Source organism: Ignatzschineria sp. PL_is040 (assembly GCF_055813795.1).
In genome coordinates, this window is sequence record NZ_JBVPGU010000009.1 from 1 (window position 1) to 57671 (window position 57671).

Annotated in this window: 49 protein-coding genes; 25 read left to right on the top strand and 24 right to left on the bottom strand. The window is 41.9% G+C overall.

Annotated elements, in window-relative coordinates; genetic code table 11:
- Positions 1 to 155: 155 nt before the first annotated feature.
- Positions 156 to 389: a hypothetical protein gene (locus AC0SAP_RS08980; protein ID WP_473383924.1), complete on the top strand. Its 234-nt coding sequence runs from the start codon at positions 156 to 158 to the stop codon at positions 387 to 389.
- Here AC0SAP_RS08980 and AC0SAP_RS08985 read toward each other — a convergent pair whose 3' ends face one another.
- Positions 390 to 692 carry an FtsB family cell division protein gene (locus AC0SAP_RS08985; RefSeq protein ID WP_473383925.1) on the bottom strand — a complete coding sequence of 101 codons (303 nt, stop codon included), beginning with the start codon at positions 690 to 692 and terminating at the stop codon, positions 390 to 392.
- Between the two features lie 92 nt (positions 693 to 784).
- On the opposite strand from AC0SAP_RS08985, the gene prfA reads away from it, so the two are divergent.
- Both prfA and AC0SAP_RS08995 read left to right on the top strand, forming a co-directional pair.
- Positions 785 to 1873, top strand: a complete 1089-nt coding sequence (prfA, locus tag AC0SAP_RS08990; protein ID WP_109236139.1) for a peptide chain release factor 1 — start codon at positions 785 to 787, stop codon at positions 1871 to 1873.
- 6 nt (positions 1874 to 1879) lie between these two features.
- Complete coding sequence (locus AC0SAP_RS08995) at positions 1880 to 3775, top strand: bifunctional 2',3'-cyclic-nucleotide 2'-phosphodiesterase/3'-nucleotidase (RefSeq protein ID WP_473383926.1); 1896 nt, start codon at positions 1880 to 1882, stop codon at positions 3773 to 3775.
- A gap of 85 nt (positions 3776 to 3860) precedes the next feature.
- Here AC0SAP_RS08995 and AC0SAP_RS09000 read toward each other — a convergent pair whose 3' ends face one another.
- The 6 genes from AC0SAP_RS09000 to AC0SAP_RS09025 all read right to left on the bottom strand — a co-directional run bounded on the left by AC0SAP_RS09000 (position 3861) and on the right by AC0SAP_RS09025 (position 9814).
- A complete protein-coding gene (locus AC0SAP_RS09000; protein ID WP_473383927.1) occupies positions 3861 to 5273 on the bottom strand; it encodes a GTPase/DUF3482 domain-containing protein in 1413 nt (470 codons plus the stop codon).
- A 122-nt stretch (positions 5274 to 5395) separates the two neighbouring features.
- On the bottom strand, positions 5396 to 6583 hold the full coding sequence (locus AC0SAP_RS09005; protein ID WP_473383928.1) for a DUF2868 domain-containing protein: 1188 nt from the start codon (positions 6581 to 6583) through the stop codon (positions 5396 to 5398).
- Positions 6584 to 6595: 12 nt separating this feature from the next.
- The gene (locus AC0SAP_RS09010; protein WP_094566577.1) at positions 6596 to 7048 is read right to left on the bottom strand and encodes an NfeD family protein; all 453 of its coding nucleotides are present in this window, start codon (positions 7046 to 7048) and stop codon (positions 6596 to 6598) included.
- On the bottom strand, positions 7045 to 7965 hold the full coding sequence (locus tag AC0SAP_RS09015; RefSeq protein ID WP_094566578.1) for an SPFH domain-containing protein: 921 nt from the start codon (positions 7963 to 7965) through the stop codon (positions 7045 to 7047). The genes AC0SAP_RS09010 and AC0SAP_RS09015 overlap by 4 nt, the downstream gene beginning before the upstream one ends.
- 353 nt (positions 7966 to 8318) lie before the next feature.
- Positions 8319 to 8699 (bottom strand): iron-sulfur cluster insertion protein ErpA, encoded by a 381-nt coding sequence (gene erpA / locus AC0SAP_RS09020; RefSeq protein WP_369828025.1) that lies wholly within the window; start codon positions 8697 to 8699, stop codon positions 8319 to 8321.
- A gap of 218 nt (positions 8700 to 8917) precedes the next feature.
- Positions 8918 to 9814 carry a LysR family transcriptional regulator gene (locus tag AC0SAP_RS09025; RefSeq protein ID WP_473383929.1) on the bottom strand — a complete coding sequence of 299 codons (897 nt, stop codon included), beginning with the start codon at positions 9812 to 9814 and terminating at the stop codon, positions 8918 to 8920.
- Between the two features lie 504 nt (positions 9815 to 10318).
- Here AC0SAP_RS09025 and AC0SAP_RS09030 point away from each other — a divergent pair.
- The 3 genes from AC0SAP_RS09030 to AC0SAP_RS09040 are packed head-to-tail and all read left to right on the top strand — an operon-like array spanning position 10319 to position 12993.
- Positions 10319 to 11677 (top strand): cytochrome ubiquinol oxidase subunit I, encoded by a 1359-nt coding sequence (locus AC0SAP_RS09030; protein WP_473383930.1) that lies wholly within the window; start codon positions 10319 to 10321, stop codon positions 11675 to 11677.
- 10 nt (positions 11678 to 11687) lie between these two features.
- Positions 11688 to 12749: a cytochrome d ubiquinol oxidase subunit II gene (cydB, locus tag AC0SAP_RS09035; RefSeq protein ID WP_473383931.1), complete on the top strand. Its 1062-nt coding sequence runs from the start codon at positions 11688 to 11690 to the stop codon at positions 12747 to 12749.
- A 1-nt stretch (position 12750) separates the two neighbouring features.
- The gene (locus AC0SAP_RS09040; RefSeq protein ID WP_094566583.1) at positions 12751 to 12993 is read left to right on the top strand and encodes a hypothetical protein; all 243 of its coding nucleotides are present in this window, start codon (positions 12751 to 12753) and stop codon (positions 12991 to 12993) included.
- A 330-nt stretch (positions 12994 to 13323) separates the two neighbouring features.
- Here AC0SAP_RS09040 and aspS read toward each other — a convergent pair whose 3' ends face one another.
- Entirely contained in the window at positions 13324 to 15108 is a 1785-nt protein-coding gene (gene aspS, locus AC0SAP_RS09045; protein WP_473383932.1) for an aspartate--tRNA ligase, read from the bottom strand.
- Between the two features lie 1214 nt (positions 15109 to 16322).
- Between aspS and AC0SAP_RS09050 the strand changes: the two genes are divergently transcribed.
- Positions 16323 to 17132, top strand: a complete 810-nt coding sequence (locus tag AC0SAP_RS09050) for a sulfite exporter TauE/SafE family protein (RefSeq protein WP_286481996.1) — start codon at positions 16323 to 16325, stop codon at positions 17130 to 17132.
- Between the two features lie 302 nt (positions 17133 to 17434).
- Positions 17435 to 20191 (top strand): DNA polymerase I, encoded by a 2757-nt coding sequence (gene polA / locus AC0SAP_RS09055; RefSeq protein ID WP_473383933.1) that lies wholly within the window; start codon positions 17435 to 17437, stop codon positions 20189 to 20191.
- 168 nt (positions 20192 to 20359) lie between these two features.
- Here the strand turns inward: polA and AC0SAP_RS09060 are convergent, their stop codons facing one another.
- The 4 genes from AC0SAP_RS09060 to AC0SAP_RS09075 form a co-directional block, all read right to left on the bottom strand.
- Positions 20360 to 21241 carry an acetamidase/formamidase family protein gene (locus tag AC0SAP_RS09060; protein ID WP_473383934.1) on the bottom strand — a complete coding sequence of 294 codons (882 nt, stop codon included), beginning with the start codon at positions 21239 to 21241 and terminating at the stop codon, positions 20360 to 20362.
- A gap of 486 nt (positions 21242 to 21727) precedes the next feature.
- The gene (locus tag AC0SAP_RS09065) at positions 21728 to 23125 is read right to left on the bottom strand and encodes an NAD(P)(+) transhydrogenase (Re/Si-specific) subunit beta (protein WP_473383935.1); all 1398 of its coding nucleotides are present in this window, start codon (positions 23123 to 23125) and stop codon (positions 21728 to 21730) included.
- Between the two features lie 3 nt (positions 23126 to 23128).
- Positions 23129 to 23422, bottom strand: coding sequence for an NAD(P) transhydrogenase subunit alpha part 2 (locus AC0SAP_RS09070; protein ID WP_094566589.1), 294 nt, complete (start codon positions 23420 to 23422; stop codon positions 23129 to 23131).
- Positions 23423 to 23440: 18 nt separating this feature from the next.
- Positions 23441 to 24562, bottom strand: coding sequence for an NAD(P) transhydrogenase subunit alpha (locus AC0SAP_RS09075; protein WP_473383936.1), 1122 nt, complete (start codon positions 24560 to 24562; stop codon positions 23441 to 23443).
- 350 nt (positions 24563 to 24912) lie between these two features.
- On the opposite strand from AC0SAP_RS09075, the gene ccmC reads away from it, so the two are divergent.
- The 9 genes from ccmC (at position 24913) to ccmB (ending at position 32178) form a co-directional block, all read left to right on the top strand.
- Complete coding sequence (gene ccmC / locus AC0SAP_RS09080; protein WP_233146745.1) at positions 24913 to 25689, top strand: heme ABC transporter permease CcmC; 777 nt, start codon at positions 24913 to 24915, stop codon at positions 25687 to 25689.
- A gap of 96 nt (positions 25690 to 25785) precedes the next feature.
- On the top strand, positions 25786 to 25944 hold the full coding sequence (gene ccmD / locus AC0SAP_RS09085) for a heme exporter protein CcmD (RefSeq protein WP_094566591.1): 159 nt from the start codon (positions 25786 to 25788) through the stop codon (positions 25942 to 25944).
- The gene (gene ccmE, locus AC0SAP_RS09090; protein WP_229821602.1) at positions 25944 to 26435 is read left to right on the top strand and encodes a cytochrome c maturation protein CcmE; all 492 of its coding nucleotides are present in this window, start codon (positions 25944 to 25946) and stop codon (positions 26433 to 26435) included. Before ccmD ends, ccmE begins: the two co-directional genes overlap by 1 nt.
- Before the next feature lie 110 nt (positions 26436 to 26545).
- Positions 26546 to 28516, top strand: coding sequence for a heme lyase CcmF/NrfE family subunit (locus AC0SAP_RS09095; protein WP_473383937.1), 1971 nt, complete (start codon positions 26546 to 26548; stop codon positions 28514 to 28516).
- Positions 28517 to 28525: 9 nt separating this feature from the next.
- The gene (locus AC0SAP_RS09100; RefSeq protein WP_473383938.1) at positions 28526 to 29095 is read left to right on the top strand and encodes a DsbE family thiol:disulfide interchange protein; all 570 of its coding nucleotides are present in this window, start codon (positions 28526 to 28528) and stop codon (positions 29093 to 29095) included.
- The gene (locus AC0SAP_RS09105) at positions 29095 to 29571 is read left to right on the top strand and encodes a cytochrome c-type biogenesis protein (protein ID WP_094566595.1); all 477 of its coding nucleotides are present in this window, start codon (positions 29095 to 29097) and stop codon (positions 29569 to 29571) included. Before AC0SAP_RS09100 ends, AC0SAP_RS09105 begins: the two co-directional genes overlap by 1 nt.
- Before the next feature lies 1 nt (position 29572).
- Positions 29573 to 30868 carry a c-type cytochrome biogenesis protein CcmI gene (ccmI, locus tag AC0SAP_RS09110; protein WP_473383939.1) on the top strand — a complete coding sequence of 432 codons (1296 nt, stop codon included), beginning with the start codon at positions 29573 to 29575 and terminating at the stop codon, positions 30866 to 30868.
- Between the two features lie 4 nt (positions 30869 to 30872).
- Positions 30873 to 31514, top strand: coding sequence for a cytochrome c biogenesis heme-transporting ATPase CcmA (ccmA, locus tag AC0SAP_RS09115; protein WP_473383940.1), 642 nt, complete (start codon positions 30873 to 30875; stop codon positions 31512 to 31514).
- A complete protein-coding gene (gene ccmB / locus AC0SAP_RS09120) occupies positions 31507 to 32178 on the top strand; it encodes a heme exporter protein CcmB (protein WP_473383941.1) in 672 nt (223 codons plus the stop codon). Before ccmA ends, ccmB begins: the two co-directional genes overlap by 8 nt.
- Before the next feature lie 36 nt (positions 32179 to 32214).
- Here the strand turns inward: ccmB and AC0SAP_RS09125 are convergent, their stop codons facing one another.
- Positions 32215 to 33102, bottom strand: coding sequence for a LysR family transcriptional regulator (locus AC0SAP_RS09125; RefSeq protein ID WP_286482019.1), 888 nt, complete (start codon positions 33100 to 33102; stop codon positions 32215 to 32217).
- A 399-nt stretch (positions 33103 to 33501) separates the two neighbouring features.
- On the opposite strand from AC0SAP_RS09125, the gene AC0SAP_RS09130 reads away from it, so the two are divergent.
- From AC0SAP_RS09130 to AC0SAP_RS09150, 5 genes are all read left to right on the top strand, one after another.
- Positions 33502 to 34485 carry a DUF1852 domain-containing protein gene (locus AC0SAP_RS09130; RefSeq protein WP_473383942.1) on the top strand — a complete coding sequence of 328 codons (984 nt, stop codon included), beginning with the start codon at positions 33502 to 33504 and terminating at the stop codon, positions 34483 to 34485.
- A gap of 180 nt (positions 34486 to 34665) precedes the next feature.
- Positions 34666 to 35691, top strand: a complete 1026-nt coding sequence (locus AC0SAP_RS09135; RefSeq protein WP_473383943.1) for a methionine synthase — start codon at positions 34666 to 34668, stop codon at positions 35689 to 35691.
- A 311-nt stretch (positions 35692 to 36002) separates the two neighbouring features.
- A complete protein-coding gene (locus AC0SAP_RS09140) occupies positions 36003 to 36491 on the top strand; it encodes a MarR family winged helix-turn-helix transcriptional regulator (RefSeq protein ID WP_473383944.1) in 489 nt (162 codons plus the stop codon).
- Between the two features lie 95 nt (positions 36492 to 36586).
- On the top strand, positions 36587 to 37792 hold the full coding sequence (locus AC0SAP_RS09145; RefSeq protein WP_473383945.1) for an efflux RND transporter periplasmic adaptor subunit: 1206 nt from the start codon (positions 36587 to 36589) through the stop codon (positions 37790 to 37792).
- A gap of 63 nt (positions 37793 to 37855) precedes the next feature.
- The gene (locus AC0SAP_RS09150) at positions 37856 to 41074 is read left to right on the top strand and encodes an efflux RND transporter permease subunit (RefSeq protein WP_473383946.1); all 3219 of its coding nucleotides are present in this window, start codon (positions 37856 to 37858) and stop codon (positions 41072 to 41074) included.
- A gap of 233 nt (positions 41075 to 41307) precedes the next feature.
- Here the strand turns inward: AC0SAP_RS09150 and AC0SAP_RS09155 are convergent, their stop codons facing one another.
- The 3 genes from AC0SAP_RS09155 to ygfZ form a co-directional block, all read right to left on the bottom strand.
- The gene (locus AC0SAP_RS09155) at positions 41308 to 41697 is read right to left on the bottom strand and encodes a RidA family protein (RefSeq protein ID WP_286482026.1); all 390 of its coding nucleotides are present in this window, start codon (positions 41695 to 41697) and stop codon (positions 41308 to 41310) included.
- A 242-nt stretch (positions 41698 to 41939) separates the two neighbouring features.
- Entirely contained in the window at positions 41940 to 42971 is a 1032-nt protein-coding gene (locus AC0SAP_RS09160; protein WP_473383947.1) for a 6-phosphofructokinase, read from the bottom strand.
- Positions 42972 to 43038: 67 nt separating this feature from the next.
- Complete coding sequence (gene ygfZ, locus AC0SAP_RS09165; protein ID WP_286482030.1) at positions 43039 to 43737, bottom strand: CAF17-like 4Fe-4S cluster assembly/insertion protein YgfZ; 699 nt, start codon at positions 43735 to 43737, stop codon at positions 43039 to 43041.
- Positions 43738 to 44104: 367 nt separating this feature from the next.
- On the opposite strand from ygfZ, the gene AC0SAP_RS09170 reads away from it, so the two are divergent.
- The 3 genes from AC0SAP_RS09170 to AC0SAP_RS09180 all read left to right on the top strand — a co-directional run bounded on the left by AC0SAP_RS09170 (position 44105) and on the right by AC0SAP_RS09180 (position 47386).
- A complete protein-coding gene (locus AC0SAP_RS09170) occupies positions 44105 to 44767 on the top strand; it encodes a glutathione S-transferase family protein (RefSeq protein WP_473383948.1) in 663 nt (220 codons plus the stop codon).
- A gap of 405 nt (positions 44768 to 45172) precedes the next feature.
- Positions 45173 to 46252, top strand: a complete 1080-nt coding sequence (gene alr / locus AC0SAP_RS09175) for an alanine racemase (protein ID WP_473383949.1) — start codon at positions 45173 to 45175, stop codon at positions 46250 to 46252.
- A 303-nt stretch (positions 46253 to 46555) separates the two neighbouring features.
- Entirely contained in the window at positions 46556 to 47386 is an 831-nt protein-coding gene (locus AC0SAP_RS09180) for an outer membrane protein (RefSeq protein ID WP_473383950.1), read from the top strand.
- 155 nt (positions 47387 to 47541) lie between these two features.
- Here the strand turns inward: AC0SAP_RS09180 and AC0SAP_RS09185 are convergent, their stop codons facing one another.
- From AC0SAP_RS09185 to AC0SAP_RS09220, 8 genes are all read right to left on the bottom strand, one after another.
- The gene (locus AC0SAP_RS09185; RefSeq protein WP_473383951.1) at positions 47542 to 48468 is read right to left on the bottom strand and encodes a dipeptidase; all 927 of its coding nucleotides are present in this window, start codon (positions 48466 to 48468) and stop codon (positions 47542 to 47544) included.
- 117 nt (positions 48469 to 48585) lie between these two features.
- Positions 48586 to 49338 (bottom strand): SDR family NAD(P)-dependent oxidoreductase, encoded by a 753-nt coding sequence (locus tag AC0SAP_RS09190; RefSeq protein WP_286482035.1) that lies wholly within the window; start codon positions 49336 to 49338, stop codon positions 48586 to 48588.
- A 377-nt stretch (positions 49339 to 49715) separates the two neighbouring features.
- Complete coding sequence (gene cyoE, locus AC0SAP_RS09195; protein ID WP_473383952.1) at positions 49716 to 50696, bottom strand: heme o synthase; 981 nt, start codon at positions 50694 to 50696, stop codon at positions 49716 to 49718.
- 69 nt (positions 50697 to 50765) lie between these two features.
- Positions 50766 to 51143, bottom strand: coding sequence for a cytochrome o ubiquinol oxidase subunit IV (gene cyoD, locus AC0SAP_RS09200; protein ID WP_286482038.1), 378 nt, complete (start codon positions 51141 to 51143; stop codon positions 50766 to 50768).
- Positions 51140 to 51751: a cytochrome o ubiquinol oxidase subunit III gene (gene cyoC / locus AC0SAP_RS09205; RefSeq protein ID WP_286482039.1), complete on the bottom strand. Its 612-nt coding sequence runs from the start codon at positions 51749 to 51751 to the stop codon at positions 51140 to 51142. Before cyoC ends, cyoD begins: the two co-directional genes overlap by 4 nt.
- Complete coding sequence (locus AC0SAP_RS09210; protein WP_473383953.1) at positions 51751 to 53754, bottom strand: cbb3-type cytochrome c oxidase subunit I; 2004 nt, start codon at positions 53752 to 53754, stop codon at positions 51751 to 51753. Before AC0SAP_RS09210 ends, cyoC begins: the two co-directional genes overlap by 1 nt.
- Before the next feature lie 11 nt (positions 53755 to 53765).
- Positions 53766 to 54740, bottom strand: coding sequence for a ubiquinol oxidase subunit II (gene cyoA, locus AC0SAP_RS09215; RefSeq protein ID WP_473383954.1), 975 nt, complete (start codon positions 54738 to 54740; stop codon positions 53766 to 53768).
- An 872-nt stretch (positions 54741 to 55612) separates the two neighbouring features.
- Complete coding sequence (locus AC0SAP_RS09220; protein WP_473383955.1) at positions 55613 to 57523, bottom strand: ABC-F family ATP-binding cassette domain-containing protein; 1911 nt, start codon at positions 57521 to 57523, stop codon at positions 55613 to 55615.
- Positions 57524 to 57671 lie beyond the last annotated feature (148 nt).

Consider the following 57671-nt stretch of genomic DNA (forward strand, 5'->3'; position numbering starts at 1 on the left):
GTGTGGGAGATCCCATGTGAGAGTAGGTCAACCCCAGGGCTTCATTAAGAGCTCCTAGCTAATTAGCTAGGAGCTTTTTCTTTGTCTGGATTTTTTATTCTTAAGAAAGTTTGTGGAGCTGCGGGAACCCACTACTTCATTCTTATTACTAGTGCATGCCCGCAGTTTGGGCATTTTCAATGCCTTTTGCCGGCACACAATTTCTGGAAGAACGCGATAGTAAGTTCCGGCAACTCATCAGCCTCTGTTGTTTCAACTATTTCATTCTTTTAACCAGGGCATGCCTGTTGGTCGGCATCTTCGATGCCAGGGAGTTACTTGTTACGATTGATTTCTGTATTCCACAGACGAGTATTGGTGATATCGATAAAATGATAGGGAAGCGTTGATTATTTATTTGTTGAATCTTCAGAAGGTATAACATGAAAAAATGTTTCATCTTCTTTAATAAGACCTAAGTGCTTTCTGGCTAACTCCTCTCTTGCAGAGTAGTTGTGCTTGATTCCATTGATAATTTGACGAGCATGATCATTTTGCTGATGGAGCTTCTTATTTTGCTCTTTCAATGCCTCTAGTTTTACTTGCAGTTTTTCAATCTGTTTCGGTCCGGAATCTGTATCAAACCATATCTGTTTAATAAGTAGCCCCAATACGAGAACTAATATAAGAAATAGTAGGTGCATTAGTTTCATAATTGATTAACTCGCAATGTATACGAAAGCCTCTAGATTTGAGATAATGGCAGATAGATGTTTTAATCCACTATTATAGCGCATAAGTACTTATGAAAGACAGTATAATTATAAAGTTAGATGAATTGGCGGAACGATTAGAAGAGGTGTCTCATCTTCTATCGGATCCAGATGTAATTAGTGATAATAATAAGTTTAGGGAATTATCACAAGAATATGCTCACTTAGACCCTGTTGTTGCAGAGTTTAATGAGTGGAAGCAAAATGAAGCTGCATTGCAAGATGTGAAAGAGATCTTTGATGGCTCCGATAGCGAAATGAAGGAGTTGGCAAAAGAGGAGCTTCCCTTATTAGAGGCAGAGAAAGAGCGACTAGAAAAATCATTAAGTATCTTATTATTACCAACAGACCCTTATGATGATAGTAATATCTTCCTTGAGGTTCGTGCCGGAACAGGTGGAGATGAAGCAGCTATTTTTGCGGGCGATCTTTTACGTATGTATATGCGTTATGCCGAAGAGCGTGGCTGGCGTGTTGAGTTGATCAGCGAACATCATGGTGAGCATGGTGGGTATAAAGAGGTAATTGCTCGTATTGAGGGACAGGGTGCTTATTCTCGTCTTAAGTTTGAATCGGGAGCACACCGTGTTCAACGAGTTCCTGAGACAGAATCCCAAGGTCGAGTTCATACTTCAGCTGCTACCGTGGCTATTTTGCCAGAAATTCCTGAAACAGAGATGATTGAGATTAATCCTGCAGATCTTAAAATCGATACATTCCGTTCATCAGGTGCCGGTGGACAGCACGTTAATGTAACAGATTCAGCGATTCGTATTACGCATTTACCAACCGGCGTTGTGGTTGAGTGTCAGGATGAACGTTCACAGCATAAGAATAAGGCGAAGGCGATGAGTCTTCTTGGATCCCGACTTTTAGAAGCTGAACGTGAACGTGAGCAGAAAGAGATGAGTGAAACTCGTCGTAGTTTAGTCGGTTCAGGAGATCGTTCAGAGCGTATTCGCACTTATAACTATCCTCAAGGCCGGATCACCGATCATCGGATCAATTTAACGCTCTATAAGCTCGATGAGATTGTTAATGGTGATCTTGATCAGATTATTGAACCCTTAATTCAAGAGAACCAAGCAGATCTATTAGCTGCGATAGGGGATGAGTCATAATATTTTATGAAGAAGGTGAGTGATAGGTTAAAGTTACGCATTCTTGCTACAACCGATATCCATGGTTTTTATACAAACTTTGATTACTATAAAGATCAGGTTGTCGATCGTTTAGGACTGATTAGTCTGGCGAATCTGATTGATGATGCCCGTAGTGAGAATAGTAATACCTTGCTCTTTGATAATGGAGATCTGTTACAAGGATCTCCGATGTCTGATTATCTACGTGATTATGCTGTCACCAATGGCCATCCCGCCTATGCGCTGATGAATGCAATCGGTTATGATGCGGCAACATTAGGTAATCATGAGTTTAATTTTGGCGTGCCTTATCTGCTTGAAGTTTTGTCACAGGCCAATTTCCCTTATGTTAATGCCAATATTGAAACGATAGATGGTGTGCCTTTTCTTCCTCCTTCTGTGATGTTAACGCGAAACTTTATCAGTGAAGCGGGGGCGGAGATTGAGTTGAAAATTGGGGTTACTGGAATTGTCCCCCCCCAAATTACAACTTGGGATAAGACGCACCTTGATGAATATGCGGTTGCCAATCAACGTTTGGTGACTCAAGATGCCTATCAAGCGGTTAAAGAAGAAGCTGCAAATTTAAAGGCTGCAGGTGCTGATTTAGTGGTTGTTTTAGCCCATACAGGTCTCTCTAAGCGTCCTTTTGAGGAGGAGATGGAGAATAGTGGCTACTATATCGCTCAGATTGAGGATGTGGATCTTCTAATTACAGGCCATCAGCATCGTCGTTTTCCTTCTGAAAGTTATCGTGAATTAAGTTCCTTAGGTTTTGATGTTGATGCGGGGACTATTTGTGGTACACCCACTGTCATGCCGGGATCATGGGCAAAATGGTTAGGTGTGATCGATCTAGAATTAGTTGAGAGCGATGAAGGCTGGCAACTCGAATCAGGAAAGAGCGAGTTGCGCGGGATTGATAGTTATTTAGCTCCTAGCAGAGCGATTAATCCTCACTATTGGAAGAGTGTCGAAGTGGCACATGAGGTGATTCGTGAAACGATGAATGTTCCCGTTGGTTATACCGATAGCGGCTTTTATAGTTATCTCTCTTTGATACAAGATGATAATTGTATTCAGATCGTTGCTGATGCGCAGAGCCATTATGCCGAGAAGCTGTTAGCGGAACTTCCTCATCGAGAAGAGCTTCCACTTCTTTCCGCAGTCCCACTCTTTAAGGTGGGAAGCCGAAAAGATGATCCTACTTACTTTACCGAAATCTCTCCTGGAAAGCTCTCTTTCAAGGATATCGCTGATCTCTATGTCTATCCCAATTATCTGGTTGTTTTAGAGATCTCGGGAGAGAATTTAAAAGAATGGCTTGAGTGTTGTGCAAGTATCTATCATCAAATCCTCCCCACGGAGGAGGCGCAACATTTAATTAATTGGGCAAAATATCGTCCCTATAATTTTGATGTTATAAAAGGGATTACTTATCAGATTGATCCCACCGTTCCTCCTCGTTATGCGCCAGATTTGACATTGATGGATCAGGAGAGTGAGCGAATTGTTAATCTAGAGCATGGGGGGAGAACGATTTTGCCAGAGGATCGATTCTATTTAGCAACTAATAGCTATAGAGCTTTGGTGGATCGTTTTCCTGGCGCGGGAAAAGGGAATATGGTTTGTAGCACGATGAAGGAGATTCCTGAAGTAATCCTCTCTTATATTATGGAGAAGGGGGCGCAGATGTTGAGTATTAACCCTGATTGCAATTGGTCTCTTGATCAATCCGCGCTTGAAGGACGAATAGTTTTGCTAGAGTCTGCTAATAGCGCTTTAGCCGAATCTATTATTTCGCAGACATCACAATATCCTATTAAGAGAGTTGGAGAAGATGCTGAAAAATTTGCACTCTACCAGTTAGATTTTAGGTAGGGCGAGACTAACGCATCTTATTTCTGATCCGTTATAAGTCTCTATTCTTACGCTTCTTTCGATGAATCTCTTCCTCTACTTATCCCTATTTCTCTGAGAAAGTCTTCTCTTTTATTGTTTGAAGGTAGAGAGATTTCAATTTTTTACTCAGTTCCAGAACCACTTTTTGACGTTTGCTATTGATCATAGGTCCCTCTTTTTCAAAATATTGTGGGTAGGAGCGGAGATAACGACCTTCAGCAATCAATTGGTGTAGATCGCTTTTTTCACTCTTATTATTCTTATCACTTTTTTGAATTTCTTGAAGGTAGATCGGTTGGAGAACAGCATGACTTCTTCCATTGAGAAGACCGACAACATAGAGCATTCTCGAGAGAAGGAGATCAATTGCCGTATCATTGATACAGTAGGTCTCTAAGTTATTAAGATGATCGAGAAGAGAGTTTCCATAATGTTTAAAAGAGGCGGCAAGCCCCCCTAATATCGCGCCAGTCGCTGTTGCTGCTCCTAAAGTGGTAAAGCCTGCTAAAGCATCAACGCCGGCAAAGAGCCCTGCACCTACACTTGCGCCTTTACCAAACTGCATAGAAAAATCGATGAGATTATCACTTGTGAAGAGATCTTGTTCATATTGTGATCCTTCAATTGCTAATTGAAAATAGGCGATATCTTCACGATTAAATTGATAAAGAGAGAGCAGTGCTTCAAAGGCACGTTTTTCTAATTTTTCAATCATCTGATTGAGTTTTTTCATTACCTTTTCTGCCGGGGCATTCTGCTTCTCTTTGAGTTGTAAGGTCATCAAATTGAGATAGAAGTTTGCCACAATCTGCATCGCTCGCTCTAAGCGCTGTTGATCGGCTAATTCTTCGAGAGCATTATAAGCCATAATTTCCGCATAATATTCAGGAAACATAATCGCGATCTGCTCATAAAATCGCTTCTTTTGTGGCGGCATAATAGTGTCAAATTCGAGATAATGATGAATGCCGTGGGCTTTAAGATGCTGTTTCCATGCAGAAAGATGTTCTCCTTGAATAAAGTTGAGAATGGGGAGAATCGGTTTATGGGTCTTCTCAATGAGTGTCAGCTCATCATCAAATTTAGGAAGGAAGGGGAGACGACAATCGACGACATAACAGATCAGATCGGCCACAAAGAGCTGCTTAATCACCTTAACCTCTTGTTCAAAGAGTGCTTCAACTGCATGATCTTGGGCAAATTTAAGGAGGTTTTCTGACTCCTCTAATCGTGTGTTAGAAGGGTACCGTTCCTCTAGAAGATCGAGAACGCCCATCGCATCTTCCATACCGGGAGTATCTACATAGGTAAATGTTAATGCTTGAGAGGCGCGTTTAATCTCGGCGACATCGATGGTAGTTGAAGCTTCATCACGAACTTCACCAAAATTTCTCTCTCGGGTAATCGTTCTAATTAAGGAGGTCTTTCCTGTATTGGTATGACCTACGATAGCGATCTTTAATGTTTTTAGCCCCATAATTATTCGACGAAATCTCCTTTTAATCGATTAATGATATTAAATCAATGTATTAAATATATGTATTAAATATATGCATTAAATCAATATATTATATGTGATAGATATCATAGATGCAGTAGCTATGATAGAGGGTCGTTATTACTTCTAGGTGGCTGATCTCCTCTATTTTTTACCTTCTGCGGTGCAGGGTAGAGAAGAATTCTTTCATCTTTATAGAGATTAGGGGTCAATTTATGTTGCCACTCCTCTTCTCGTGAAGGATTTTGATGGGTTACTAAGATGATCTCGGCGCTTAATGCTAAATTCATCAATGTATAGATTCTTCGTAATAGACTTCTATCGGGTGTCAATTGAGTATCGATGTAGATAACAAGATATGCTAGAGGTGACGATTGTAGGTGCGAGAGTAGCTGTTGGAAATCAGCTCTGCTATTGATGATCTCCACGATTTTATCACTCTCTTTAGAGTGAGGTACCTCTCCGACATAATCGAGGGCAATCCTTTTTTCACCTTCTCCGTGGCGGATGCTTTTCGGTGGGCGAATACTTTGTGGTCTTGCTTTTGCGGCATCTATCACTTTTCCTTCCCCAGATTGAAGCGAACGATGCTCATTTTTTTGTTGATCTTTGAGATACTTCTTATAGCTTCTTTGGGCGAGAAGGAAGAGAATAATGCGTGGAATTAAGCCATAGAGAGCAATCATTATTAAGATCCAGCGCGCCCATGCGGCATTCTCGATGGCGGTCGGGGGCAGATTGAGGCTATGTTCGACAATTGCAGGGGAGATCAATTCTCCGGCAATGAGGTCAGGAAGAAAGTTCAAGAGCTGAATGATTAGAAAGTAGAAGTCACTACGATCAGGAAAGAGAGTACTAAAGAGATTGAAGGAGTACTGCTTGAGGGTGAATTGAAAAAAGAGTGTAATGAGTAGTGTCGCAAAAATTAAGATCCATGCGCCATGCATAATTACTTTAGTGAGATAAAGAAATTGTTGCGGGTCGGGCTCTTTGATCTTTTGTGAGCTATTTGAAAAACTTTTTCGAAGAGGCTTCTCAATTTTTTGCCACCCTTTTTGTAGCAGCAGTAATAACTCAGCAAAGAGTGAGTGGCGTCTAACAAAGGCAAAAAGAAGAAACAGATAGGCAGGGAGAAGAATACCCAATACAAGCGCAATGGGATGGATGGGTGAGGTTAAGAGTGCATTACTACCGCTTGCCGTAATAAATATAATAGAGAGTGAAAAGAGAAGTACAGCCCCTTTAGATAGGGGGCGTTGATTATCTTGGATCTGATCTGGATATTGCACGTCTTCTCCTCTTTATGCTCTATGGATCACTTCATAGAGAAGGGTATTACCTTTAACTGCTGTAATTCTAATCTGGCTGCCGGCAGGGAGATCTTCTCCCTCAATTGCCCAAGTGCTATCTCCAAGTGCAACACGCCCTTGTTGATTGATAACGGCTTCTTGCAGCGTGATATTTCTTCCAATAAATTCAGAACCCCTAGTCTGATTGAGGGCACTACTCTTAATCTCTTTTCCTTTATAGGTTTTAACACCGACAATGACCGCAAGAAGTGCAAAAATGGCGAAGAGAAGAATCTGTAGGATAATCGATAGATCGATAACACTTAGGACCCCACCGACCATTAATGCTGCAATGCCGATCCAAAAGAGATAGACGCCGGGAAGAATAATTTCAAAGAGAATAAGGAGTGCTCCGGCAATGAGCCAGAGCATCATGGGATTGATATCTGAAAAGAGCGCAATCATTTAGATTCCTTTTGTGCAGATTTAACGAGCTCCGCAATACCTGCAATTGAGCCAACAATGCCGGATGACTCCATCGGCATCATAATAATCTTATCATTTTTACTCTCAGCAATTTTACCAAATGCTTCAACATATTTTTGCGCAACGAAGTAGTTAATGGCTTGGACATCCCCTTCTCGAATTGCTTGAGAGACCATCAATGTTGCATTTGCTTCCGCTTCTGCTAAGCGCTCACGAGCTTCTGCTTCTAAGATCGCCGCCTGCTTTTTACCTTCAGCCGCTAAGATTGCCGATTGTTTCTCCCCTTCTGAGCGAAGAATATCTGCTTCTCGCACGCCTTGAGCCTCAAGAATTGCAGCGCGTTTTTCTCGCTCAGCCTTCATCTGCTTAGCCATGGAGTCGACAAGATCGCGCGGGGGTTCAATATCTTTAATCTCAATTCGGGTGACTTTAACACCCCAAGGTTCAGTTGCGTGATCAACAACGGCTAAGAGACTGGCATTAATCTCATCTCGTTTTGATAACAATTCATCGAGATCCATTGATCCCATCACTGTTCTGATATTGGTCATGGTGAGATTTAAGATTGCTGATCCTAAATTGTTAACAGCGTAGGCAGCGCGCGCGGCATCATTGATCTGAAAGAAGACGACACCATCGACCCGCACCATTGCATTATCTTTGGTAATAACCGCTTGTGAAGGGACGTCGGTGACACTCTCCATCATATTGATTTTTCGTCCAATACGGTCAAAGATAGGGATAATAAAGGAGATCCCCGGGGTGATAGTCTTTCGATAGCGACCAAAGCGCTCAATCGTATACTCATAACCCTGAGGCACCATTTTGACCCCTAAAAAGATGAGGAGAATTGCGATAATCGCAATAATTAAGACTAAAATTGCACTAGTTGTCATAATGACCTCTTAAGCAGTTGTAACTATTATCGATCATCGATATTACTCATCGATACCGAGTCATAGGTGTCGAAACAGATATCAAAGATAGGTATTGTGAAGCAAGGATCGAGAAGTAGATCCAATTAATATCCCGTTAATATCTGGTTAATATCTATCTTATTAATATCTTATTAACATCTCATTAATGTATCTCATTGTAGAGACTCGTTCTCATTTTGGACTTGACTAAGTCTACGATATCTCTACAAGATCTATTATAGATAAAAAAACACCTATCTAACGAACTTTTAGATAGGTGCCATCTATAGTGATCAGTTACGAATCTTCATGAACTGATTTTTCATGCTGCATTAAGCACTAAATGAGTTACCACATCCACAAGTTGTTGTAGCATTGGGGTTACGGATTACAAATTGCTCACCTTGTAGATCATTGACATAATCGATCTCAGCGCCCACTAAATATTGGTAACTTAATGGATCGATTAAGAGCACTACATCTTGGTTCACAACTTCAACATCACCCTCTTCTACTTCATTGGCAAACGCAAATCCATATTGGAAGCCTGAACAGCCACCACCTTGGATATAGACACGAAGTTTAAGTGTTGAATCACCTTCCTCTTCGATTAAGCTCTTTACCTTAAGTGCTGCAGAATCTGTGAAGTTAATTCCTGTATCTTCAATCATCGACATCCCTTTCTCCTTAAAATCAATACATTTCTGCTCCATTATACCGCAGATTGATCGGTAAGGTGAGAACACTTTTGATATTTTGGATAAGAAAAGATGGGGCATTCCCTAACTTTTTGTAAATTTAAGGACTCTTGAAATATTTTAAAAAAAAAGGGTGGGGGAGAGCCTTAATATTAATCAATATTAATCAGTATATTGATAAGAATCGTTCATTTTCCATCTCCCATCCCCTATTCTCTACACACCATTACTTATCAAGTAAGTCTTCGCATCTGATGATTGTAGTTCTTAATAAAGTGGGGCAGGCTAGGGTTGGCATTATCTCGTCGCCAGACAAGTTCAAGGTCAAATGTCACATCAAGCTCCGGTAACTCATGCATGACAACATCGTAAACTTTTAGATATTTGGCTACTGCCGGCACAAAGGTATATCCTCGGCCTGCAGAGACAAGGCTCAACATAGAGTTGTAATCGCAACCTTCATGATCAATTTTTGGTGTGAAATCATGGCGTCTTAACTCATCAATAATCATTTTATAGAGGTCAAAAGCTTGATTTTCCGGAGACCAGATAAAGGGTTCTGAACGTAGTTGATCGATCTTTTCGGGAGGATGATCAGCAAAAGGTGAGTTTTTATTAACTGCCAGAAGCATCGATTCTTTATAGAGGAATCGTCCTAAAAAATCATTATCATCTTGTGGTCGGATAAACATAAAGCCGGCATCTAGCTCCCCATTACGAAGTGCCATAATCTGCTTCCGGGAGTGCATTGTGCAGACATTCAGGGAGATTTCAGGGTTATATTTTCGAAATTCACTTAAGTGTTGTTGCACTTCAGTAAGCCAGATATGTTGTGGCGTAATCCCAATTTTGATGTAACCAATATCGCCTCGATCTGCTTTTACCGCCTGTGATTTTGCACGTTCAATAGCATTGAGAATATTGAGCGCATCTTGATAAAACTTTCTCCCGGCAGATGTTAAAACCATCCCTCTAGCATGTCTTTCAAAGAGGGTGACACCGATGGTCTCTTCAAGGTTCTTAATCTGTCGGGTGATGGCAGGTTGGGCAATATGTAGTGATCTTGAAGCCGCCGCTACACTGCCAAGTTCTGCAACCATCACGAAATAGTGTAGTTGTCTATTTTCCATATTATTCCCTTAATCATTTTAAATAAATATTTTAATTAATTTTTTATTAGACTTTGTGTTTTTTGACTTGTTTTTTAATTATTTGGCTTTTTGTTTGGTTTTTGGGATGTTGTTTCCCCAATATCTTTATCACTATTGTGTAGATACTCTTGAGCAACTCTTAAGAGAAATTGATCAAGGCCTTATCTATGATATTACCCTATTTTCAACATGTTGTATCGATTGCTCTCCCAAGGTTCTCTTTATCTTGAGCAATTAAGCGCCTTTTAAGAGGCGGGATTAATATCTATAACAAAAAGGTATATGAGAATCACAATAAAGGTATTTTTTATAAAATATAGGATTTGATAATGTTGTACTCATGCTATTTGCCCTAATTTAAGGAGAAGCAAAAAGGTATAGGTTTGTAATGAGTGATGAGTGTAGTAACGATGTAGCAGTTATGTAGTTTTACCATCATTGCGATATTACAAGTGATTAGATTCTCATGTTTGTGGAGTAGATATGATGAGTGCAATTTTGTTAGCGCGGATCCAATTTGCGTTTACTGTCTCATTCCATATTATCTTTCCGGCAATTACAATTGGGCTAGGAATGTGGCTCGTTGTGCTAGAAGGACTCTGGTTGAAGACGAAAAAACCAGTCTATATGGATATTTATAATTTTTGGGTGAAGTTTTTTGCCGTTGCATTTGCAATGGGCGTAGTCTCAGGTGTGGTGATGGCCTTCCAGTTTGGTTCTAACTGGAGTGAGTTTTCTAAGTTTTCAGGATCGGTAACAGGACCCCTATTAATTTATGAGGTGATTACTGCATTCTTCTTAGAAGCGGGCTTCTTGGGGATTATGTTGTTTGGTCGAGATCGTGTTGGTCCTAAGATGCACTTTTTTGCAACAGCAATGGTTTCGATAGGAACTACATTCTCTGCTTATTGGATCTTAGTCTCTAACAGTTTTATGCAGACACCGCCATCTCTTGAGTCGGGTGCGATTGAGATTGTTGATGGTGCTGTTGTAGTGAAAGATTGGCTCGCGATTCTTTTTAGTGCTTCTCTGCCTATCCGTATGGTGCATATGTTAACAGCTGCGCTTTTGACGGCAACATTAATTATTTCGGGAACAGCCGCTTGGCATCTCTTACGAGGTAATCGTAACGCGGCAGTTAAGAAGATGTTGAGCATGTCGTTAGTAACACTCTTCTTTGTCTCTATCTTCCAAGTGGTTATCGGTGATATTCATGGGTTAAATGTTCGAGATCACCAGCCAACAAAATTAGCAGCGATCGAAGGGCATTGGGATGCAACGCCTGAAGGGGAGGGAACGGGTTTTATTCTCTTTGCAATTCCTAATCAAGAAGAGCAGAAGAACTATTTCTCTATTGAGATTCCTTATGCTGCAAGTCTTATTCTAACCCACTCATTAGATGGGAAAGTCGCGAATTTAAAAGCATTTCCTAAAGAGGATATTCCTCCTGTCGGTTGGGTCTTCTGGTCTTTCCGCGTGATGGTAGGATTGGGTTTCTTAATGGTTATTTTAGGAATTTGGGGTGTTTGGCAACGGCATAAGAAGACTCTGGGCGAGAAAAAAGGATTACTTCGCTTTGCATTATGGATGGGGCCTAGTGGTTTAATCTCAGTCTTAGCCGGTTGGTTTGTCACAGAGATTGGTCGTCAGCCTTGGTTGGTCTATAACATTATGCGCGTTACCGAGGGGCACTCTTTTATACATACCGCAGGAGATTTAACAGTGTCATTAGCGCTCTTTGTGATTGCTTATCTCGTAGTTTTCTTATTTGGAGTGACGATCCTTTTCCGTATTTTGCGCAGAGGACCTCAAAGTTCTGATGTTGCTGTAGCTGAGCAGTAAGGAGTCAATAATGGATTACAATATGTTAGTTATCATCTGGACAGGTATTATCCTATTGGGTGTAGCGATCTATGTCGTTCTAGATGGCTTTGACTTAGGGGTAGGAATGCTCTATCCCTTCGTAAAGAGTGAAGATGATCGAACGACGTTGATGAATAGTATCGGTCCTGTATGGGATGGAAATGAGACTTGGCTTATTTTGGGCGGCGCCGCACTTTTTGGGATCTTCCCGATTGCTTACTCTGTGGTGTTATCTGGGTTTTATCTGCCGGTGATACTCCTCTTAATGGCCTTGATCTTTAGAGGCGTCTCTTTTGAGTTTCGTGGGCGGGTTTCTGAGCAACGCCGTAATTTTTGGAATAATGCCTTCTTTTTAGGGTCACTCTTTGCCGGTTTCTTTCAAGGAGTGATTGCGGGAGCTTTAGTGCAAGGCTTTGATTTTATGCCGGCGGCAGATGCGATCAATGCACCAGAAGGATATGTCTCTAAAGGGGCATTAGATCTAGTTATGGCGGGAGGTATTTGGGCTTGGCTCTCCCCATTTTCGATTGTTTCAGGATTGGGTCTCACCGCTTTTTATGCATTATTAGGTTCAACCTGGGCGATTAAGAAGACTGAAGGAGCGTTACAGGCGCATATTCGAAGCTTAACGCGTAAGATTGCGCTGATCTTCTTCCTCCTAGCTACTATTATTTTGGTATGGACCTTAATGATTTGGCAAGAGCAGCTCTTTATGGCGGAAAATCTCTGGAAGGTCTATCTCTTTGGTGCACTCTATCTTGTAGCGATCATTATTGCCTTTATCTTGATGCGTTCAATTCAAAATCCTAATACGCATTGGCAGCCATTTATCTATTCGTTATTAATGGCTGTTTTAGGTGCTGGCGCGTTGGTGGGCTTCCTTCTTCCCTATATTGTTCCATTTAAGGTCACTATCTTTATGGCAGCGGCACCAGAGTCGACTCTAACCTTCTCTCTAGTCGGAGCATTGATCTTTATTCCCCTCGTGCTGATCTATACCGGTTATATCTACTATGTCTTCAGAGGTAAGGTGCAAGGAGAGGGGTACTAAGATGAAACAGGAGAGAGAAGTGTTCAACGAGCTCAAGGGAAAGGTAGAAGCAGCTCAAGTATCTGCTAAAAAAGGGCAAGATAGAGAGCAAGGCGATACTCGAAATCATGGCAAGAAGAGATCATTGAAGTCGCAACTCTTCTGGATGATGGGTTTATGGCTCGGTGGCGTGATCTCTCTCTACCTCTTTGTAAAATTAGTGAAAGTGATTATGTCCCTTGTCGGTTTATATGCATCCCCCTAGAGATAAAACCGACAATTTACCCCTAAGGATCAATCCTCCTTAGGGGATTTTTTTGTCTCAATTTTAGGCTGTTGATAGTTGGTAGTTGATTGGCCGGTCAGCTATTTATTTTTTGTACACATTGAGAGCGGTAAAAGTAGAGATAGATAAAGAAATAGGTAAAGTAGATCTCTGAAACAGATATTTAGGATTGTATTCAGGATAGAGAGTAGATATAGAGAAACCCCTAGATGGCGGTGTTTGTAAGCACTTCCATCATAGGGGTTTTTGTCTACTTGAAGAGTATCGTTCGTTTAAAGACTTAACTTTAACTCAACTTCTTGCTGCTTACTATTTTTGCATCTCTTTCTCATCTTCGACAACAGCGATCGCAAGCTCATCTAATTGTGCTTGACTGATATGAGCTGGTGCTTCAGTTAAGAGACATGCGGCTGACTGTGTTTTCGGGAAAGCGATTACATCACGGATTGAACTTGCTTCTGCCATCAACATCACTAAACGGTCAAGTCCAAAGGCGATTCCCCCGTGAGGCGGTGCGCCATATTTAAGTGCATCAAGAAGGAAGCCAAACTTCTCTTCCGCTTCTGCTTTATCGATCCCGAGTAATTCAAAGACCTTCATCTGGACATCATGTTTGAAGATACGGATTGATCCGCCACCAAGCTCTGTGCCGTTGAGGACGAGGTCATAAGCGTTGGCAATAGAGTTTGCAGGATCGCTAAGTGATTCGATACCTGTTTTCGGAGTTGTGAAGGGATGGTGAACGGCAACATAACGTTTCGCCTCCTCATCATATTCAAACATCGGGAAGTCAACAACCCACATCGGAGCCCATTTACAGGTTAAGAGGTTAAGATCCTTACCGATTTTCACGCGAAGCGCACCAATAGCATCATTGACGATAGTTGCTTTATCAGCACCAAAGAAGATGATGTCATTATTTTTAGCATTCGTCGCTTCAAGAAGTGCTGTAAGCGTTGCATCATCTAAGAATTTAACGATAGGGGATTGTAAGCCGTCGCGACCAGCGGCAACATCATTGACACGAATGTAGGCAAGGCCTTTCGCACCATAACGACCGACAAACTCAGTATACTCATCGATGTGACGACGGGTAAATTGATCCGATGCATTGGGGATATTGAGGGCAACAACACGACCATTTTCACGGTTAGCAGCATCTTTGAAGACCTTAAACTCACATCCTTTCATCATTTCAGTGACCTCTGTAAATTCAAGAGGGATGCGAAGATCAGGTTTATCGGAGCCAAAGCGAGCCATCGCTTCATGCCAAGTCATACGTGGGAAATTATCGCCTAGATCAACATCGATCGACTCTTTGAAGACATCACGAATCATCTTCTCTGCAATATCCATAATTTGATCAGAGGAGAGGAACGATGTTTCGATATCCACTTGGGTAAATTCAGGTTGACGATCTGCACGGAGATCTTCATCGCGGAAGCAGCGAACGATCTGGTAGTAGCGATCAAAACCACTGACCATTAATAGTTGCTTAAAGAGCTGAGGGCTCTGTGGGAGCGCAAAGAACTCACCATGATGAACACGGGAGGGAACAACGTAGTCACGGGCTCCTTCTGGTGTTGCTTTGGTTAAGAAGGGGGTCTCAATATCGAGGAAGCCTTGCTCATCGAGTGCTTTACGAATGTAGCGCGTTACTTTTGAACGTAACATGATATTTTGATGCATGCGCGTATCGCGAAGATCAAGATAGCGATATTTAAGGCGAACCTCTTCTGATGTCTTATCATCACCTAGTTGGAAAGGAAGTGGTGCTGCGCTATTGAGGATCTCTAAGCGTTTAGCGACGACTTCGATCTTCCCGGAAACAATATTGGGGTTAACCATCCCTTCGGGACGTGCGATAACTTCACCCTCAATTTTGATAACAAATTCATTTCGAATTTTCTCTGCTTCTTCAAAAGGAGTTGTGAGATGTGCAGGGTCGATAACCACTTGCACGATTCCCTCTCTATCCCGAAGATCTACGAAAATAATTCCGCCATGGTCGCGGCGACGATGTACCCAACCAGAGAGGGTAACCGTTTTATCGAGAAGCGCCTCGTTGACGAGTCCGCAGTAGTGTGATCGCATAATTGAGTCCTTAAATATCAAATATATGAAATGGTGGATTCTTATTATTTAATTAATGAATAATGAATAGTGGATAGAAGACGCACCATTTTGCACTGAAAATGAAATAATAAATTATACAATTATAGGGGATTTTAAGGAAGATTTCAGGAGAAGATCGAATTGATTTTTCTTTAACTTTCTACTTTAGCTTTCTCTTTAACGGCATCTGTTACTTTGAGTGGCAGCGTCATTGAATAGTTCGCTACCCGCTTCAAGATGAGCCCCCGAGTAAATTAGACGAATTTACCGCAGAGCCATCTTGAATAATAACCTAGGAACCTACGCCTTATAAACGTAGGTTCCTAGATCTGTAAGCCTATCTGGTCTCTTATTTTTCTTCTTCTTTTGAGACTTCGATACTACTTCACCATATCTACTAAACCGTGAGAGTATATTCTCTCTTTAGTTTAGTCCTCCTTTGAATGTGCCTAGATTGTGGTGATCTATTATTGATATTTTTTATCAATCTAAGCACAAAATTTTATTAAGCCGACACCTTTATGAGTATCAATTCTAATTAGAAAAAGCAAACATTAAATTGTTTTTGGGTCCATTTTTTGATCCATTTTTTTATCTTTTTAAATAGGTTTTCGATATAACTATCTGTTTTAAATGGTGTTTTTAAAGATGTTTTTGATGGGGATTTTGATACAGTTTCTGTGGCTGTTTTTGATAGTGTAATAGTATGAAATCGAGCGCTATTTAATCTCTTATTCTCTAAAGGAGATATGCGTAAAATAGGGAGGGAAAAGCAGCTCGTTAATGAGAAGATATGATATTGTTGATCTTTTAATTGAATGATTAGCTACAAGTAAGATCGGATTGACGAGAGAAACGGTTAGAATGTGGGGAGATAACCAAAACAACTGAAATAACCGAAATGGCTGAATGAGTGAACAATTATATAACGGCTTAGGATATAACGATTTGGGCGTATAGAACTTAGGTGTATCGCGCGATAAGTTATGAGACCTATATGAGACCTATATGAGACCTATAAATTGTATATTTATATATTATGTAATTATATAGTATATTGGGTGTTCGGTAATGAGTGATCGTTAATGTTAACAGATGGTTAATCAAAGAAAAACGTCTTTCAGTAGTGTTTGATGAGCTATTGAGATGGTAACTATTATATATTAGGGAAAATATCGGGAAGCGAGGATAGGATGGGTGTTGAGTTATTAATATTTCTTTTTTTAGGTTCTATTATAGGTCTTATTTCAGGGTTATTAGGTGTCGGAGGGGGGACAGTTGTTGTGCCGACATTGGTCTTCTTTTTGGTCTCTATCGGTGTTGATCCTGAGTTGATTATGAAGGTTGCTTTAGGTACCTCTTTTGCTGTTGTTGGAATTACAAGTCTCTCTTCAGTAATTGCCCATCAAAGAAGAGGGTCGGTGATGTGGGGCGTTGTTTTTCTCTTAGGTATTGGGGCAATGATCGGGGTCTCTATCGGTAGCCTAGTTGTTACAATGATGAATGATCTGATATTACAATTGCTCTTCTGTATCTTCTTAGCATATACCATCTACAATATGTTACGAACAGCTTCTAAGAAGGAGGCGGATACTGTTTCCCATTTTGCTAAACCCCTCTTTGTGTTAGTGGGTGGTGCGATTGGTTTTGTCTCAAGTTTTGTGGGAATCGGGGGAGGTGTGATGATTGTGCCGGTATTAAGTAAAATTGGTTACAAGATGAAAAATGCAATTGCCTCCTCTTCGGCAGTAGGGATGATTATGGCGACGGCCGGTGCAGCAAGTGCGATTTTTAATGGAATGGGGGTCGAAGGTGTGCCGGAGTCATCTCTAGGTTTTGTCTATTATCCTGCGGTGATAGGTCTCTCCATTACGAGTGTTATTTTTGCGCCCATTGGTGCTAAATTAGTTTATATCTTGCCGGTAAAGCGTATTCGTCAGATTTTGGCAGGATTTTTATCGATTATTTTAGTGATCTTTATCTATAACAACTTTGTGTCATAGGTTTTGTATTGTAAAGCTTATTTCATAAGTTTTATTTCATAAGCTTTATTTCATAAGCTTTATTTCATAAGTTGATATTAAGAGTGCATCACAGCTCTCCCTATTATCTATAGGGAGAGATGCAGATCGATCGTAGGGGCGAATATTAGAGAGAAGATAAGAAGCAGGCGCGAAGTTCCTGCTTTTTTTGTATAATCGATTCTTATATCGAGGCAATATCGAACTTTTTCCCCTCTTTTTTTAAAGTTTTATCGATCGCTCATCATTGCAGTATAGATTAATCAAAAGGTTTAATTTTACCCATGTCAAAAACATTTTTAGTCGTTGATGGTTCTAACTTTCTCTTCCGTGCATTTCATGCGCTTCCTCCTCTTAAGAGCCCTGATGGCCGTCCTACCGGAGCGATTCGGGGGGTGATTAGTATGTTTGAGAAGCTTGTACGCGAGTTTAAGCCAGACTATTTAGGCGTTATTTTTGATGCAAGTGGGAAGAGCTTTCGGAATGATCTCTTTGAAGATTATAAAGCACATCGACCCCCGATGCCGGATGATCTGCGGGCTCAAATTGAACCGCTATATGAAATTATCGATCTGATGGGATTTCCGCGGATCTCTATTCCTGGGATTGAAGCGGATGATGTGATTGCTACTTTAGCCGTTGAAGCGAAGGCGAAAGGTTTACGTACTATTATCGCCTCGAGCGATAAGGATCTTGCGCAATTGGTGGAAGATGGCGTTATTACGATGTATGACGGCATGAAAAATGAGATGCTAGGCCGAACAGAGATCTTTGAGAAGTATGGTGTCTATCCTGAACAGGTTCGTGATTATTTAGCATTGATGGGAGATAGTGCCGATAATATCCCCGGCATTCAAGGGGTCGGTCCTAAAACTGCCGCAAAGTGGATTCATGAGTGGGGTGATTTAGATGCAATTGTAGAAAATGCTGAGAAGATTAAAGGAAAGGTGGGTGAACGACTCAGAGATAATTTAGAGATCTTAAAGCTTTCTAAAGAGTTGACGACACTGCTCCTCAATGCCCCGCTCCCGGTCAAAGTGGAAGATCTTACCCCTAATCCTCCATTTATTGAGCGTTTACGAGAGGTCTATCAAGATTTTGGTTTCCGCCAATTACTCTTAGAACTTGATCAAGCTGGTGGTGGGGAGAGCTTTGTTCCGCCTGTTGCACAATCGGTTGCAAGTGATCAGGTAGAGCTGGCAGCGCATTGGATTAATCCTACATTGCCGGCAAAAAAATCTTATCGAACCATTTTAGATTTAGCAGAGCTTGAACAGTATCTCTCCTTGATTCCTGAGACTGCACTTTTAGCACTCGATACGGAGACTGATGGATTGGAGTTTATGCGCTCTCATCTTGTTGGACTCTCTCTCTCAGTGGCACCAGGGGATGCGATCTATATTCCCTTTAAACAGGCAGGCCTTGAGAATCCATTAGCGATCGATGCTGTGATGGCGCGTTTAAAACCGATCTTAGAGGATGAGAAGATTCCTAAAGTTGGACAAAATATTAAGTTTGATTGGCATATCTTAAAGCGTCATGGTGTGGAGTTACGTGGAATTGTTGATGATACGATGTTAGCAAGTTATATCTATGATCCTACCGGGAACCGCCATAATATGGATGCATTAGCGGAACTCTATTTGGGCTTTAAGACAACCCCTTTTGAAGAGATTGCCGGCAAAGGGCGTTCGCAGAAACGCTTTGATGAGATCGATATTGAGATCGCTAGCTTTTATGCTTGTGAAGATGCCGATATTACCTTGCAATTACAGCGAAGTATCTTACCGCGACTCCGCTCTGAGGTGACACAATATAAGGTCTATCAGGAGATAGAAGTTCCTTTAATCTCTGTTCTTGCAAAGATGGAGCATGAAGGGATTTTAGTAGATGCTCAGCATTTAGAGAGTTTAAGTGCCGAGTTTGGGGAGAATTTAGCGGAGCTTGAGGCAAAAGCATATGAGCTTGCCGGCGAAGAGTTTAATATGAGCTCATCGAAGCAGGTTGGAGAGATTCTCTTTGAAAAATTGGGGCTGCCGGTGATTAAGAAGACACCTAAAGGAGCACCTTCAACGGCAGAAGACGTTTTACAAAAATTAGCAGAGGATTACCCTTTACCGAAAATTATTATTGAGTATCGTGAGTTTTCTAAACTCCGTTCAACCTATACTGACTCTCTTGTCGCTGAGATCAATCCTGATACTGGGCGCGTTCATACCTCCTTTAATCAGGCGCAGACAAGTACCGGGCGTCTCTCATCCTCAAATCCCAACTTGCAAAATATTCCGATTCGGACAAAGGAGGGGCGCCGTATTCGGGAAGCTTTTATTGCTAAAGAGGGCTCAACTCTATTAGCCGCGGACTATTCACAAATTGAGCTTCGTTTAATGGCGCACTTTTCTCAAGATGAGATGATGCTAAAAGCATTTAATGAGGGGAAAGATATTCATGCGGCAACAGCTGCAGAGGTATTTGGTATTCCCTTAGAGAAGGTGACAGGGGCTGAGCGTAGAGCCGCAAAGGCAATTAACTTTGGTTTGATCTATGGTATGGGTGCTTTTGGTCTGGCTAAGCAGTTGGGGATCTCCCGTACCCAAGCGCAAGAGTATATTAGTCTCTATTTTAGTCGTTATACCGGCGTTTTAAATTATATGGAAGAAGCGAAAGAGAAGGCGAAAGAGAAGGGGTATGTAGAGACAGCTTTAGGGCGTCGACTCTATCTTCCTGGAATTCATAGTAGCAATGCGATTGCACGATCAGGAGCGGAGCGTGTTGCCATTAATGCCCCCCTTCAAGGAACGGCCGCAGATATTATTAAGTTAGCGATGTTAAAGGTGGACCGATCTTTAGCGGAAAATCCTCATCTTTCAGCAAAAATGTTACTTCAGGTGCATGATGAGCTGATTTTAGAAACGCCTATTGAGCAGATGGAAGAGGTCCGAGCATTATTAGTCGATGCAATGACTGATGTCCTCAAGCTTGATGTTCCTTTGATTGTTCAGGTTGGAAGCGGTAAAAACTGGGATGAGACTGCAGGATAATTGCAAAACAGCCACCTCTTTTAAAACACGATAGCGCTTTTGTGGGTTATTGCTGAAAACAGTATGCAGTTATCGAGGTTGTTGCAAGAATCGTAGATAGAGAGAAGGGGAAAGATTAGGCTTTCCCCTTTTTTAATGATTGTTTTAGCGATGCGCTTTTAGTGAGAATTAAAAAAGATGGGGTAGTAATTTTTTAGGGATTACAAATCGCGCAGTTAATTGAGGATCAACTAATTGGCTGATTTCAGCATCACAAGCGATGCTGCCGAGCATCGTCGCCTCTTCTAGGGAGATTTTAAGTTTTTCCGCTAATTTCTGAACGCCGATATTAGTCGCTTCTGTAAGAGCATCATCAATTGTTTTACGTGAAACCAAAAAGGCAAAGCTCTCCTCATTTTCAACAACAGGATGAGTAAGCTTCTGCTCTTTGATAAGATCGATCGTGACAATAACCTCTCCGGCAACTTCAACGCCAGAGCCACCAATTTCCCCATCTCCCATTGCGGCATGCAGATCTCCCAAGGCAAAGAGCGCCCCTTCAACAAAGATTGGGAGATAGAGCGTCGCTCCCTCTTTAATCAGTTTGGTATCCATGTTACCACCATGTTCGGCCGGCGTGCCTGTGGAGATAGGCTCCTCTTTAGGAGCAACACCGATGACACCGATCATCGGATTGAGTGGAAGGATAATCTCATCACTAAAGTGAAGCTGTTGATCTCGGATGGGAATAATTTTTTGGGTCATCTCCGGCAGTGGGATTAATCCAAATCCAGGACCAACGGCACAGACACCTTGATCTGCTACAGTAATTGAATCGATGCTCACTTTTAAAATATCGCCGGCTTCAGCTCCTTCAACAAAGATCGGTCCTGTGACGGGATTGATTTGGTTCCAGTTAATATCGGCGAGACGATGATCATCATCCACCTGATTGCTAAAGCAATCTTTTGTGATGATTTTGACGCGTTCACCCGCTTTGATTCGCAATTGTGGGGGATTCTTTTTGTCAAAGGCATAGATGGTAGCCTCACTGCTGCAGAGTTGTTTCATCTGCTCCTCCTTAATTTTAATGAATTTGATGAGTTATTAGATCAGTTGTTAGATCAGCTGCTAAATTATGGGTTAGGTTGTTATGCCGGGGAATTACCCCTACTTAATAACTATTTTTCTATTTTCCTTTCTCAATATAGCAAGATTTCTATCGCATGTGGAACGCGACCTATTTTATCCCTGTGGATAACTCTGTGGAATCAACGAGAACATTTGGGCGGTTATTTTGTGAAATCCCATATTAGCAGGCTTAGGGAGCTCTTTTTTATCGCTATTACTGGCGGGGTTGTGGATAACTCTTGTCGATAAAGTGTATGTGTAAAGAGAGGGCGGTAAGGGAGTCGATAAGGAGCAGATAAAAAAGCACTCACCGCAATAAACGATGAGTGCTTCTAACTTAGGTATTATTGAGGGACAATCTAAGAATAATGTAGAGATTTAAATTGAAATCTAAAACTTTAAAACTCTAAACACTTAAGGTGATTCTTAGAGTGATTTTAAGGTTGTAATCATCTCATTGACAACTTTCTGCGCATCACCATACACCATATCGGTATTATCGAGATAGAAGAGATGATTTTCGATTCCAGAGAAACCAGAGCCTTGTCCACGTTTAATAACAAATACTTGCTTTGCCTGATCTGCATTAAGAATAGGCATACCATAGATTGGGCTAGATTTATCGGTACGAGCGACAGGGTTCACAACATCATTAGCACCAATCACAAGTACGACATCGGTATCTTTAAATTCATCATTGATCTCATCGAGGTCAAAGATGCTTTCATAGGGAATGCCAGATTCAGCTAATAGAACATTCATATGTCCCGGCATCCTTCCTGCAACAGGGTGGATCGCAAAACGGACATCAACATCGCGAGCTTCTAAGATCTTCACAAGCTCTGCAACTTTATGTTGCGCTTGTGCTGCCGCTAAACCATATCCTGGGACAATAATAACGCGATCAGCATATGCCATTGTCATAGCGGCATTTGCAGCATCACTCTCTGTCATTGAGCCTTCGATATCACCAGCCTCGCTTTGACTTTCACCAAAGTTAGAGAAGAGGACATTGCTTAAAGAGCGATTCATCGCCTTTGCCATTAGTAACGTTAAGAGGGTTCCTGCCGCTCCGACAACAGTTCCGGCAATGATCAATCCACCATTATCAAGCGCGATTCCTTCAAAAGCGACGGCAATACCCGTTAAGGCATTAAAGAGTGAGATGATGACCGGCATATCGGCTCCACCAATGGGAATCGCAATTAAGACCCCTAATGCTAAGGTAAATGCGAAGAAGAGGAAGAGCATAAAGTAGTGAGGCGCAGGCTCAGAGGCGAGAAGAATCGCCAATAGGAGCGCAAAGCCAAAGAGGAAGAGATTGACAATATTACGATTTTTGTAGCGAATCGTTGATGTCATACGACCATCAAGCTTTGCCCAAGCAACCACCGATCCGGTAAAAGAGACAGCCCCGATAAAGCCCCCTAATGCCGCAAGAAGGAGTGTTCTTGAGCTATCACTTGCATCGGGCATTCCGATCTGTAGAAGTGCAATTGCACCAATGATTGCGGCCGCTCCACCACCAACACCATTATAGATCGCGATCATTTGTGGCATATCTGTCATCTCAACTTTAAGTGCTGAGCGTTTCGCAATGATAAATCCAATTCCAATCGCAATAATAATTAAGAGCAGATTAGTGAGAAATGCATGATGTGTAATGGCGGGATGAAAGATGGTAATAACAACGGCTAATACCATCGCTAATCCACCATAATGAATTCCTTTACGTGCGGTAGAGGGGTGGCTCATACTCTTGAGTGAGTAGATAAAGACAATGGCTGCAATAAAGTAGCCAATATTAACTAAGAGAGATCCCATCTGTTATTTCTCCTCTTGTTTATTAGATTTGAACATTTCCAACATTCGATCTGTGACATAGTAGCCACCTACAGCATTGATCGCGCCGAAGACGACAGCAATAAATGCAAGCGATGTTTGGAAGAAACCATCCGCATGTCCAAGCGCAATCATCGCCCCGACAAGAATGATTCCGTGAATAAAGTTAGAGCCAGACATCAATGGGGTATGTAAAATTGCAGGAACCCGTGAGATGACTTCAAATCCTAAAATAGCGGAAAGCACAACGATATAGAGCGCTGCAAATCCTGTTATCATAAAAATCTCCTTGAGCAATTAAGCTGAAATAAGGGTGCTAATACGATCAGAGATAATCTCTCCTTCATAAGTAATCAGAGAATCTTTGATCACTTCATCTTCTAGGTTGAGATTAAATCCATCTTCAGTAATAAAGGGGGCGATAAGGTTATAGATATTTTGTGAGAACATCTCTGATGCATGAATAGCAACAGTTGAAGGAAGATTGCGAGGACCGGTAATCGTTACCTCTCCCACTCGAATGGTTTCGCCGACTTTGGTTAATTCACAGTTACCACCTGTCTCTGCAGCCATATCAACAATGACAGCTCCCGGAAGCATCGATTCCACCATCTCTTGGGTGACAATAATGGGAGCTTTTTTACCAGGGATTGCTGCAGTCGTGATAACGACATGGGCTTCTTTAACATGCTTTGCTAAAGCGGCGGCTTGTTGTGCGCGCTCCTCTTCAGTCAATTCACGAGCATAACCTCCTTCTCCTGCGGCATTGACTCCTGTATCCACTAATTTTGCACCGAGAGATTCTACCTGCTCTTTAGCATCAGGACGAATATCATAAGCCTCTACTTGTGCGCCTAATCGTCTTGCTGTTGCAATTGCTTGTAGACCGGCGACGCCTGCGCCAATTACCAAGACTTTAGCTGGGCGAATGGTGCCGGCAGCGGTGGTGAGCATAGGGAAGAATCGCGGTGAAAGATCCGCGCCGATGAGGACACTTTGATACCCCGAGATCGTCGCTTGAGAGGAGAGTACATCCATACTTTGCGCACGAGTGATACGTGGGATAAACTCAAGTGCTAATGCATCGATTCCTTGTTTCGCAAAGAGCTCAACAAGTGAAAGATTGTGATAAGGATCAAGTAGCGAAATAGAGAGAGAGCCCGATTTAAACTTTTGGGTGATGGTTTTTGTGGGGGCATTGATTGAGAGAATAATGGCTTTCTCATCAAAAGAGGGTTGCTCTACCATTGCACCGGCCGCTTCATATGCCTCATTACTAAAGTAGGCATTGATACCGGCATCAGGTGTAACAATCACCTTAAACCCAGCTTTTACAAGGCGTTCACAATTTTTAGGGTCGAGCGCTACACGCTTTTCTAGTGAGCCTGACTCTTTGAGGAGAATGATGGTTTTAATCATTTTTTAACTGCTCCCTTTATTAATAGAATAGTGATGTCTAAAAGAACATGTCATTTTTTTATAGTAACATGAGTTTAGGGAAAGATCATTGTCTAGGCGGAGGGATGAAGAGGTGAATATCTTCTACATCATCTCTAAATTTACTCTAAATTTTCTCTAAATTCTTTCTAAGCACCCTCTAAGTACCCTCTAAGTACTTTCTATCTAACTGAGATACTCGCTATCTCTTGTCATAGATACATCTTTTGATTATTTTTCAATTTCTTTTGATGCTGATAATTTAGTATTTGCTATACTGTTTCCCTTAAAATGAGAGATCTTAGAATAAATTCTTGGATAAAGGGTTACCTGTGACCAATATTGATCAATTGAAAAAACCTTCTCCGAAAGAGAGTAAGAAGCCACGGTTTATCTTCTTTAAACGACTCATCAGTTATAAATACTTTACTCGCTTAGCGAAGAGAATTATCCCTTGGGCCTTTCTCTTAAGTGCGATATTTGCTGTTGTTGGACTCTATTACGGGCTATTTGATTCTCCTGTCGATTATCAGCAGGGAGATACTGTTCGGATTATGTATATCCATGTGCCGGCGGCGATCCTCTCATCGGGACTCTATATGTTTATCGCCTTTATGAGTGTGATGTATCTGATATTCCGTATCAAACTCTTTCCTGTGATTGCAAGAGCGACGGCTGTTTTAGGTGCTGTTTATACACTCATTACATTAGTCACCGGTGCGATTTGGGGTGCTCCGACATGGGGAACTTGGTGGGTTTGGGATGTTCGACTCACCTCCGTTTTGATCCTTTTCTTTCTCTATCTTGGCTATATTGGGCTCGATAGCGCATTTGAGGATCGGGAAAAAGCTAATATGGGGATCTCTATTTTAGCCATTATTGGTGTTGTGATTGTGCCGATTATTAAGGCTTCTGTTTATCTGTTTGCAACACTTCATCAGAAAAGTACACTCTTTGCATCGGGTGGACCGAGCTTAGATCCTGCAATGTTGAAACCTTTGATGTTGATGTTGATCGCTTATCTACTCTTTACCGTTGGTTATATTCTATTAAAGAGTACGCATCTTATCTATAAAGAGCAGTTATTGCAGGCGTATACCCGGCAGTGATGATACATTGTGGGGTAGGGATGTCGATCTTTAGGGGATGATCGCTACAACTTAAAAATGAAGTAGAATTAAATTAAAAGTTGGGGTTATAAATAAATGGCTGAGTTTTTAAGTCTATTTGATATGGGCAAACATACAGTATATGTATGGAGTTGCTATGCTTTTGTCACGATCTGTCTATTCGGGCTGATCATCTCATTGATGGCAGAAGGGCGAAATTTAAAACGAGCAATGAAAGCGGAGGGATTAGAGTAATGAGTCAAAAGCTTAATAGTAGGAAGCAGGGGAGCATTATGTCTCCAAGACAGAAGCAGCGTCTCTATGTGGTGATTGCAGTGATTATCGCTGCTTTTTTAATTATAGGTTTTGCGATGTTTGCATCACGAGATAATCTCAATCTCTACTACTCTCCTGAACAGGTTCATAACGGCGAAGCGCCTTTAGAGAAGACGATTCGTGTCGGGGGGCTTGTTGTACCTGGGTCTCTTCATAAAGGGGCTGAAACATTAGCGGTTGAGTTCGCGCTTGTTGATGGCTCTTCAGAGCAGATCATTGTCGCTTATGATGGAATTTTGCCTGACCTGTTCCGTGAAGGGCAGGGGATCATTGCAAAGGGGATGCTCGTTGAAGGTAATCAGTTTGTGGCAGATGAGATTCTTGCAAAACATGATGAAGAGTATATGCCACCTGAAGTCGCTGCAACTTTAGAATCACAAGGTCATCCATTTAAAGAGAAAGATATCTAATTGTATCTATGGCGTTTTATCAATGTTGATCGATTTGTCATTGATAAAGCGCCTGACTCTTTTAGAATCAAAAGCTCTATAGAATTAATATGTAAGGATTAATAATAACTATGCTTCCGTTGGGTCAGCTCGCGCTCTATATTGCGCTCGGTGTTTCTATAGCACTCTTTATCTTGCCGCTAGTCGGCATTAAGTTTCGTAATCCACAATTGATGTATAGTGCAAGGCCATTAACCATATGGCTTTTTGTGCTTGTGGCCTTCTCCTTTATCTATCTCGGTCATCTCTTTTGGATTAATGATTTTAGCTTCTCTTATGTTTTTCAAAATTCCAATACTAAATTGCCGGGAGTTTATAAAATTACCGCAATTTGGGGTGGGCATGAAGGCTCGATGTTACTATGGGTTTTAACATTAGTGCTCTGGATGTTAGCAGTTGTCTTCTATACTCGTAAGATGCCTTTAGAGCTTTCAGCAGCAACTTTAGCGGTTTTAGGGGGGATTACAGTTGGTTTTATTGCATTTTTAATCTTTACTTCCGACCCTTTTGCCCGTAATTTAACGCTCGATCTCTATGATGGACGAGATCTCAACCCCTTACTACAAGATGTTGGTTTAATCATTCATCCGCCACTTCTCTATATGGGATATGTTGGTTTTGCAGTTCCCTATGCATTTATGTGTGCGATCTTAATGACAGGGCATATCGATCGGCTCTCTGTCAGATGGGTGCGTCCTTGGGCATTGGCAGCTTGGGGATTCTTAACCTTAGGGATCACAGTTGGAAGTTGGTGGGCATATTATGAGTTAGGCTGGGGTGGCTGGTGGTTCTGGGATCCAGTTGAAAATGCATCATTGATCCCTTGGATTTTAGGTGCAGCACTGCTTCACTCCTTAGCAGCGACAGAAAAGCGTAAAGCTTTTACTCTCTGGACCGTTATTATTGCTATTTTAACCTTCTGCTTAAGTGTCTTAGGAACCTTTCTTGTACGTTCAGGTGTTTTAACCTCCGTTCACTCCTTTGCGGCAGATCCTTCGAGAGGACAATTTATCCTCTTCCTTCTTGGTATTATTACACTTTTTGCATTTCTCTTACTGCTCTTTAGATCTTATAAAATTCGCCAAGAGTCGCATCTTAGCTTGATCTCAAAAGAGTCGGGAATTCTCTTTAATAATATCTTTCTTTCGGTGGCCTGCTTTGTTGTAGTCTTAGGGACGCTCTATCCATTGATCGTTGATATTTTGCAGATTGGTAAAATCTCCGTAGGAGAGGGATATTTCAATGAGTATCTTGTTCCTATCTCACTTTTACTGCTTGTTGTATTAGGTTTTACTCCGCTCCTTCGTTTTAAGCAGGACTCCTTCTCCCGTATTAAGAAGCCTTTGAGTATTATGGCGCTTCTTTCACTCATTTTTGGTGTGGGAAGTAGTTATCTCTATGCGGGTCAATTGGATCCTTTAGTGGTGATCAGTCTGATTCTCAGCTATTGGGTCTTCTTTGGAATTCTCTTTGAGATCAAACTCAATGGACGTAAGAGTGATAACTTCTTCCAAGCACTCAAACATCAATCATTATCACGTTGGGGAATGAATCTTGGGCATTTAGGATTAATTATAACGATCGTGGGAATTACACTCACATCTCACTATAGTGATGAGCAAGATCGTTTAGTTCGAGTGGGAGAGACGGTTCAGGTAAGAGAGTATGGTTTTGAGCTATTGGCGCTCGAAGATGTTCAGGGTTCAAACTATATTGGGACAAAAGGGATTATTCAGGTCTACCAAAATGGAAAGCCCTTACGCATGATGTATCCCGAGAAGAGAACCTATACCGTTAGCGGAATGCCGATTAGTGAAGTCGCTTTAAGACCCTCTCTTTTAGATGATCTTTATGTTGCTATGGCGGAGGAGCGCGCTGAAAATGCGTGGGCTATTCGTCTCTATGTCAAACCATTTGTTCGTTGGATCTGGCTAGGAGGTATCATTATCTCCATCGCCGCGTTACTATCAATGCTTGACCGCCGTTACCGCATTGGGCGAAAGCAGCTTCAATCAACTGATAATATAGAAACTGTTCAATAGGAGGGATCGATGTTAAGAGCAATTATAGCCGGGATTGTAGTGGTTGTTGTAGGCTTTCTTATCTTTCTCTTTATGAGTTTAGAGAATGATGCGAGTTACCTTCCTTCAGCGTTGAAGGGGAAACCATTACCCCCTTTCAGTGCCTATGAGGTTGCAGCGCCTGGGAGTCAAGCGAGAATCTTAACAGATGAGGATATTCAAGGGCCTGCGCTTCTCAATATTTGGGCAACATGGTGTCCAACTTGTGAGGCAGAGCATGAGGCGCTTAAAGAGATTGGCGCAACAGGTGTTCCGATCTATGGTGTCGATTATAAAGATGATCCACAACTTGCTTACCGTTGGTTAAGAGATTTAGGGAATCCTTATATCTTTACCATTGCCGATGAGAGTGGCAAGATCGGTCTCAATTTAGGGGTCTATGGTGCACCTGAGACCTACTTCTTAGATGCTGATAATGTGATTGTCTATCGACATGTGGGCGAGATGACAGTCGATCTATGGAACAATGAGCTCAAAGCGATCTATGAATCGAGCTTTAAGCGTAATGATCAAGAGAATCATACGAAGGGAGATCAGTAGTGAGATATCTATTTTCAATCATCACATTGGTTCTATTATTGACCTCAGGTTATAGTTTTGCCTCTGTCAATCTTTATGAGTTTAATAATCCTGTTGATGAGCGTCGTTTTCAGAGTTTAACGCGAGAATTACGCTGTCCAAAGTGTCAAAATCAGAATATCGCAGATTCTGATGCGCCGCTTGCACAAGATATGCGTGATTTGACTTACGATATGATTATTGATGGGCAAGCAGATGCACAGATTATCAGCTTTATGGTTGATCGTTATGGTGACTTTGTGATGTATAACCCGCCGGTAAAACCGGTAACATGGTTGCTCTGGTTTAGCCCTTTTGTGTTGCTCTTATTGATTTTAGCGCTTGTTTTCTTGGCAAAGCGTCGCAAACCGGCTGTTGTAAAAGTGGCCGCGCCCAAAGAGTTAACGGCAGAAGATCAGGCACGATTAGATGAAATATTGACGAGAAAAGATAATTAAAATGACGGCACTAGGTATAACATACACACTCCTTTTCATCCTGATCTCGCTTCTATTTATAGGATTTGCCTTGTGGGGCAAGAGCGCAGGAAAATATCCACGACTTAAAGAGGTTTATCGCGATAAATATCTTGATGAGACAGAGACTCTCGATGATGATTTAGCACGTGGAAAGATCGATGAGGCGACTTATGAAGCAACAAAAGTGGAGCTTGCAAAAGATCTTTTAGCAGTTGCGCATCCTGATCAACCATTGACGCCGGCTCTTAAGTGGATCACCTTTCTTTTTGGTGGGGTGATTATTGCTTTTTCTGCACTCTACTTTTGGGCAGATGGTTACTCTGAGGATGCCAAAAATCTCGATAATCAGCGAGCGGCGGCACTTCCTTATGTGAAGGCTTGGTTGGCGGCGACCTCTATTGAAGATCTTCAACGTGAGAGCAATCTGATGGATCTCAATCCTCCAGAGCCATTACAACAGAATCTGTTAGGAACGTTAGCAGCACTCAATTTAATGAGCTCAAGAGATCATCATACCGATCCTAAGGAACTCAATCTTTTAGGGAAGATCTATCTTAATATGGATCAATTAGGTTTAGCAGAGAAGAGTTATCTCGATCTCTATCGTCTCGATCCTACCAATGATAACACCTACTATACGCTCTTAAATATTCAGCTAGCAAAGAACAACTATCAACTCGATAATCGTTTAGAGTCGCTTTTTGATCAATTTGTCTTAAATAATGCCACCAACGAAAGTCTACTTCTCTATTACGGAACAGTCCTATTTGAGAATCAGAAAGTTGATAAGGCGATGCACTTCTTCTCTATTTTAGCTGATCTCTACCCTGAGGATTCAGAGAATCGCCGCGTGATTTTAGCGATGATCGATACCTTAACAGGTCAAGGAATGAATCAGCCGGCAGAGATGGTGACAGCAGACAAGGTGACTCTTCCGGTCACGATCTCATTATCGGAAGAGATTGTGCAACAACTTCCGCAAGAGGCGGTACTCTTTATCTATCTAAGGGATCAACCTGTCGGACCACCGTTGGCGGCAAAACGTATTCCGCTTGCGGCAATTGAGACCTTCCCATTAAGAGTGACAATGGGGGATCAGGATCTCTTAATGCCGGGATCGGCTTCTTTAGCGAGTAAGCATGATTTGAGTGCTTCAGCGAAGATTAGTCTCAATGGTGATCCTACCACTTCAGCCGGCGATATTGAATCGACAGCGGTCGCGGTACCTGATCTCAATCAGGGAATTAATCTTCTTTTAGACCATATTGTGGAGTAGATCTATGGTAGCGCCCTTTAACTTGGAGGTGGAAGCGCTCGGTGTAACGCGAAATTATCGACCGATCTTCAAACCCTTTTCATTTAACTTAACAAATGGAGAGTCTCTCTATATTAAAGGGCGTAATGGCGCAGGGAAAACTACTTCATTACGGGTACTTGCCGGTATTAGTCAACGCTATCAGGGAGATATATATCTCAATCAAGTGGAACGACGAGAATTGCTTCATCACTACTCAAGAGAGATCTCCTATGTGGGTCATCAGTTGAGCCTCAATCTCGATTTGACGGCGATAGAGAACCTCTCTTTTTTATTGAAGCTACGTGGAAAACGGATTGCACGAGAGCAAATTTTAGAGGTGTTTTCACTCTTAGGTCTTCCGTTAGAGGAGCGTCCTATCCGTTACTTTTCGGCAGGGCAGAAGAGACGTGTCGCCCTAGCAAGGCTCTGGCTCGAAGAGAGTGCAATTTGGATCTTAGATGAGCCTTTTACTGCGCTCGATATCGATTCTATCGCTCTTCTTGAGCAGAAGATGAAGGCCCATTATCAAAGTGGCGGGGGGATTATCTTTACTTCACATCAAGCGCCGGTAGAAGAAGTTGTCTCTAAAACATTAGTGATCGAGAGGTTCCGCACAGATGTTTAATGTAGTGATCGATATTATTGTGAGAGATATTCGGGTCGCGATGCGTAATCGCTCCGAGATCTTTATGCCGCTCATCTTCTTCTTGATTATTATCTCGCTCTTCCCGTTAGGATTGGGGTTGGAAAATCAGAAATTATTAAAGGCTGCTGCACCTGCAATTCTCTGGATTGCAGCACTTCTTTCAACAATTTTGGTCCTTGATCGAATCTTTAAAAATGATTTTGATGATGGCTCGCTTGAGCAGATGGCAATCAGTGGTGCGCCGCTCTATAGTCTGATTTTAGGCAAAATTATAGCGCATTGGTTGGTGACGGGGCTTCCGCTTGTAATCTTCTCACCGATTTTAGCGGTGATGTTAGGCTTTACTCTGTCAGAATCGGTAGTGGTTGCTTTAATCCTCCTAGTGGGAACCCCGCTGTTGAGTTTTGTTGGGGCGATGTGTGTTGCGCTTTTAGTCGGTTTACGGCAAGCGGGCCTTCTTTTGAGCATTATTATCTTGCCACTCTATGTCCCTATTTTATTGATTGGTGTCCAATTGATCTCCCGTTTACAGGAGGGGCACTCTTTAAGTAGCTTGATGTTGATTCTCATTGGTGCTGATTTAGCTGCTCTCATTATTGCCCCGATTGTGACCGCTTTTGCCATTAAAATGAGTCTAGATTAATCTAGGCTCATCAACCATCAGCCATCAATCATTCTGTTATCGAGGAGATTGGTGCGCTATCTCTATAAAAGCCTCTAGATAATCGATTTTTTGATCTGAAATTCGTGAGCCTAAAAAGATCTGTTTTGCGATTCCTTGCTCTCCAAGGCGAACCGGTATAATCGGTAATCGCTCGCAATACTCTTCAATCAACCAACGTGGAAGGGCGGCTACCCCGCGACCACTAGCAACCATCTGTAACATAATATCGGTAGTTTCAATCGTTTTGTGGCGTCTAGGTGTGATGCCTGCCGGTAGAAGAAATTGATTATAGATATCGAGTCGGCCAATATCGACAGGATAGCTAATTAAGATCTCTTCGATCAGATCTTCAGGCTCTGCAAAGGATACTGTCGCTAGAGGATGATCTTTCGCAACCACTAAAACCTGCTCATAATCGAAGACAGGATCGAAGCGTAAATTAGGTTTATAGAGTGGATCAGGCGTGACTAACAGATCGATTTCATAGCCGAGAAGCGCACCAATACCTCCAAATTGAAACTTCTGTTTCACATCTACATCCACATCTGGCCAAGCGTTTAGATAGGGGGCGATCACCTTTAAAAGCCATTGGTAACAAGGGTGACACTCCATGCCGATCCGTAATGCGCCACGTTCCCCTTCGGCAAACTGTTTGAGGCGCTCCTCAGCAAGTGTTAGCTGTGGAAGCACTCGATTGGCAACAGAGAGTAGATAAGCCCCTGACTGTGTTAATTCTAAATGTCGTCCTTCTCGCCGCCAAATTTCAATTCCTAATCGTTCTTCAAGCTTGCGAATACTATGGCTAAGTGCCGATTGAGAGAGATGGAGCGCTTTTGCAGCTGCGGTTAAAGAGCCTTGTTTATCGACCTGTTGCACAATAGTAAGGTGGATTCGTTCTAACATAATTTTAAAGGACCTCTTAGAGAAGCTAGGTAGAGTGGTAAATGTAGGATATTCAGAATGTCGATCTAATATCGATATTAGATCGATCTATAGAAGAGTTCTAGAGAAGAGTGTCATAGCTGAACTTAATATATGAGCAGAATTCATCGATTATTGAAATATGATCATTTTACTTCATTTGTTGCTCTTCCTACAATGATTCTCAGTTCAAGATGTTATTAAAGAGAGAGAAGCTCCTACCGAGTTAATGCTTCTCACTAAACCCTTCAAAACGATAATAGCAAAGAGGGTTTTATCAATGACATCTCTCTATTTAATAGATCTATTAGATCTTCTTCTATATCCCCGATCTATATTCCGATCTACATTATTTACCGCTACTCAATATCAGGAGAAGTCATGTCAGACGCATTTACCTTTAATATTAGACGAATTAACTTTGATGAGAATTATCAACCCGCCAATGAAACTCGTTTGACCACCAACTTTGCTAACTTAGCACGAGGTGAGAGTCGGCAAGAGAATTTACGTAATACTCTCAATATGATTAATAATCGCTTTAATAGTTTGGCAAATTGGGATAATCCTCAAGGGAACCGCTATGCCGTTGAGATTGAGATTATCTCTGTCGATATTGATATTGAGGGAAACGGTGAACAATTTCCGATGATTGAGATCTTAGAAACGACCATTATCGATCATCAAACGGGAGAGCGAATCGAAGGAATTGTGGGTAATAACTTCTCCTCTTATGTACGCGATTACGATTTTAGTGTTCTTCTTCTCAATCATAATCGTGATCAAACAGAGTTTTCTCTCCCTGATCAATTTGGTGAGTTGCATGGCAAACTCTTTCAATATTTTTTACGCTCCGACCTCTATCAACAAAATTTCAGTAAAGCGCCGGTGATCTGTCTGAGTGTTGCGGGAAGTCGAACCTACAGACGGACAGAGAATGAGCATCCGATTTTAGGGATTGAGTATCAGCAAGGTGAGCGCTCTTTAACGGATCAATACTTTGCAAAGATGGGGCTAGAGGTGCGTTACTTTATGCCTAAGGGGAGCGTAGCACCGCTTGCTTTCTACTTCTCCGGTGATCTGCTCAATGATTATAGCCCTCTTGAGCTGATCGGAACGATCAGTACGATGGAGACCTTTCAGAAGATCTATCGACCTGAGATCTACAATAGTAATTCTCCGGCAAGTGCGATTTACCAACCTAGCTTAACACATCAAGACTTCTCATCGACACAGATTGTCTATGATCGTGAAGAGCGTAATCGTCTTGCAGTAGAGCAAGGCATCTTTACGGAAGAACATTTTATTAAGCCGTATCAGCAGATTTTAGATGCATGGGCGAAAAGAGTTAACTTCAGCGTTTGATCGCATGATAAAAGAGCGATGAGGTCATTAAAACAGGTCATTAAGAGAGATCGTTAAGAGAGATCGTTAAAGTAAATCGTTCAGGTAGATCGTAAAAGCAGACTCGAAATCGATCAGTAATAACAAAAATAACAAACAATAGATAATAACAACAGAGACAGTCAAATAGGGATTATTAAAATGAAAAAATTATTGCCAACTTCAACTGCCGGTAGCCTCCCTAAGCCTTCTTGGATTGCAGAGCCTGAAAAACTTTGGTCCCCTTGGAAATTAGAGGGAGAGGCATTAGAGCAAGCGAAAAGAGATGCCCTTCTACTCTCCTTAATTGAGCAGGAAGCAGCGGGTATTGATATTGTCAGCGATGGCGAACAGACACGACAACACTTTGTGACCACCTTTATTGAGCATCTTAGCGGTGTTGATTTTGAAAAGCGGGAGACTGTTCGTATTCGTGATCGCTATGATGCGAGTGTTCCTACTGTTTTTGATGCCGTATCGAGAGAGCGCCCCGTCTTTGTCGAGGATGCTAAGTTCTTACGTCAACATACTCAAAAGCCGATCAAGTGGGCATTGCCAGGACCGATGACCATGATCGATACCCTCTATGATGATTACTATAAAAGTCGTGAAAAGCTTGCATGGGAGTTTGCTAAAATCCTCAATGAAGAGGCAAAAGAGCTTGAAGCTGCGGGAGTCGATATTATCCAATTTGATGAGCCGGCATTTAATGTCTTCTTTGATGAGGTTAATGATTGGGGTATTGCTACGTTAGAGCGAGCGATTGAAGGATTGAATTGTGAAACAGCGGTCCATATCTGTTATGGCTATGGTATTAAAGCGAATACTGATTGGAAGAAGACACTCGGTTCAGAGTGGCGCCAATATGAGGAATCTTTCCCTAAATTACAACAATCGAAGATCGATATTATCTCCTTAGAGTGCCAAAATTCCCATGTGCCGATGGATCTGATTGAACTCATTCGTGGTAAAAAAGTGATGGTCGGTGCGATTGATGTTGCGACAAATCAGATTGAGACTGCTGAAGAGGTTGCGGCTACATTGAGAAAGGCATTACAGTTTGTGGATGCCGATAAGCTCTATCCAAGTACCAATTGTGGCATGACTCCGCTCTCACGCACGGTAGCAAATGGTAAGTTACGGGCGCTTAGTGCCGGGGCAGAGATCGTTCGAAGAGAGCTCTCTTAGTGAGAAATTAAGAGCAATAGCGTCAGGATGATAACGTTGAGATTATAGTCAGGATGGGTAGATTATAAATAAATCATGCATAAACTATGAGTAATTCATGAATTACTCATTACTCATTACTCGTGATTTGCGTATCCATATCGAGGTCTGTGAGAGAGCTTTAAGATTGAGGATCAAGTGTAGAGAGGAGAGGGAGATAACTTAGGTGATCTTTCTCTCCTCTTAATTTTTTCCTTGGAAAAATGTTGACAACATTGTTGTCAAGACTTACTATTTAGCCTATTGTTTTAATTCTTTCTAAAAGAGAGATCATGACCGAAAATCACCCAATTGAACAGAAACAGCTCTTTGTTTCGATGTTCCAAGAGATATTTACCCTTTTATCAAAACTGCACCGGATCAGTGAAGATCTATTGGTTGCGGCAGAGAGTGATATGACCCACTCTTGCTGGGCCATCTTATCGATCATTCATTGTGAGCCGGAGCCTTTAACCGTGCCACAGATTGCACAACTTCGCTCTACCTCCCGTCAAGCGGTACAGCGACAGATCTGCCTACTACTAGAGAATGGTTATATTGAGGCGGTGGAGAATCCGCAGAATAAGCGCTCTCCACTCTATAAAGTGACCGCTGTGGGAGCCGCTTACTATCAAGATGTTAGAGCAAAGGTTTATGGGCAATGGCTTGCAGATGTGGCAAAGATTGTTGGAGTAGAGCAAGCGGAACAATTTTTAGCATCGATTCGGATGCTCGATGAAGCACTTAATATTGTGAGTGCGAAGAAAAATCAGCAGAATTAAGAGAATCAAAAGTTGAGTAATGGAGAAGAAGCCTAATTTAGATAGGACCATATATTACTTCTTAAATTATTAATATGGCATAGATGAGAGATAAGATGAGAAAGCGAAATCATTTTCAATATATTCGAAATATTGCGGGAAGTATCGGGCTTGCTCTATTAGTTGCGGCATGCGCTGAAGAGCATCAAGCCGGTCCAGCGATGATGACACCGCAAGCGGTCGTTCAAGAGGTTGAACGGAAAAATATTACCGTTGAGGCAGAGTTGCCGGGAAGAACGGAAGCTTCAGTCATTGCAGAGGTTCGTCCTCAGGTGGGGGGCATTATTCTTTCTGTTAATTTTACGGAAGGAAGCTTTGTCAATGAGGGGGATCAACTCTATCAGATCGATCCTGCCACTTATAAAGCAAGCCTATTACAGGCAGAAGCAACATTAGAGCGTGCTAAAGCGAATCAAAACGCGGCGCGCCTTAAAGCAGATCGATTAAATGCATTGAAGAAGTCAAAAGCGGTGAGCCAACAAGATGTAGATGATGCCAACGCGGCATTGATGCAGGCTAATGCAGAAGTTTTAGGGGCTGAAGCACAAGTGACTAATGCGAAGATCAATCTCGATTATACCCAGATGGAAGCGCCGATCTCGGGGCAAATTGGTCGAACAAACTTTACGCAAGGGGCGCTCGTTACTCCAGGTCAGGTCAATGAGATGGCTGTTATTCAGGTACTCAATCCGATGAAGGTTAATATTACCTACTCTTCTGCTGAGTATGCTGCCGTACGTAAAAAGATTATGAGTGGAGTCTATACCCCTACAAAGGTAGAAAATCTTGAAACCGGTGAGTGGGAAGATGGTCATTTGGTCCGTATCTACCTCGAAGATGGTTCACTCTATGACAAGGTAGGTTATATCAAGTTCTCCGATCTGACCGTTGATCCGACAACAGGATCGATCTTCCTTCAGGCTCAGTTTGAAAATGATGGCAGTCTCCTCCCCGGAATGTTTGTTCGTACGGTTGTTCAGCAAGGGATCGAAGAGGGAGCGTTAGTGGTCTCGCAAAAGGCAGTCACTCAAGGTCCTGGTGGTGTGAGTACTGTGATTGTGATCGATCAAGAAAATATCGCTCATATTCGTCCGGTTGAGATCTCTCGAGCTTATGAGCAAGATTGGGTGATCGCACAGGGCTTAAAAGAGGGAGAGCGTGTGGTTGTTAAGGGATTACAGTCGGTGCAATCTGCGATTCAACGTAGCGGTGGGCAGCCTGTAAAAGTTGAGGTAATTCCAGATGATAATACGATTCAGTAAGATCTTTTGATCCACTGATTTACCTTAAATTATCATCACACAATAAAGGATTAGATAATTGTTATGGCACGATTTTTTATAGACCGACCAATATTTGCGTGGGTTCTTGCGATCTTAACGATGTTTATCGGCCTCTTAGTGGTACGAAACATGGCGGTATCGCAATACCCCCCTATTGCACCGCCTCAGATCAGTATTTCTGGGGTCTACCCAGGTGCAAGTGCACAGACGGTTGAAGAGAGCGTTACACAGGTTATTGAGCAGAGTATTAGTGGCTTAGATGGCTATCGCTATATGAACTCCTCAAGTTCAAGCTCTGGAACTTTCCAAATCACTGTGACCTTTAACCAAGGGGTTGACCCAGATTTAGCGCAAGTTCAGGTTCAAAATAAGATTCAACAATCATTGAGCAAACTGCCACAAGCGGTGCAGCAACAGGGGGTGACCATTGCGAAAACAAGCGGTTCATTCCTCTTAGTTGTTGGCTTCTATTCACCTGATGGATCGATGTCTTCCGGGGATATTGGGGATTATATCTCCTCAACACTTGAAGATCAGATGAGTCGAATTGGGGGCGTAGGTGAGATTCAGTTTTTCGGTTCAAGTTATGCGATGAATATCTGGCTCGATCCCATAAAGCTCTATAAATATAATATGACGCCGACCGATGTTGTCGCGGCGATCAAAGAGCAAAACTCTCAGGCAACATTAGGTGCATTAGGTGCGATGCCGGCGGTGAAGGATCAGTTGATTAGTTATACCGTCACCTCGCAGTCATTACTGCAGAGTCCAGAAGAGTTTAAAGCGATTCAATTACGCGTGAATGAAGATGGAAGTGAAGTACTCCTTTCAGATGTTGCGCGTGTTGAGTTATCGCCTGAATCAGAAGCAGTTGTCGTAAAATATAATAATGCTCCGGCTGCGGGGCTTGCTGTGAGTCTTGCATCGGGAGCAAATGCGCTTGATACGGCAACAGCGGTGAAAAGTTACTTAGAGAAGATCTCAGTAGATTTCCCATCTGGTTTAGCTTACACCTTCCCTTATGACACAACTCCCTTTGTTGAGTATTCAGTTGCTAGTGTGGAAGAGACATTGATCGATGCTATTATCTTGGTATTTGTTGTTGTCTTCTTCTTCCTGAAAAATATTCGGGCAACGATTATTCCGATGTTGGCGATTCCCTACGTTTTAGCGGGAACTATGTTGATTTTGGATCTATTGGGCTTCAATCTCAATACGTTAACGCTCTTTGCGCTGGTTTTAGCGATTGGTCTATTGGTTGATGATGCGATTGTTGTTGTAGAGAATGTGGAACGTATCATGGAGGAAGAGAAAGTCTCCCCTCTTGAGGCAACTCGTCGTTCGATGGATCAGATCACAGGCGCCTTGATCGGAATTGGGGTTGTTCTCTCAGCGGTATTTGTACCGATGGCCTTCTTAGGGGGAGCGACAGGGGTTATCTATCGTCAATTCTCGGTCACAATTATTACAGCCATGTTGCTCTCTGTGGTTGTCGCTATTATCTTTACTCCGGCGATGTGCGCCACATTATTAAGAGATCATAAAGAGCATCATGTTCCTAAAACGGCATTCGGGCGCTTCTTACAGAAGCTCTTTGCACCTTTCAATAAGGTGATTGGATTAGCCGTTAAATATTTCAATATCGGCTTTGATAAGGTGAGTAATACTTATACTAAGACGATTGCGAAAGTCTTGAAACATCCGATGATCTTTGTTCTTCTTCTTATTGTCGGTTTAGGGGCAATTGGACATCAATTTATGAAGTTGCCAAAGAGCTTCCTGCCGGATGAGGACCAAGGGATCTTAATTGGGATGACTATTAATCCTAATGGAACCTCGCTTAATCAGACAGAGATTCCGCTCCAAGAGATTGCCGATTATCTGATCAAGGAAGAGCAAAAAACGGTCGAGTCGGTGATGACAGTTGCTGGATTTAGCTTTTCAGGACAAGGAAGCGAGCAGGGGATGTTCTTTATTAAGCTTCGTCCTTGGGAAGATCGTAAATCCACGTATGAGTCGATACCTGCATTAATGGATCGTTTACAGAAATATTTTGTCAATATTCCAGAAGCGCAGATCTTTGTCTTTAGTCCACCACCGATTATTGAGTTAGGAACGGCAACAGGGGTGAGCTTCCAGCTACAAGATACGATTGGGTTAGGGCATGATACCTTGATGAATTCCGTCATGAAGTTTATCGGTTTAGCTGCAACTTCTCCCGATCTTGATATTGCAACTTTACGTCCTGGAGGGCAGTTTGACACGGCGCAATATCATGTGGATATTGATCGCGAAAAGGCACAAGCATTACAGGTATCAGTGGGAGATATCAATACCGCACTCTCAATCGCTTGGGGTGGTATGTATGTCAACGACTTTATCGATCGTGGGCGCGTGAAACATGTTCAGGTGAAAGCGGATGCACCTTATCGTATGATGCCGGATGATTTTAATAGCTGGTATGTTCGTAATGCGAAGGGTGAAATGGTGCCATTTAGCGCCTTTGCAAAGGGCCGTTGGTCTTATGGTCCGCCACAACTGAACCGTTTTGATGGGTTCTCTTCATTCCCTCTCTCAATCAATGCGGCACCGGGTAAGAGTACCGGGGAAGCGATGGATGCGATTGAGATTTTGGTAAGAGAGCATCTACCGCAAGGGATTAATGTTGCTTGGACCGATACCTCTTATGAGGAGCAAGAGGCTGGAAACTCTCAGGTGATGTTGTTGTTAGTCTCGGTCTTTGTTATCTTCCTTAGCTTAGCGGCGCTCTATGAATCATGGAAGGTACCGATCTCTGTACTCTTAACAATTCCTGTAGGTGTTGTGGGCGCAGTGATTACCGCAAGACTCTTTGGAATAGAGAATGATGTCTACTTCCAGGTGGGATTATTAACAACAATCGGCTTAACCTCAAAGAATGCGATTTTGATTGTTGAGTTTGCGCGCGATCTTGTTCGTGAAGGAATGTCAACGATTGATGCCACTATTCGAGCCTCGCAAGAGCGACTTCGTCCTATTGTGATGACCTCTCTCGCTTTTGGATTTGGTGTGATGCCGTTAGCCTTATCAACAGGTGCTGGTGCCGGAGCGCAAAATGTTGTCGGTCGCATCGTTGTTGGTGGAATGATTGGGGGAACGCTTCTCGTTCTTCTCTATACACCGGTCTTCTATATTCTCCTCAATCGGGATAAGAAGAAGCGCGATGAGGCGGGAAATAAACCAGTAGAGCAATCTAAAGAGGTGGATGTTCCTGCGCAATAGGCAGACATAAGTAGCTCAAAATAACTATTAAAAAGGCTAGAGGATTGATAGATCTTCTAGCCTTTCTTTTTTTATTGGGTTCTACTCGTAAACTCGGTAGTTCATAAGTTTCTGTCACAAGTTTCTGTCTGTTGATGTTGAAAAAGAGGGCAACAAAAAGGGAGCCATGATTCTGTCAGACTCCCTTTCTTTATCGCTTTTATTCGACGATGTCTAGTCGACCCAGTCGGCTCTTAATCGATTTTACGATAAGCAACCGCTTCAATTTCAACTAATGCCCCCATCGGTAATGCGCCTACTTCAAAGCAGGAGCGCGCTGGTGCATTCTCAGTGCCGAAAAATTCAGTGTAGACCTCATTAAAATCGGCAAAGTCATTGATATCATCGAGATAGCAGGTCACTTTTAAGACGGTGCTAAAATCTGCATCCGCAGCTTCTAAGATTACTTTGAGGTTTTGAAGGGCTTGTGCGGCTTGCTCTTTAATTCCCCCTTCTGGAAACTTCATCGTTTCAGGGTTGAGTGGAAGTTGCCCTGATGTGAAGACAAGATTCTCAAAGACATTACCTTGTGAATAAGGACCGACTGCCGCTGGGGCATGAGCTGTGCTAATAATTTTCTTCATACTGTTCAATTTTGATTTTATAAACTTCTATAGATATAACTGGAAAATTCCGGTAAAGGAGTATGATGTTATCAGTTTTATGGGCAACATCATAATATTTTGCCTCCTCAATCGGGGTGATGATAGGGTTTACAAGTGTGAAGAGAGGAGAAGCGTTTGTGATAACATCTTCTTTTAGCCTCTCTTTTTCTCTCTATTATCCCTGATCAGTTCCTTATTTAAAATCTCAAAAGAGATGATGATTAAACTCCAAGACAGATATTGGTTGCACGCATCGTCTCAATCAATGGATGATCAACAGGAATGAGGCGTGGATTGCCGGCAACCTCTTCGAGGGGAACCGCGACAAGTTGGCGACCTTGATCTGCAACCATAACACCGAAGCGACCCTCTTTGACAAGCTCAATCGCTTTGGTGCCACATTGAGTTGCAAAGATACGATCTGCAGCTGTAGGAGCACCACCACGGCTGACATAACCCAATGTTGTTAAGCGTGACTGCATTCCTGTTAGTTCGGGGATACTATCGACCAATTTGATCGCTTCGGCATGTTTTTTTGGCGTTAAACCTAGACGATGATTCTCTTGAGAGATCGCGCCTTCAGCGACAACTAATAGTGCTGACCGGCGATTTTTAATATTTTTTCTCGTATACTCTACAATCGCCTCTAAAGAGTAGGGAATTTCAGGAATCAGGCAGATATCAGCAGAGCCAGCTAAAGCCGCACCTGCAGCTAACCACCCGGCATCTCGTCCCATCACCTCCAAAATCATAAGACGATGGTGGGAGTCGGCCGTAGTTCTTAATCGGTCTAATGCCATAACAGAGACGTGAACCGCAGTATCATATCCGAAAGTTACATCGGTATGAGCGATATCATTATCGATCGTTTTGGGGAGAGTGACGACAGGAACGCCGGCGGCATGGAGATAGGAGGCAAATCGTTGAGTTCCATCGCCACCTAAACAGATGAGTGCATCGAGTTCTAATGCCTTAAAGCTTTCGACACAGGCCGCAACGGCGTCTTCTGTATTTTGTGCTTTGCCACCTCCGCGACCAGTGCCGAGAATTGTTCCACCCGTTCCGGCAATATCGTAGACATCAGCGAAGGTTAGCTCACTATGAGCCATCTCAGCAAGGCCGAGAAACCCATCATGAATTCCGGTCACTTTCCAACCCTCTTTGAGAGCAGAGAGGGTAATTCCGCGTAATGCTGCATTTAATCCTTGGCAATCTCCGCCGGCAGTTAAAATTCCAATATGTTTTTGACTCATCTATTTTCTCTCCTTAAAGGCATCGATGGTGTGAGCTATGAGGGCTAATCGCATAAAGTGATTGCTTTTATTGATCCGCCTCCTCTTCATCATGCCAGATCTTATCAATTGTGATGGTGGCATTAATCTTAAGGGGGGCATCTTCAATCTCTTCTAATCTTACAACAGCAAAAGCCTGATGACCTTGATGATAGACAACTGTTCCAGCCTCTTTACCACTTTGATTGGTAATGGTGGCATTGCAGCTAAGATCTCCCTCTTCTTCTGCAGTAATGAGGGCTAAACGTCTTTTATGTTTCCCTAAATATTGCATTCTAGCAACGATCTCTTGTCCGGTATAGCACCCCTTTTTAAAACTAATTGCCCCGAGAAGATCTAGGCTTAACATTTGAGGGACATATGCCTCACTATTCTCTGCTGTAATCCAAGGAATAGAGAGACCTTCGGGAAGTTGAGCTAATTCTTCTGCAGTGGGCTCTTCGAGCTGTAAGGTTACTTTTGAGCGGAAGATAAAGATTTTAAGATGCTTTTCGATCGTTTCAGCTAAATCACGAGGTAGAAGGAGATGGAAAGTTTCATCATCAACTTTTACCATCCAAAAGAGCACCATGACACGTCCTTGGCGATTGCAGATTGCCGCTAGTCCCTGATTTTTTTTCTCAGGATAGAGTGAGGTGAGATGATGAACGTCTGCAGTAATTTGGCCTTGCAGAAAAGTCGCGGCATCTTGACCGGCAACGGTAAGGCAACTAAGTTGAATTGACATATAAAATTCTCCCTATGAGCTTAAATATTGAGATCGTTTAGTAGTTTTATGGTTTTGTAATCATTTTATAATCGATTATTGAGTCGCATTGCATCGTTGACTCATTTTAAATATGGAGTCTGATCTATTGTAGCGTAATTGTGAGAAATATTTTTTCTCTCAATTTTCTCTCAATCTTATTTTGAAAGTTGAGAGAAGTTTGTATAATCGCTTCTTTATGCTCTCCTTATGATAGACTAAAAAGAGCAATATACCTATGTTTTGCCCATGTTAATGCGGATGCTTAATAGACTCTTTAATGGAGATTCGTTTGGTGAAATGGGTGCATGAATAAGCGACTTATTAAAATTAGAACCGGGAGGTCAATATGAGTTATCAAGTAGTGGGGTATCCGTTCTGCCCCTTTGTGCAGAGAGTTCTCATTGCATTGAATGAGAAAGCGGTTGATTTTGAGTCGATCTGGCTCGATCCTCATGCGGAGTTACCAGCGTGGTTTAAGGAGTGGTCTCCTTTAGGCAAGGTACCTGTCATGAAAGTGACAACGGGAGAGGTGCTCTTTGAGTCGATGGCGATTGTAGAATATATCGAAGAGCTACATAAAGTCCCTTCTATCTATGCTAAATTGCCGGCAAAAAGGGCGATTCAACGTGCTTGGGCAGGGGTTGCCGGGGAGTTATATGGGCCACAATATATGAGTATGGGTGCCAAAAGCCATGAGGAAGTTGAAAAACACTTTGCTACGATGAGAGGAACTTTAGCGGTCCTTGAGGAGCGCTGTGGTCGTAGCTACTTCATTGGGGAGACAATGACCGCTGTTGATATTGTATTAGCGCCGATGTTTATCCGTTTTGATGCACTTAATTCAATTGGGGTTGAGAATATTTTGGCTGATTTCCCAAAACTGGAAGCTTTAAGCAATAAGCTTTTAACACATCATGCGGTTCTACAGATTATCGCTGGCGATTGGACAGAGAGATTTATAGAGATTCAAAAAGGGCGTGGTGGGATTCTTTTCCAGAATCTCGATTAGAAGTGGGCAGTAATAGTCGTTGATAATTTCAATGTGACTATTTGATGCATCGTTTGGAAAAGAGCTTGCTCTCTTGCCGGGGTAGGGACTCGAATAGATTGAGTGATGATCTTCAGTCGTCAGGTTGCGCTGTCAAATTGAATAATCAATAACCCTTTAGGGGATCAAGGCTTGGTCGCAGTTGGAAGTAGTAGTACAATTTCAATGCCCAATCATCATCAGATTGAGAGAGATTAGCAGATATCTTCATCGGAAGAGAGCTAATCTCTTTTCATATCTTATGGGCAGGTATCGCGAATAATAAGATAATTTTAAGTAGAACCAATGCCTTACGGTTACTCTTTTTGAGATATTCTGAAAGAATTTAACAAATTGTGATCGTATAGAGTGATTTAGAGGAAATATATGAGACCGTTAATCGCTTACTTCTCTAATGCAGCATTAGAGAATAATATCGAGATCTTAAAAGGAAAATCGCCCCAAAGCCAACATTGTGCCGTCTTGAAAGCAGACGCATATGGGCATCGAGTGGAGAATATGCTGCCGATTGTTAATCGCATGGTCGATTATATTGCGGTTGCGATGCGCGAAGAGGCTGATGATATTCGGCAAAAAGGGGGAGAGCTTCCGATCTTGTTATTAGAAGGTGTCTTTGCAAAAGAGGAGTACCAGCGAGCAAGTGAAGCTAACTATCTTGTAGCGATCGGTAATGAGAAGCAACTTAAGATGTTGGAGGAGTCGAATCTTACTACGCCTATCGGTATCTTTGTGAAGGTTGATACAGGAATGCATCGATTAGGATTTACACCAGAAGAAGCATTCTCTGTTGTTGCGCGTTTACAGAAACTCTCTTCGGTTGCATCTATTACCTTAATGACCCATTTTGCAACTTCAGATGAGGCTGATTCACCGCTCTTTCCAAAGCAACTTGAGAGAATGGCACAATTAGATCGTTTAGAGCTTCCTCAATCATTAGCCAATTCAGCCGCTATTTTACAAGCACCAGCAACACATCAATCGATTGTGCGGATGGGGATTTCACTTTATGGTATTTCCCCTATTGATGGAAAAGTGGGGGCTGATTTTGGACTTCGTCCTCTCTTAACGCTTCGATCAAAAGTGATTCATACGACGGAGATTGAAGCCGGGGAGAGTGTAGGTTATGGCGCTAAGTTTATTGCGCCGGAGCGAATGCCAATCGGTGTTATTGCTTGTGGTTATGCAGATTGTTATCCTCGAGAAATTAGTGATGATGCTTATGTATTAGTCGGGGAGCATCGCGCTAAAATTATAGGTAGACCTGCAATGGATATGATGATGATCGACCTTCGCTCAGTTCCGCAAAATGACTGGGAGCAACCGGTAGAGATCTTTGGTGAGCGATTACCGATCGAGAGAGTCGCTGAGTGGGCAGGAACAATTCCTTATACCATTTTGACCCATTTAGCGAAAAGAGTGCATTTTGTTGTCTCTCAATTATCGTAAAAATGGGGCACTGAGATCTTAGGCTTGTGATCGATGTTATGCCATTTTTTATAGTTAGTGATCATCTTGGGAGCGCTCTCTAGAGGAATTTCCCTCTTTCTGTTTTATCTATTTAATTTCTACCGCTTAAGTTCTACTATTTAAGCATCTCTTTTGAAAGTTAAAGTCGAAAATATCATTTGTTATCAGTATAATAAGGGAATTACTAAAAAAGTATTAACTGCTATTGTCAAGAAGTTGATAAAGTGGAATGATTGAAGCTTTATCGTTGGGTTTAATTTATTTTATGGGAAGGAAAAAGATATGAAGAAGAGCGCCCTATTGGCCTCCATGTTATTAGTAACTATCTCTCCTTGTGCATTGGCTGTAGAAACAGGATTTTATGCCGGCGCCAATGTTTTAGGGATACGACAGGAGGCGAAAAAAATGGGAGATTCTAGGCTTCCCGGTAATGAAGTTGTAAAAAAAGGATCGCAGCATAAAAATGGTATTAATGGATCGGTTGCTGCGGGCTATCAATTTGATGATATCTTTCGTGTGGAGTTGGAATATGTTCTTCCTCAGTCGAAACGATATGATAATTTGACAGAGTCTGACTTTTATCAGCAAAAAATTAAGAGTCAGCGTTTGATGGTGAATAGCTATTTAAGTTATCAACTTAAGGATGATATCGCTCTTTATGGTGTTGCGGGAGTCGGTTATGCACGTTTAAAATCAACAGGTCATTATGGTAATAATTTTAATTATCAGTCAGGATCACAGAACAATTTTGCATGGTCATTAGGTGCCGGTATCTCCTATCAGGCAACACCGAATACCGCGATAGATTTTGGTTTTCGTCATGTTGATTTAGGAAAGGCGAGAACAGCGACGACAAATAACTCTCAATTGAAGGCAAAAGTAACCTCCAATGAGTTGACGCTCGGCATTCGTCATATTTTAGGTGAACTCTATCGTGAAGAGGCGCCTGTTAAAGAGAATATCTATGCAGATCATGTAACGCCAGAGTTGAGAGATAGCTTTGAACGAATGGAATCTAATAGTTTTCAAAAGAGTGTCTCAAAACAGCGTCAAGCAGTAGAAGCAATAGATAAAAGCGAGGCACCTAAAAAGATTGAGACTCTTCCTTGGTAGATCTATCAATTTTTTCCAGATCAAATCTGAACCTTAAAAAAGCGTAAGAATAGAGGGTAGAATCGAAGTCACTATTTCTAGAGGAATAATGACTTCGATTTTTTTTGGTAAATATAAATAGATAACGATGCAACAGATAATGACGTGGGTAGAAACTATCGTGGTAATCGATCTAAGAAATTTTGGTAAGCAAAGCCGGCGATCTCCTCTTCGGAGTAGAAAGCTTTGAGGGCTTCGATAAGATTGGGATACATACTCGCATCACTCAATGCCTCTACTTTCGATTCAATCCCATCAAAATCGGAGCCAAAGCCAATATTTTTAATACCGCCTAATGCAACAATATGGTTGATCTGATAGATCACATCAATAATGGTGGCATTCCCCCCTTTTTTGACAAAAGGTGGGCAGAAGACAATATGTATCATCGCATCTCGTTCGATCATTGCGCGGATCTGATCATCAGTGAGATTACGACGATGTTCACAAATTGTCATCGCATTAGAGTGACTTGCAATAGGGTATTTCGCAAGTTCCATCACATCCCAAAATCCAGTGGGATGAAGGTGTGAAACATCGACAAAGAGTTGATGCTCATTACACCATTTCACAATCTCTCTTCCAAAGCGACTCAATCCGGCACCTCTTGCTTCAGCAACACCATCTGCCGCTAGGTTTCCATTGTTCCAAGTTAAACCGATCGAGCGAACTCCTAATTGATAGAGAAGGGTTAATTTTTTGAGATCATTGCCAATAGGATCAACCCCTTCTAAGGTTAAAAATGCACCGATCTCGCCCTCTTTGAGCTGAGAGATCTGATCCCAAGAACGAATTAAACGCATTTCGGGATATTTCTCTAAAATCTCATTATAGAAGTAATGGATCTGTGCGATCACCTCTTGAAATTGATCAGAAGAGGGGAGAGAAGGGGAGACAAAGATGGCAAAAGCTTGAACCTTTACACCGCCTCTCTTCAACTTATCTAGATTAACATCGAGCTCGATCGAATCTTTGAAGGAGAATTTTCCTTTAGCATCCGAGAGTTTCATTAAGGCGTCACAATGAAGATCGATAATTTTCATATTTGATTGCTCTTGTTAAATTAAGTCGTTAATAAATGGCTCTTGAGTTTAGCGAGTAGATCTTAAAGCGCTCACTTATAATAGAATAATAGAGCGTTAATAAAATATACCCTGAGATTACTTCTCTTTTTTATAGACCGTCAATCCCGCAAAGGTCTGCATTGTAGGCATTACCTCGATGCGGTTAATATTAACATGTTTAGGTTGTGTCGTAAGCCAGTAGATGATCTCGGCAATCTCTCTGCCGGTAACGGCTTCTACATCTGCATAGACCGATTCTGCGCGTTTATCATCGCCTTTAAAGCGAATATTGGAAAATTCAGTATCACTACAGAGGCCGGGCTCAACATTGGAGACACGAATATTTTTCCCGATAAGATCAGCTCTTAAATTTTGTGAAAAGCTCGTAACAAATGCTTTAGTAGGGCCATAGATATTGGAACCGTAGTAGGGATAATTCCCCGCAGTGGAACTGATATTGATAATGTAGCCATCATCTCGAGCGACCATCTGTGGCAAGATCAGATGGGTGATATAAGTTAACCCCCGAATATTTACATCGATCATCGTTTGCCAATCTTCAAAATCGACATCAAACGCAGGATTGAGATTGAGAGCAAGGCCGGCATTATTGATTAAAATATCGATCTGATCAAAAGGTTCAGGAAGATTCTCAATCCCCTCTTTAACAGATTCAAGATTTGCCATATCAGCTGTTAAGGGATAGAAATTTTCGCCGAGTTGTGCTTTTAGCTCCATCAACTTCTCATGTCTGCGAGCAAGGCCCACCACGGTATATCCTTGTTCGATGAAGATTTTAGTTGCTTCTAATCCAAAGCCTGATGATGCGCCGGTTATTAAAATATTCATTCTGTCGCTCCTCTCTCGTTATCTTATTGATTTTATTCTTGATTTTATTTTTTATACATTTATAAGATGTAATCCACTATATAAACCACTATATAAACCAGTATGTAGACCTCTGTAACTGCAAGATATCGCAATTGTGGTAATAGAACTTAGTGATGGGAGTAATTATCGCGGAAATGATCATATTCACTCATACTCATCTACACTGACAATCTCCATCTCTCCATCTCTCCATCTCCATCGCAATCGCTTTTACTTAAAATAGCATCTTTAATGGTAAGAGGGGTAATCAATCTCTTGAGTGATTCGGTCGGGTCTCTTTTCTATTTTGTAGTGATATAAATATTGTGAGATAAGAATGTCGTGTTAAAGCACGCTTATAAGGTTACATTTATAAGATGAGTAAAGAGGTAATCGATCATAATGGTAAAACAGAAGGCCATTATAAGAAGGAGGGAGTTAAGAAATTGACGCCTTCCCCAGCGGGATTCCTCTGTTTGGATCGGTCTTAAAATATCGATTAACCAATAGAGCGTAATTGCAATAATGAGAATTTGCATAGCGAGGAAATGAAAGCTTTCAAGTGCAAGCAATAGTGTCGCAACTGCCATAGCGCCAACATAGAGCGCCATCTCTTTTTGTGTTCTCTTTAAGGAGAGGAAAAGAGGTGCCATGGGTATCTTTGCCGATTGATAATCTTTTTTTCGGTAGAGAGCGATTGCATAAGAGTGTGCCACTTGCCATGTGGTGAAGATAATAAAGAGAAAGAGAATATTGTTATCGATCTGATTGCTAACAGCAACATAGCCCACAAGTGGGGGGACAGCGCCGGAGATACTACCCACTAAAATGCTAAGAGTGGAGTTGCGCTTAAAGATAAGAGAGTAGAGGAGGATATAATCGATAAAGCCGATTAGGGCAAAGAACCCCGCTAAGCGATTGACCTCTACAAAGAGAAGATAGAAACCGATAATTGCGGCGATTATTGAGAGAATAAGTGCAGTTTTTAGAGAGATATCGCCATTGACCAGAGGTCTATTTTGGGTGCGCGTCATAATACGATCAATATCTCGATCGATAATATTATTGGCGATTGTCGCACTTGCAATAATAGCACTAATACCGATTATTGTTGCGATAAAACGGGAGACATTGAAATTTTCCGCAAGATTGAGTGCTAATAGGTAGCCCGCAATCACAGGAACGAGATTGCCGAGAATAATCCCATGTTTAATCAATTTTAAAAATGGACGAAAATTACGATAGATCACGTGGTTCCCTAACTCAATTGATAGATGAGAGAAGTGAATAAAGAGCATCATAGGGGTGAGGCATGAAGATCGAAATATTTCTATCATCCTCACCCCATTAATGCTCTGCTTAGGAGATCTCCTAGATTGCTCTCTTAATAGATATAAAAAGAGAGATTACATAGGAAGTTCCGGCATCATATTCATATGGAGATAGTACATCACCCAGCCAGAACCACCGACAACTATCAGAAGAATAATGCCGGTAAAGAGTAGAGAGGCCACATTCCAGCCATCGTTATCTCCTTTTTTAATATGGAGGAAGCAGACGACTTGCACAATCACTTGAGTAATTGCACTGAGCGCTAAAATCCCCGCTAATACACCAATAGAGAGCATCTCTCTTAAGTAGATGACGGTACCAAAGGAGAGAAGTGTGAGGATAATAGAGAATCCATAACCGACTAAATAGGCAGTTAATTCTCCTTTTCCCTCTTGCGTGGTTTGTGTCATCTCCTCTTGCGGTGTTGTTAATGTAGTGTTGAGATCGGTCATAGTGAAACCCCCATCAAGTAGACAACAGTAAAGATACAGATCCAGATAATATCGAGGAAGTGCCAAAAGAGGCTAAAGAGCTTCATTCGTGTACGAGTCTCTAGGGTTGAACCTTTAAAGGCTAACTGCAACATCATCACCAACATCCAGACCATCCCGATGGAGAGATGCGCTCCATGAAGCCCTACAAGAGAGAAGAATCCAGAGAGGAATCCGCTACTTTGAGGTGTTGCGCCGATATCGATAAAGCCCAAAAACTCTCTAATCTCTAATGTTAGGAAGATCCCTCCGAGAATAAAGGTGATGATAAGAAGGAGAATTGTTGCACCAATCTTACCGCGTTTTAGGGTTAACATTGCTAAGCCACAGGTGAGGCTACTAGTCAGTAGCGCCACTGTTTCTGCAAAAGCATTTCCGAGATCGAAAAGAGAATGGGGCGTATGACCATGCGTTGTATTTTGTAGTAGAACAACGAAGACCGCAAAGAAGGTTCCAAAGATAATAGAGTCTGCCATCAGGTAGATCCAAAATCCAAAGACCTTATTATTTGCGCTCTCCTCTTCTTGACGTAATTTGATATCAGAACGACTTAAGGTATTTGTTGCCATTAGTGTTCTCCTTGTGCAAGTTGATACTGTTTAACACGTTCTAAGAACGCCTCATCGGCGGCTTTTATTTTCTCTGCTGGAATAAGGATCTCTTCATGCTCTCTAAAGCTCTCAATAATCCACCAGATAATTGCCGCACTGAAGAAGAGGATTGCCATCCACCAGATACTCCAAACAAGAGAGAATGAGAGTAGTCCCGCTAAAACACCTCCCGAGACAAATCCAAGCGCGGTATGTTTAGGAATGTAGATATCTTGATATTGGCGATCGGGATCATACGCTTTACCCTCCTGCTTCAACTTCCAGAACATATCGATATCATCCACTTTCGGAATGACCGCATAGTTATAGACAGGCGGTGGTGAAGGGATTGACCACTCTAATGAACGACCATTCCAGAGATCTCCCGTGGGATCTTTTAACTTTTCACGCTGCTTAATACTGACAAAGAGTTGTACCAAAATCGCAATAATCCCTAAGAAGATCAAGACAGCACCAAAGAGGGCGACAACGAGATAGGTTCCATATCGAGGATCGATGTTTTGGCTAATGCGACGTGGCATACCATCAAATCCGGCGAGATAGAGTGGGATAAAGGCAAAGAGGAAACCTATAAACCAGAGCCAGAAAGTTGCATATCCCCATCCTTTATGGAGTCTAAAGCCAAATGCTTTGGGGAACCAGAAATTGTAGCCGGCAAGAACACCAAAGACAACGCCACCAATGATGGTGTTATGGAAGTGGGCGACAACAAATTCAGTATTATGGACTGCATAGTTGACACCAGGAATCGCGAGCATTACGCCTGTCATCCCTCCTAATACAAAGAGAATAAGGAAGCCTACAGCGTAGAGCATCGGTACATCCATCTTCACTTGACCTCGATAGATGGTAAAGAGCCAGTTAAAGACCTTCACTCCCGTTGGTACTGCAATCAACATGGTGGTAACACCGAAGAAGGCATTGACATTAACACCCGCCCCCATAGTAAAGAAGTGGTGTAACCAGACAGTAAGTGACATAAAGAGGATGGCAATAATTGCCCAAACTAATGCTTTATAACCAAAGAGATATTTTCGGCTAAAGGTTGAAACAACTTCAGAGAAGATACCAAATGCCGGCAGAATCAAGATATAGACTTCAGGATGACCCCAAGCCCAGATCAGATTCACATACATCATCTGACTTCCACCTCCTAAAGAGTTGGTAAAGATCTCAAAGCCGAGATAACGATCTAAACCTAGTAGTAACATTGTTGCGGTTAAGATAGGGAAGACCGCAAGGATCAAGATGGAAGTACAGAGTGTTGACCAGGTAAATAGTGGCATTTGAAAGAGTCTCATGCCGGGAGCTCTCACCTTTAAAATTGTTACAAACATATTGAGAGCGGCTAATGTTGTTCCTAATCCTGAGACCTGAATACTCCAGATATAGTAATCGACTCCAACGCCAGGACTATAGAGCTTCTCTGAAAGTGGTGCGTAAGCAACCCAGCCTGTCTTAGCGAACTCACCAATTCCAAGGGAGAGATTGATTAAGATAGCTCCCGCTACTGTTAACCAAACACTCACCGCATTGAGGACTGGAAAGGCGACATCACGACGACCTAATTGAAGTGGAACGACCACATTCATCAGTCCAATTAGGAAAGGGGTCGCCATAAAGAAGATCATAATGACACCGTGAGCAGAGAAAATCTGATCATAATGTTCTGGGGGAAGATATCCTACCTGATCCCCGGTTGACGCTAGCGCCATCTGTGAGCGCATCATAATGGCATCGGCAAAACCGCGAAGTAGCATAATGATGGCGACGATAATATAGATAATACCGATTCGTTTATGATCGGTGGTTGTTAGCCAGTTAGTCCAGAGCCACTTCCATCTTCGAGTGAAGGTGATAGTTGCCAGAACCGCTAAGACAATAAGAATAATAAATCCAAAAGCCGCGAGGGGAATCGGGTGGCTCCATGGAATACTATCGATGGTTAATCTTCCAAACATAGACGAATCCTCTACTGTTGATGGGATATATAGGTTAATGCCGGCGATATTGGGCGGCTTAATAGCGCTTCAATATTAGGCTTTAACCGGTTAACTTCATGGATATGCTCACGCATATGCTCTTCAACCTCTTCTAAATCTAAAAATTGAGAGATGACACGCAGATAGAGCCCTTTCTCAATGGGATGGAAATATTGCTCCGGAGCATTGATCGGCTCTTCCCGGACAAACTCTTGATATTTGGCCCAATCGAGAGGGTTATTATTGTGAGACTGTTGCTCTTTAACCCACTTGGCAAAATCATCATCAGAAAGAGCGGTGACTCTAAATTTCATATCAGAATAGCCGGCACCACTATAACCATAGGATGCACCTTGATAGGTTCCTTCTTCATTGACAATCAGATAGAGGACATTCTCCATTCCACTCATTACATCGAGCTGTGTCCCAATTTGTGGAATAAAGAAAGCATTCATCACTGTCTGGGAGGTGAGTCTAAACTTAAGAGGGCGATCAACAGGAAGATAGAGGGTATTAATGGTTGCAATTCCCTCTTCAGGATAGATAAAGAGCCATTGCCAATCCATTGAGACCACTTCAATAACGAGATCCTCTTTCTCAGATTCAATTCGTTTTTTCGGATTGAGATCGATGGTACTTTGTACGGTAATAAAGGTTAAAAGGGCGATAATGGCGATGGGAACTCCCCACATGAATCGTTCCAAGATCTTCGATTCTTGCCATTCGGGTTTATAGGTTGCTTTTTTGTTCGATTCTCTAAACCACCAAGGGAAGATAACCGCCATGATGATGCAGGGAATGATAACGATGAGCATAAGGGCAGCGCTAATAATTAGAAGCCACTTCTCATACTCGGCAATCTCACCTTTCGGATTGAAGAGGGCAAGATCGCTACATCCCGTTACTATCAGGAGGGCTGTGGCGATGGCTCCTATTTTTAGCGCTTTTAAGGCAGCTTTATTCATATCGAAATACCTATCAGCTATAAGTTTATAAAGGTAGGGCAATTATTTTTCTTCTCTATTGATACTATTTAGATGTTTATTCAGATGCATTGCATCGGCATTGCATTGGTATTGAATAGACATTGAATAGAATCAATTGTTACCCTACAGAATTACAGATAAAGAGTTTTAAAAGAGCGACAATCCCCTATCGCTCTCCTATTAATGTAAGCCGACAAAACATGAGACAAAACTATAAAAAGTGAATTTCTGTTCTATATCAGGTTTTAATTTCTCTTACGATCTTCCTACTTATTAACAACAAGACGCTATCCTTAGATCAGCTCTTTGGCGCTGACAGGTCGCTTTTCGGTTAGAGGATGCCATTGACTATTTAGTAATGGAATCTATCAATTATAGAGCAATTTATCCTTGTGCTGATTGGAAATCACTCTATAAAAAATGATAATATCAACTAATAATATTTAAATTATCAATTTCTATTGTTAATTTATATTACAAATTTACATTGCAAATTTATATTATCGTTTTAAGTAAAGTGTTAATCGGTTTCTCAACTCGCTTTCTACTCTACTCTCTCTAAATCTCACTTTTTCTGCTAATCAATTGATTAATAATGAGTAACGTATTGATGATGAATATCAATCATCCTGCGACTCCTTACCGATTGAATGAGCAAAATTGTGTTAGCTCTTGTCAGTTTTAGCTATCAGTTGCAATAAGTATGTAGATTTTCCTTTAAAAATATAAAAAATTCAAAATAGAGATCAATAATCTTAAGATTAAATCTCTATTTTGCATATTGTACTAAAGGTCTGAATCTTTAAAAGCTTTTCTTATCATACCAATTATTATTAATATTATCGGTTAATTTAATTTTCTAGCTTTTCTGTGATCATTTCTCGTTCTTCAGCTGCATTTAGCCATGCTTCTTCCACTGCAGCGCTCTCTGCCTCAAGTGCATTTTTATCTTGATCAAACGCTAAGATCTCTTCAGGAGATAAGGTCTCATAGCTCGCGGGGTCTCCTAATACCTGCTCAATCTCCTCGATTTTTATTGTCAATTTTTCTAATTTTTTCTCAGCTTGTTCGATCTCTTTTGTGAGGCGTCTTAATTCTGTTTGCAATTTTTTACGCTCTTCTCGGTCGAGATGATGTTGCGGTTTTTTCTCCGCTATCGGCGCACTCTTTTCTGCACGAGATGCGGCGCGATTCTGTTCTATAAGATATTGACGATAATCTTCTAGATCCCCTTTAAACTCTTTTAAGGATTGATGGGCAACGAGAAGAAACTGATCGCAACAGAGTTCTAAGAGCGAAGCATCATGGGAGACCATTAATACAGCACCGCTGAAAGATTGTAGGGCAATTGCTATCGCTTCTCGCATATCGATATCGAGATGGTTGGTCGGCTCATCAAGAAGCAGAAGATTAGGCTTTTGATAGACAATCAACGCAAGGGCTAAGCGTGCTTTCTCACCTCCTGAAAAGGGGGCAATCGCTTCTAGTACTTTATCGCCATGAAAACCGAATGAGCCGAGGAAATTACGGGCATCTTGGGTTGTTATCTGAGGATCTAATTGTGTTAAGTGCCAGATAGGGGATTCGCTGAGGGTTAAATATTCCACTTGATGTTGAGAGAAGTAACCTACTTTAAGATGTTCTGACGCAATAATCGTTCCTGAGGTTGGGATATTTTCTCCGGCGATCAGCTTAATAAGGGTTGATTTTCCTTCACCATTTCGCCCTAAAATCCCGACGCGAGTTTCAGGGGTGATTGTAAAATTGATCTCTTTAAGAATAAAGTGGTTTTGATCATAGCTAAAGCTGACATGATCAAGACGAATAAGGGGGTCGGGGACTCTTTCGGGTTTTTGGAATTGGAAAGAGAACTCGTTCTCCGCAACAACAGGGGCGATATCCTCGAGTTTTTCTAATGCTTTGACACGGCTTTGAGCTTGTTTTGCTTTCGTCGCTTTTGCACTAAAGCGATCGATAAACTTTTGAAGATGCGCGCGCGTCTTCTCATTTTTTTCAAATTGGGCTTGTTGGTGCGCTAATTTTTCTGCTTTTAAACGCAGGAATGCAGTGTAGTTGCCGCTATAAACGGTCGCTTTCTGCTGGTAGAAATGAATAATTTGAGTACAGATATTATCGAGGAAATCTCGGTCATGAGAAATAACAATTAAGATGCCGGGATACTGTTTGAGCCAGTTTTCAACCCAAACAACGGTCTCAAAGTCGAGATGGTTTGTTGGCTCATCAAGTAGCAGAATATCGGAGCGACACATCAATGCTTTGCCGATATTGAGGCGCATACGCCAACCTCCAGAAAAATCTTTAACCGGTTTGTGGTAATCATCTACCTTAAAACCTAAACCATCGAGGAGTTGATAGGCACGACTCTCAGCACGATAGCCATCAATCTCTTCAATGCGCGCATAGATATGGGCAATTTGATTGGCATCATTTTGTGCAAGTGCGATCGTCTCTGCTTCGCGAAGTTCTACTAACTCCGCATCGCCACTTAAAATATATTCAAATGCGGAGAGCTCCGTGTTATGGATCTCTTGCGCGACCTCGGCAATCACCGCAGACTTAGGAATATGAATCTCTCCTTTATCAGGTTCATGACGACCGAGTATGGTATTGAAGAGGGTTGTTTTCCCTGTTCCATTTTTACCTACTAATCCGACTCGCATGCGTGGTGTGATGGAGAAGCTGAAGTTGTCGATAAGTATATTCGCATTCATGCGAATGGTGAGGCCTTGAAATTCAATCATAGTTATCAGGAGATCTCTGTTGAGCTTAAATTAGGTGAAAGTTGGGGTGGAAGTGAGGTTGAAATTTGTGGTTTAAGTGTGGGTTGAGATAGCGGATAAAACAGAAGCTGAAATCGAAATGATCATGGTTGTAATCGTCATGCCTATA

Bases quoted from the DNA above. Each gene is read 5' to 3' on its own strand.
- AC0SAP_RS08980 (WP_473383924.1), top strand. From the start codon at position 156: ATGCCCGCAGTTTGGGCATTTTCAATGCCTTTTGCCGGCACACAATTT.
- AC0SAP_RS08985 (WP_473383925.1), bottom strand. From the start codon at position 692: ATGAAACTAATGCACCTACTATTTCTTATATTAGTTCTCGTATTGGGG.
- prfA (WP_109236139.1), top strand. From the start codon at position 785: ATGAAAGACAGTATAATTATAAAGTTAGATGAATTGGCGGAACGATTA.
- AC0SAP_RS08995 (WP_473383926.1), top strand. From the start codon at position 1,880: ATGAAGAAGGTGAGTGATAGGTTAAAGTTACGCATTCTTGCTACAACC.
- AC0SAP_RS09000 (WP_473383927.1), bottom strand. From the start codon at position 5,273: ATGGGGCTAAAAACATTAAAGATCGCTATCGTAGGTCATACCAATACA.
- AC0SAP_RS09010 (WP_094566577.1), bottom strand. From the start codon at position 7,048: ATGATTGCGCTCTTTTCAGATATCAATCCCATGATGCTCTGGCTCATT.
- AC0SAP_RS09015 (WP_094566578.1), bottom strand. From the start codon at position 7,965: ATGACAACTAGTGCAATTTTAGTCTTAATTATTGCGATTATCGCAATT.
- erpA (WP_369828025.1), bottom strand. From the start codon at position 8,699: ATGGAGCAGAAATGTATTGATTTTAAGGAGAAAGGGATGTCGATGATT.
- AC0SAP_RS09025 (WP_473383929.1), bottom strand. From the start codon at position 9,814: ATGGAAAATAGACAACTACACTATTTCGTGATGGTTGCAGAACTTGGC.
- AC0SAP_RS09030 (WP_473383930.1), top strand. From the start codon at position 10,319: ATGATGAGTGCAATTTTGTTAGCGCGGATCCAATTTGCGTTTACTGTC.
- cydB (WP_473383931.1), top strand. From the start codon at position 11,688: ATGGATTACAATATGTTAGTTATCATCTGGACAGGTATTATCCTATTG.
- AC0SAP_RS09040 (WP_094566583.1), top strand. From the start codon at position 12,751: ATGAAACAGGAGAGAGAAGTGTTCAACGAGCTCAAGGGAAAGGTAGAA.
- aspS (WP_473383932.1), bottom strand. From the start codon at position 15,108: ATGCGATCACACTACTGCGGACTCGTCAACGAGGCGCTTCTCGATAAA.
- AC0SAP_RS09050 (WP_286481996.1), top strand. From the start codon at position 16,323: ATGGGTGTTGAGTTATTAATATTTCTTTTTTTAGGTTCTATTATAGGT.
- polA (WP_473383933.1), top strand. From the start codon at position 17,435: ATGTCAAAAACATTTTTAGTCGTTGATGGTTCTAACTTTCTCTTCCGT.
- AC0SAP_RS09060 (WP_473383934.1), bottom strand. From the start codon at position 21,241: ATGAAACAACTCTGCAGCAGTGAGGCTACCATCTATGCCTTTGACAAA.
- AC0SAP_RS09065 (WP_473383935.1), bottom strand. From the start codon at position 23,125: ATGGGATCTCTCTTAGTTAATATTGGCTACTTTATTGCAGCCATTGTC.
- AC0SAP_RS09070 (WP_094566589.1), bottom strand. From the start codon at position 23,422: ATGATAACAGGATTTGCAGCGCTCTATATCGTTGTGCTTTCCGCTATT.
- AC0SAP_RS09075 (WP_473383936.1), bottom strand. From the start codon at position 24,562: ATGATTAAAACCATCATTCTCCTCAAAGAGTCAGGCTCACTAGAAAAG.
- ccmD (WP_094566591.1), top strand. From the start codon at position 25,786: ATGGCTGAGTTTTTAAGTCTATTTGATATGGGCAAACATACAGTATAT.
- ccmE (WP_229821602.1), top strand. From the start codon at position 25,944: ATGAGTCAAAAGCTTAATAGTAGGAAGCAGGGGAGCATTATGTCTCCA.
- AC0SAP_RS09095 (WP_473383937.1), top strand. From the start codon at position 26,546: ATGCTTCCGTTGGGTCAGCTCGCGCTCTATATTGCGCTCGGTGTTTCT.
- AC0SAP_RS09100 (WP_473383938.1), top strand. From the start codon at position 28,526: ATGTTAAGAGCAATTATAGCCGGGATTGTAGTGGTTGTTGTAGGCTTT.
- ccmI (WP_473383939.1), top strand. From the start codon at position 29,573: ATGACGGCACTAGGTATAACATACACACTCCTTTTCATCCTGATCTCG.
- ccmA (WP_473383940.1), top strand. From the start codon at position 30,873: ATGGTAGCGCCCTTTAACTTGGAGGTGGAAGCGCTCGGTGTAACGCGA.
- ccmB (WP_473383941.1), top strand. From the start codon at position 31,507: ATGTTTAATGTAGTGATCGATATTATTGTGAGAGATATTCGGGTCGCG.
- AC0SAP_RS09125 (WP_286482019.1), bottom strand. From the start codon at position 33,102: ATGTTAGAACGAATCCACCTTACTATTGTGCAACAGGTCGATAAACAA.
- AC0SAP_RS09130 (WP_473383942.1), top strand. From the start codon at position 33,502: ATGTCAGACGCATTTACCTTTAATATTAGACGAATTAACTTTGATGAG.
- AC0SAP_RS09135 (WP_473383943.1), top strand. From the start codon at position 34,666: ATGAAAAAATTATTGCCAACTTCAACTGCCGGTAGCCTCCCTAAGCCT.
- AC0SAP_RS09140 (WP_473383944.1), top strand. From the start codon at position 36,003: ATGACCGAAAATCACCCAATTGAACAGAAACAGCTCTTTGTTTCGATG.
- AC0SAP_RS09145 (WP_473383945.1), top strand. From the start codon at position 36,587: ATGAGAAAGCGAAATCATTTTCAATATATTCGAAATATTGCGGGAAGT.
- AC0SAP_RS09150 (WP_473383946.1), top strand. From the start codon at position 37,856: ATGGCACGATTTTTTATAGACCGACCAATATTTGCGTGGGTTCTTGCG.
- AC0SAP_RS09155 (WP_286482026.1), bottom strand. From the start codon at position 41,697: ATGAAGAAAATTATTAGCACAGCTCATGCCCCAGCGGCAGTCGGTCCT.
- AC0SAP_RS09160 (WP_473383947.1), bottom strand. From the start codon at position 42,971: ATGAGTCAAAAACATATTGGAATTTTAACTGCCGGCGGAGATTGCCAA.
- ygfZ (WP_286482030.1), bottom strand. From the start codon at position 43,737: ATGTCAATTCAACTTAGTTGCCTTACCGTTGCCGGTCAAGATGCCGCG.
- AC0SAP_RS09170 (WP_473383948.1), top strand. From the start codon at position 44,105: ATGAGTTATCAAGTAGTGGGGTATCCGTTCTGCCCCTTTGTGCAGAGA.
- alr (WP_473383949.1), top strand. From the start codon at position 45,173: ATGAGACCGTTAATCGCTTACTTCTCTAATGCAGCATTAGAGAATAAT.
- AC0SAP_RS09180 (WP_473383950.1), top strand. From the start codon at position 46,556: ATGAAGAAGAGCGCCCTATTGGCCTCCATGTTATTAGTAACTATCTCT.
- AC0SAP_RS09185 (WP_473383951.1), bottom strand. From the start codon at position 48,468: ATGAAAATTATCGATCTTCATTGTGACGCCTTAATGAAACTCTCGGAT.
- AC0SAP_RS09190 (WP_286482035.1), bottom strand. From the start codon at position 49,338: ATGAATATTTTAATAACCGGCGCATCATCAGGCTTTGGATTAGAAGCA.
- cyoE (WP_473383952.1), bottom strand. From the start codon at position 50,696: ATGATAGAAATATTTCGATCTTCATGCCTCACCCCTATGATGCTCTTT.
- cyoD (WP_286482038.1), bottom strand. From the start codon at position 51,143: ATGACCGATCTCAACACTACATTAACAACACCGCAAGAGGAGATGACA.
- cyoC (WP_286482039.1), bottom strand. From the start codon at position 51,751: ATGGCAACAAATACCTTAAGTCGTTCTGATATCAAATTACGTCAAGAA.
- AC0SAP_RS09210 (WP_473383953.1), bottom strand. From the start codon at position 53,754: ATGTTTGGAAGATTAACCATCGATAGTATTCCATGGAGCCACCCGATT.
- cyoA (WP_473383954.1), bottom strand. From the start codon at position 54,740: ATGAATAAAGCTGCCTTAAAAGCGCTAAAAATAGGAGCCATCGCCACA.
- AC0SAP_RS09220 (WP_473383955.1), bottom strand. From the start codon at position 57,523: ATGATTGAATTTCAAGGCCTCACCATTCGCATGAATGCGAATATACTT.